Origin of the sequence: Hoskinsella mucinilytica, from assembly GCF_045223415.1 — a bacterium.
GTDB lineage: Bacteria > Bacillota_I > Bacilli_A > Erysipelotrichales > Erysipelotrichaceae > Hoskinsella > Hoskinsella mucinilytica.
In genome coordinates this window covers 1-57,671 of the sequence record NZ_JBEQZJ010000010.1, presented here as the reverse complement: position 1 = coordinate 57,671, position 57,671 = coordinate 1, and the positions used below count along the sequence as shown (strand labels likewise).

The 57,671-nt window shown below is 36.8% G+C and carries 57 protein-coding genes and 1 other RNA gene (1 of these 58 running past the window's edge); 54 read left to right on the top strand and 4 right to left on the bottom strand.

Annotated features, from left to right (window positions below):
- The 3 genes in view from UGRO018_RS04980 to UGRO018_RS04970 are tightly spaced (each overlapping or abutting the next) and all read left to right on the top strand, a layout consistent with a single transcriptional unit that may run on beyond the window.
- Positions 1-426, top strand: partial view of a hypothetical protein gene (locus tag UGRO018_RS04980; protein ID WP_416325354.1) — the 3' portion only. The gene continues 39 nt to the left of window position 1, outside the view; the window shows 426 of its 465 coding nt (coding positions 40-465); its start codon lies off the left edge, out of view; the stop codon is at positions 424-426.
- Positions 423-1,280 (top strand): ABC transporter ATP-binding protein, encoded by an 858-nt coding sequence (locus UGRO018_RS04975; protein ID WP_416325353.1) that lies wholly within the window; start codon positions 423-425, stop codon positions 1,278-1,280. Before UGRO018_RS04980 ends, UGRO018_RS04975 begins: the two co-directional genes overlap by 4 nt.
- Positions 1,267-1,950, top strand: coding sequence for an ABC transporter permease (locus tag UGRO018_RS04970; protein ID WP_416325352.1), 684 nt, complete (start codon positions 1,267-1,269; stop codon positions 1,948-1,950). Before UGRO018_RS04975 ends, UGRO018_RS04970 begins: the two co-directional genes overlap by 14 nt.
- Positions 1,951-1,972: 22 nt before the next feature.
- On the opposite strand, the gene rnhC is transcribed toward UGRO018_RS04970, so the two are convergent.
- Complete coding sequence (gene rnhC / locus UGRO018_RS04965; RefSeq protein ID WP_416325351.1) at positions 1,973-2,863, bottom strand: ribonuclease HIII; 891 nt, start codon at positions 2,861-2,863, stop codon at positions 1,973-1,975.
- Between the two features lie 108 nt (positions 2,864-2,971).
- On the opposite strand from rnhC, the gene UGRO018_RS04960 reads away from it, so the two are divergent.
- From UGRO018_RS04960 to nth, 28 genes are all read left to right on the top strand, one after another.
- Positions 2,972-3,649 carry a CvpA family protein gene (locus UGRO018_RS04960; RefSeq protein ID WP_416325350.1) on the top strand — a complete coding sequence of 226 codons (678 nt, stop codon included), beginning with the start codon at positions 2,972-2,974 and terminating at the stop codon, positions 3,647-3,649.
- Positions 3,639-5,957: an endonuclease MutS2 gene (locus UGRO018_RS04955; protein WP_416325349.1), complete on the top strand. Its 2,319-nt coding sequence runs from the start codon at positions 3,639-3,641 to the stop codon at positions 5,955-5,957. Before UGRO018_RS04960 ends, UGRO018_RS04955 begins: the two co-directional genes overlap by 11 nt.
- Before the next feature lie 9 nt (positions 5,958-5,966).
- On the top strand, positions 5,967-7,745 hold the full coding sequence (uvrC, locus tag UGRO018_RS04950) for an excinuclease ABC subunit UvrC (RefSeq protein WP_416325348.1): 1,779 nt from the start codon (positions 5,967-5,969) through the stop codon (positions 7,743-7,745).
- A 51-nt stretch (positions 7,746-7,796) separates the two neighbouring features.
- Positions 7,797-7,988, top strand: a complete 192-nt coding sequence (locus UGRO018_RS04945) for a helix-turn-helix domain-containing protein (protein WP_416325387.1) — start codon at positions 7,797-7,799, stop codon at positions 7,986-7,988.
- A 90-nt stretch (positions 7,989-8,078) separates the two neighbouring features.
- Positions 8,079-8,522 carry a hypothetical protein gene (locus tag UGRO018_RS04940; RefSeq protein WP_416325347.1) on the top strand — a complete coding sequence of 148 codons (444 nt, stop codon included), beginning with the start codon at positions 8,079-8,081 and terminating at the stop codon, positions 8,520-8,522.
- A gap of 9 nt (positions 8,523-8,531) precedes the next feature.
- Positions 8,532-9,617, top strand: coding sequence for a M15 family metallopeptidase (locus UGRO018_RS04935; RefSeq protein WP_416325346.1), 1,086 nt, complete (start codon positions 8,532-8,534; stop codon positions 9,615-9,617).
- A 181-nt stretch (positions 9,618-9,798) separates the two neighbouring features.
- Complete coding sequence (locus tag UGRO018_RS04930) at positions 9,799-9,975, top strand: hypothetical protein (protein WP_416325345.1); 177 nt, start codon at positions 9,799-9,801, stop codon at positions 9,973-9,975.
- Between the two features lie 152 nt (positions 9,976-10,127).
- Positions 10,128-11,096: a GerMN domain-containing protein gene (locus UGRO018_RS04925; RefSeq protein WP_416325344.1), complete on the top strand. Its 969-nt coding sequence runs from the start codon at positions 10,128-10,130 to the stop codon at positions 11,094-11,096.
- Positions 11,097-11,171: 75 nt separating this feature from the next.
- Entirely contained in the window at positions 11,172-11,660 is a 489-nt protein-coding gene (locus UGRO018_RS04920; RefSeq protein WP_416325343.1) for a metallophosphoesterase family protein, read from the top strand.
- 77 nt (positions 11,661-11,737) lie between these two features.
- Positions 11,738-12,928, top strand: a complete 1,191-nt coding sequence (locus UGRO018_RS04915) for a coenzyme F420-0:L-glutamate ligase (RefSeq protein WP_416325342.1) — start codon at positions 11,738-11,740, stop codon at positions 12,926-12,928.
- Between the two features lie 130 nt (positions 12,929-13,058).
- Complete coding sequence (locus UGRO018_RS04910) at positions 13,059-15,260, top strand: bifunctional diguanylate cyclase/phosphodiesterase (protein ID WP_416325341.1); 2,202 nt, start codon at positions 13,059-13,061, stop codon at positions 15,258-15,260.
- A gap of 88 nt (positions 15,261-15,348) precedes the next feature.
- On the top strand, positions 15,349-16,083 hold the full coding sequence (locus UGRO018_RS04905; protein WP_416325340.1) for a sigma-E processing peptidase SpoIIGA: 735 nt from the start codon (positions 15,349-15,351) through the stop codon (positions 16,081-16,083).
- A 4-nt stretch (positions 16,084-16,087) separates the two neighbouring features.
- A complete protein-coding gene (gene sigK / locus UGRO018_RS04900; protein ID WP_416325339.1) occupies positions 16,088-16,789 on the top strand; it encodes an RNA polymerase sporulation sigma factor SigK in 702 nt (233 codons plus the stop codon).
- 244 nt (positions 16,790-17,033) lie between these two features.
- Complete coding sequence (locus tag UGRO018_RS04895; protein ID WP_416325338.1) at positions 17,034-18,635, top strand: maltose/glucose-specific PTS transporter subunit IIC; 1,602 nt, start codon at positions 17,034-17,036, stop codon at positions 18,633-18,635.
- Positions 18,636-18,644: 9 nt separating this feature from the next.
- Positions 18,645-19,064, top strand: coding sequence for an RDD family protein (locus tag UGRO018_RS04890; RefSeq protein ID WP_416325337.1), 420 nt, complete (start codon positions 18,645-18,647; stop codon positions 19,062-19,064).
- Between the two features lie 12 nt (positions 19,065-19,076).
- The gene (locus UGRO018_RS04885; RefSeq protein ID WP_416325336.1) at positions 19,077-19,550 is read left to right on the top strand and encodes a PTS sugar transporter subunit IIA; all 474 of its coding nucleotides are present in this window, start codon (positions 19,077-19,079) and stop codon (positions 19,548-19,550) included.
- Between the two features lie 40 nt (positions 19,551-19,590).
- Positions 19,591-20,436 carry a PRD domain-containing protein gene (locus UGRO018_RS04880; RefSeq protein WP_416325335.1) on the top strand — a complete coding sequence of 282 codons (846 nt, stop codon included), beginning with the start codon at positions 19,591-19,593 and terminating at the stop codon, positions 20,434-20,436.
- A gap of 101 nt (positions 20,437-20,537) precedes the next feature.
- Complete coding sequence (locus UGRO018_RS04875) at positions 20,538-21,062, top strand: YqeG family HAD IIIA-type phosphatase (RefSeq protein ID WP_416325334.1); 525 nt, start codon at positions 20,538-20,540, stop codon at positions 21,060-21,062.
- On the top strand, positions 21,055-22,134 hold the full coding sequence (yqeH, locus tag UGRO018_RS04870; RefSeq protein WP_463667552.1) for a ribosome biogenesis GTPase YqeH: 1,080 nt from the start codon (positions 21,055-21,057) through the stop codon (positions 22,132-22,134). Before UGRO018_RS04875 ends, yqeH begins: the two co-directional genes overlap by 8 nt.
- A complete protein-coding gene (gene yhbY / locus UGRO018_RS04865; RefSeq protein ID WP_416325332.1) occupies positions 22,134-22,418 on the top strand; it encodes a ribosome assembly RNA-binding protein YhbY in 285 nt (94 codons plus the stop codon). Before yqeH ends, yhbY begins: the two co-directional genes overlap by 1 nt.
- A 2-nt stretch (positions 22,419-22,420) precedes the next feature.
- The gene (gene nadD / locus UGRO018_RS04860; RefSeq protein WP_416325331.1) at positions 22,421-23,446 is read left to right on the top strand and encodes a nicotinate (nicotinamide) nucleotide adenylyltransferase; all 1,026 of its coding nucleotides are present in this window, start codon (positions 22,421-22,423) and stop codon (positions 23,444-23,446) included.
- Positions 23,447-23,785, top strand: a complete 339-nt coding sequence (gene rsfS, locus UGRO018_RS04855) for a ribosome silencing factor (protein ID WP_416325330.1) — start codon at positions 23,447-23,449, stop codon at positions 23,783-23,785.
- Positions 23,782-24,489: a class I SAM-dependent DNA methyltransferase gene (locus UGRO018_RS04850; protein ID WP_416325329.1), complete on the top strand. Its 708-nt coding sequence runs from the start codon at positions 23,782-23,784 to the stop codon at positions 24,487-24,489. Before rsfS ends, UGRO018_RS04850 begins: the two co-directional genes overlap by 4 nt.
- The gene (locus tag UGRO018_RS04845) at positions 24,486-25,160 is read left to right on the top strand and encodes a 5'-methylthioadenosine/adenosylhomocysteine nucleosidase (protein ID WP_416325328.1); all 675 of its coding nucleotides are present in this window, start codon (positions 24,486-24,488) and stop codon (positions 25,158-25,160) included. Before UGRO018_RS04850 ends, UGRO018_RS04845 begins: the two co-directional genes overlap by 4 nt.
- Before the next feature lie 39 nt (positions 25,161-25,199).
- A complete protein-coding gene (locus UGRO018_RS04840; RefSeq protein ID WP_416325327.1) occupies positions 25,200-25,967 on the top strand; it encodes a YfjL-like protein in 768 nt (255 codons plus the stop codon).
- Between the two features lie 124 nt (positions 25,968-26,091).
- Positions 26,092-26,550: a hypothetical protein gene (locus tag UGRO018_RS04835; protein ID WP_416325326.1), complete on the top strand. Its 459-nt coding sequence runs from the start codon at positions 26,092-26,094 to the stop codon at positions 26,548-26,550.
- The gene (locus tag UGRO018_RS04830; protein ID WP_416325325.1) at positions 26,550-27,089 is read left to right on the top strand and encodes a DnaD domain-containing protein; all 540 of its coding nucleotides are present in this window, start codon (positions 26,550-26,552) and stop codon (positions 27,087-27,089) included. Before UGRO018_RS04835 ends, UGRO018_RS04830 begins: the two co-directional genes overlap by 1 nt.
- Positions 27,089-27,736: an endonuclease III gene (nth, locus tag UGRO018_RS04825; RefSeq protein WP_416325386.1), complete on the top strand. Its 648-nt coding sequence runs from the start codon at positions 27,089-27,091 to the stop codon at positions 27,734-27,736. The genes UGRO018_RS04830 and nth overlap by 1 nt, the downstream gene beginning before the upstream one ends.
- 46 nt (positions 27,737-27,782) lie before the next feature.
- Here the strand turns inward: nth and UGRO018_RS04820 are convergent, their stop codons facing one another.
- Positions 27,783-30,557 (bottom strand): transglycosylase domain-containing protein, encoded by a 2,775-nt coding sequence (locus UGRO018_RS04820; protein WP_416325324.1) that lies wholly within the window; start codon positions 30,555-30,557, stop codon positions 27,783-27,785.
- Entirely contained in the window at positions 30,541-31,149 is a 609-nt protein-coding gene (gene recU / locus UGRO018_RS04815) for a Holliday junction resolvase RecU (protein WP_416325323.1), read from the bottom strand. Before recU ends, UGRO018_RS04820 begins: the two co-directional genes overlap by 17 nt.
- Positions 31,150-31,340: 191 nt before the next feature.
- Between recU and UGRO018_RS04810 the strand changes: the two genes are divergently transcribed.
- The 19 genes from UGRO018_RS04810 to UGRO018_RS04720 all read left to right on the top strand — a co-directional run bounded on the left by UGRO018_RS04810 (position 31,341) and on the right by UGRO018_RS04720 (position 51,958).
- A complete protein-coding gene (locus UGRO018_RS04810) occupies positions 31,341-31,658 on the top strand; it encodes a DivIVA domain-containing protein (RefSeq protein WP_416325322.1) in 318 nt (105 codons plus the stop codon).
- An 8-nt stretch (positions 31,659-31,666) separates the two neighbouring features.
- Positions 31,667-32,010, top strand: an RNA gene (rnpB, locus tag UGRO018_RS04805) — RNase P RNA component class B.
- 153 nt (positions 32,011-32,163) lie between these two features.
- Positions 32,164-33,090, top strand: coding sequence for a helix-turn-helix domain-containing protein (locus UGRO018_RS04800; RefSeq protein WP_416325321.1), 927 nt, complete (start codon positions 32,164-32,166; stop codon positions 33,088-33,090).
- Between the two features lie 6 nt (positions 33,091-33,096).
- Entirely contained in the window at positions 33,097-33,687 is a 591-nt protein-coding gene (gene pgsA, locus UGRO018_RS04795) for a CDP-diacylglycerol--glycerol-3-phosphate 3-phosphatidyltransferase (protein ID WP_416325320.1), read from the top strand.
- Between the two features lies 1 nt (position 33,688).
- The gene (locus UGRO018_RS04790) at positions 33,689-34,144 is read left to right on the top strand and encodes a CinA family protein (RefSeq protein ID WP_416325319.1); all 456 of its coding nucleotides are present in this window, start codon (positions 33,689-33,691) and stop codon (positions 34,142-34,144) included.
- Positions 34,145-34,177: 33 nt separating this feature from the next.
- On the top strand, positions 34,178-35,221 hold the full coding sequence (gene recA / locus UGRO018_RS04785; protein WP_416325385.1) for a recombinase RecA: 1,044 nt from the start codon (positions 34,178-34,180) through the stop codon (positions 35,219-35,221).
- 173 nt (positions 35,222-35,394) lie between these two features.
- Positions 35,395-36,948: a ribonuclease Y gene (rny, locus tag UGRO018_RS04780; protein WP_416325318.1), complete on the top strand. Its 1,554-nt coding sequence runs from the start codon at positions 35,395-35,397 to the stop codon at positions 36,946-36,948.
- A gap of 2 nt (positions 36,949-36,950) precedes the next feature.
- The gene (locus UGRO018_RS04775; RefSeq protein ID WP_416325317.1) at positions 36,951-37,739 is read left to right on the top strand and encodes a TIGR00282 family metallophosphoesterase; all 789 of its coding nucleotides are present in this window, start codon (positions 36,951-36,953) and stop codon (positions 37,737-37,739) included.
- 119 nt (positions 37,740-37,858) lie between these two features.
- Positions 37,859-38,032, top strand: coding sequence for a 4Fe-4S binding protein (locus UGRO018_RS04770; RefSeq protein WP_416325316.1), 174 nt, complete (start codon positions 37,859-37,861; stop codon positions 38,030-38,032).
- A 104-nt stretch (positions 38,033-38,136) separates the two neighbouring features.
- Positions 38,137-39,573: a tRNA (N6-isopentenyl adenosine(37)-C2)-methylthiotransferase MiaB gene (miaB, locus tag UGRO018_RS04765; RefSeq protein ID WP_416325315.1), complete on the top strand. Its 1,437-nt coding sequence runs from the start codon at positions 38,137-38,139 to the stop codon at positions 39,571-39,573.
- 161 nt (positions 39,574-39,734) lie between these two features.
- Entirely contained in the window at positions 39,735-41,393 is a 1,659-nt protein-coding gene (locus UGRO018_RS04760) for a ribonuclease J (RefSeq protein ID WP_416325314.1), read from the top strand.
- A 26-nt stretch (positions 41,394-41,419) separates the two neighbouring features.
- On the top strand, positions 41,420-43,801 hold the full coding sequence (locus tag UGRO018_RS04755) for a DNA translocase FtsK (RefSeq protein ID WP_416325313.1): 2,382 nt from the start codon (positions 41,420-41,422) through the stop codon (positions 43,799-43,801).
- 186 nt (positions 43,802-43,987) lie between these two features.
- A complete protein-coding gene (locus UGRO018_RS04750) occupies positions 43,988-45,106 on the top strand; it encodes a BMP family ABC transporter substrate-binding protein (protein WP_416325312.1) in 1,119 nt (372 codons plus the stop codon).
- Between the two features lie 196 nt (positions 45,107-45,302).
- Positions 45,303-46,832: an ABC transporter ATP-binding protein gene (locus UGRO018_RS04745; protein ID WP_416325311.1), complete on the top strand. Its 1,530-nt coding sequence runs from the start codon at positions 45,303-45,305 to the stop codon at positions 46,830-46,832.
- The gene (locus UGRO018_RS04740) at positions 46,825-47,931 is read left to right on the top strand and encodes an ABC transporter permease (protein WP_416325310.1); all 1,107 of its coding nucleotides are present in this window, start codon (positions 46,825-46,827) and stop codon (positions 47,929-47,931) included. Before UGRO018_RS04745 ends, UGRO018_RS04740 begins: the two co-directional genes overlap by 8 nt.
- Positions 47,928-48,878: an ABC transporter permease gene (locus tag UGRO018_RS04735; RefSeq protein ID WP_416325309.1), complete on the top strand. Its 951-nt coding sequence runs from the start codon at positions 47,928-47,930 to the stop codon at positions 48,876-48,878. The genes UGRO018_RS04740 and UGRO018_RS04735 overlap by 4 nt, the downstream gene beginning before the upstream one ends.
- 85 nt (positions 48,879-48,963) lie before the next feature.
- Entirely contained in the window at positions 48,964-50,205 is a 1,242-nt protein-coding gene (gene yfmF / locus UGRO018_RS04730; RefSeq protein WP_416325308.1) for an EF-P 5-aminopentanol modification-associated protein YfmF, read from the top strand.
- Entirely contained in the window at positions 50,202-51,485 is a 1,284-nt protein-coding gene (gene yfmH, locus UGRO018_RS04725) for an EF-P 5-aminopentanol modification-associated protein YfmH (RefSeq protein ID WP_416325307.1), read from the top strand. Before yfmF ends, yfmH begins: the two co-directional genes overlap by 4 nt.
- 161 nt (positions 51,486-51,646) lie before the next feature.
- Positions 51,647-51,958, top strand: a complete 312-nt coding sequence (locus UGRO018_RS04720) for a single-stranded DNA-binding protein (protein ID WP_416325306.1) — start codon at positions 51,647-51,649, stop codon at positions 51,956-51,958.
- A 72-nt stretch (positions 51,959-52,030) separates the two neighbouring features.
- On the opposite strand, the gene rpsD is transcribed toward UGRO018_RS04720, so the two are convergent.
- Positions 52,031-52,633: a 30S ribosomal protein S4 gene (gene rpsD / locus UGRO018_RS04715; protein ID WP_416325305.1), complete on the bottom strand. Its 603-nt coding sequence runs from the start codon at positions 52,631-52,633 to the stop codon at positions 52,031-52,033.
- 319 nt (positions 52,634-52,952) lie between these two features.
- Here rpsD and UGRO018_RS04710 point away from each other — a divergent pair, with 319 nt between their 5' ends.
- From UGRO018_RS04710 to UGRO018_RS04695, 4 genes are read left to right on the top strand one after another with little or no spacing between them, the layout of a single operon-like run.
- Positions 52,953-54,707, top strand: coding sequence for a septation ring formation regulator EzrA (locus UGRO018_RS04710; RefSeq protein ID WP_416325304.1), 1,755 nt, complete (start codon positions 52,953-52,955; stop codon positions 54,705-54,707).
- Between the two features lie 2 nt (positions 54,708-54,709).
- Positions 54,710-55,840 (top strand): cysteine desulfurase family protein, encoded by a 1,131-nt coding sequence (locus tag UGRO018_RS04705; RefSeq protein ID WP_416325303.1) that lies wholly within the window; start codon positions 54,710-54,712, stop codon positions 55,838-55,840.
- Entirely contained in the window at positions 55,821-57,038 is a 1,218-nt protein-coding gene (gene thiI, locus UGRO018_RS04700; RefSeq protein ID WP_416325302.1) for a tRNA uracil 4-sulfurtransferase ThiI, read from the top strand. The genes UGRO018_RS04705 and thiI overlap by 20 nt, the downstream gene beginning before the upstream one ends.
- A gap of 48 nt (positions 57,039-57,086) precedes the next feature.
- Positions 57,087-57,323 (top strand): hypothetical protein, encoded by a 237-nt coding sequence (locus UGRO018_RS04695; protein ID WP_416325301.1) that lies wholly within the window; start codon positions 57,087-57,089, stop codon positions 57,321-57,323.
- Positions 57,324-57,671: the final 348 nt, after the last annotated feature.

Here is a 57,671-nt window from a genome sequence, read left to right as displayed (position 1 = left end):
TTCACGATGAGTATGATTGCAATATCGATCTTAGGTTCTTTGATCGGGGACATGGGAAAGAATATATCGGCATTATTTTTATTGGGAACCCAAGGGTTGACATTTGTTAGTATGGGAGAAATCATGTTATTGAGCATGATGATAACATGTTTTGATCAGTTTTTATTTCACTCTACGTATATGCAGAAACATCGGTTTTTGATAAAAGTTGTTTGGATGTTTTTATTATCCGGTATCACGACTGCTCTGTTTATCTTAGGGTTTCAATGGTTTCCATCCGATGTGATAGAAGCGTGGTTTGGATTTGTCATATGTTTTCTTATATGTTTTGTGATGACTGTGGGGATCCTTTATGGAAAAACCAAACACGACGAGAAGAAATATAATGCGCATTTAAAAGATGCGCAAAGAAAGGATGTCTTATGAACGCAATTGAAGTCAAACAGTTAAGCAAATCTTTTCAAGATCATTTGGTATTAGAGAATATCGATCTCATAGTAGAACAGAAAGAAATTTTCGGCTTGTTGGGGCCAAGTGGCGCAGGGAAGACCACCTTGATCAAAGCGCTTTGTTCGCAACTACAATATGTAGGCAGTGCTCACGTTTTCGGTATGGAGGCAAGAGATCATCAAGGCGATATTTTAAAGCTTATCGGTATGTCTTTGGATCAAGATGGCTTTTATCATAGACTAAGTGTTTGGGATAATTTGTGTTTCTTTGCGAAGCTACATGAGGTTTCGAAGGAGCGTGTTATGGAGGTGTTGAAGCGAGTGCTTTTATATGAGCATAGAAAAACTACGGTAGAAAAATTATCGAATGGCATGAAACAACGTTTGTCTTTTGCGGCAGCTATCTTACATCAACCTAAGCTTTTGTTTTTAGACGAGCCGACCAATGGTCTAGATCCTAACACAATGAATGAAATACATGATTTGATCAAAGAGCTTCATGCATCGGGTACGACCATCTTTTTAACCACTCATAATATGGAAGAAGCTACCAAATTATGTGATCATGTTGCTTTGCTTCATGAAGGAAATATCATTGCATATGGAACCATTCCTTCTTTATGTGCTACTCATCAACTATATGACCATATTCGTGTTCATACGTTGCGTCATGGTGTTATCGAATTAAAAAATGAACCGGCAAGTGCGCAATTTCTTGGGGAGTTGATGAAAACAAAGGATATCATATCTATCCATTCCATGGAACCGGATCTGCGACAGGTTTTTATGGAAATGACAAAAAGAAAGGAAAATGAACATGAAGGTAAGTAGGATGATGGCTTTGGTAATCATGGAAAGTAAAGATATCTTGAAAAATTTACAAGTTTTATGTTTGTTTCTTGTTTATCCATGTATTGCATTCATATTATCTATCAGCATGAAGGAAGAGGCGTCTTTCTTTATCACAGTGTTTGCGACCATGCATGTGGTGTTTACTCCCATCACTGTTATGGTGAATTTGCTTAGTGAACAAAAGCAGCATCAGATCGTACGAAACCTAGCTTATGCCAATGTTTCCTCATCCACTTATTTACTTGCTCATGGTTTTTTGATTGGAACTCTGTGCTTCGTAAGTGGACTTGTATTTCTTTTTTTACCTGGTTTTGAATTGGCAATCCCTTCTTTTTTACTATCTTGCTTATTGGGCATTTTGATCAGTATTTTATTAGGGGCACTTATTGCTTTATCATCAACTTCTTCATCCGGAGCAAATGGAATCGCAATGCCGATTGCGATGCTGTTATCTTTTGTGCCGATGCTTGCGAATTTCAATGAAACACTTCGAACCATATCCGAAATTCTTTATTCAGCTCAAATTTCTAATATGATGAAGGACTTATCTTCAATCTCACTCTGGGATATGATGGTATTGATTCTTACAACTTTGATTTTGGTATGGTTGTTTATTCGAGCATATCATAAAAGTATGAAAAGCGAATGAAAAAACACTGGGTATCTAGATATTAAGATCCCAGTGCTTTTTTTGTATTCGCAAAATGAAGCTTCGCAACTTGGTAAAGCTCATCCCTACCAAAACGTTGCACAAATGCTTTAATGTTTTGATCGACTTTTGCGCCTGCGCCTTTTAAAAATTTAAAATCATAACGTGATTCCATAGCATCGAATGCTAATAAAAAGGCATAGCGTGCTATGATAGAACCACTTGCGACTGCTAGATATTTATTCTCTGCTTTTGTTTCAAAATGAATGTCCCGTATGACTGCGGGTTCTTCTTTTAAATAACGATAGTAGCTTTTTCCTTGTACGAATTGATCAATGATCACAAAGTCAGGCCATACATCTACTTTCTTTTTTAAATGAACAAAGGCTTGGTTATGTAACTTACATTTGATAGCGACCATATTGTCGGTTTCATGAATATGGTTATATTTTGCGTTGTTCATGATCAAAAGGCTGTGAGGAAGGCGCTCGATCAGTTGGGGAGCGAGTTCTCTGATTTTTTGATCATCTACCGCCTTGGAGTCTTGAATGCCTAGGTTTTGAAGCCATGCGACATCATCTTTACCAACATAGGTTGCACAAACGACAACGGGTCCGAAATAATCTCCGGTACCTACCTCATCACTTCCACATTGAGGATATAGTTCTTTACGAAAAGAACCACTTTGTTTTGTTTTTTTCTTTGTTTCGATGATTTCAAAACTTCCACAGTGATATTCTGCACCATCTCCTTGAAAAACAACCTTACCGGATTCATAGGCAGTGATGACGCAATCACTTAATTTGATTTGATACAAAGCATAGGGAGGTGTTTTACGTACCTGTGCCATAGGATAGCGTTCTTTTAGCTGTTCCATCTCTTTTTTTGATAATTCGACTGTTTTCGTGCTCATGAAAAAACCTCCTATGCATGCTATTTTACCATAATTTCCAAGCAGGTGCATATATTTAAATGAGAAAATGTGGTAGAATAAGAAAGCAAAAAAGCGGGTGTATAAATGATGGAAAACAATATGATGTTGATCGATATAGGAATCTTACTCTTTTTGGTGTTTTTGATATGGAGTGGATATCGACATGGCTTTTTATTGAAGCTAGTCAGTGTATTAGGCTTTGTGGTAGTTGGATTGTTATCTTGGTGGTTATCTGAGCCATTGGCAAAGATATTGGCGCTTTATCCCAAAGATTCTATTCCGCTGCAAGGAACGTTTGTGGAAGCCTTTCTTTATGACCAATTAAATCGATTGGTTATCTTTGTTGTATTATTCGTCATATTGAATATCGTTGTTCTTTGTTTAAAACCTATTTTGAAGTTTTTATCCGATATTCCCGTGGTATCCTTATTGAATAAGATTGCGGGTGCATGTTTGGGTGGAATCCAAGCGGTTTTCTTACTCTTTTTGGCATCCCTTGTCTTATCTTTGCCAATGGTGCCAAATGGAGCGAATATCATAGAACATACGTTGTTGCGATATTGTGAACCAAGCATGGATCTCTTGATGTTTTATGCCAAAGAGCCACTACAGCAGATATCCGTGCTATTCGATATGATGGATCGTCAAAAAGCATTGAGCAAACAAGAAGTGGAGGATATCCGAAACTGGCTTGTTTCACAGAATATAGAGGAGGAACAGGTGAACGCTATCTTGGCGTCCCTGATAGTGAATGATGAAAGATAAACAGATTGCCTTAGAATTAGATGTCGTAAAGGAACAGATTGCACATCATTGTGCCTTTACGTTAGGTAAAAAGAAAATCAGAGAAACCTATCCAACCTTTGATAAACTTTGGGTAGATCGAGAATTAAAGCGGTCAAAGGAAGCCTTTGACCTTGTGGTGCGTTATGGAACCATGCCTTTTGGTGGTGTTAGGGATATCGCACAAAGTGTGGAGGATGCCATGAAAGGGATTACCCTACGTCCTCAAGAATTAAGACAGATTGCAGAGAGCATCAGAGCAAGTGAAGCAATGCGCAGATACATGAAAAATAGTGAAATAGAAACACCGTATGTGAAGGAATTGGTAGATTCCTTGAGTGATCATCAATCCTGTGCTACTGAGATTGAGCGCTGTATTAATGTAAATTATGAAATCTTTGATCAAGCGAGTGCTACACTGAAACAGCTACGTAAAAGTATGCAAGCTTGCCTTCAAGAAATCACAAGTGAGGTCCAACGATTTATTGCCAAGAACAATGCGAAATTGATGGATACCATTACGACCATAAGAAATGATCGTACTTGTGTGTTAGTAAAAATCAGTGAGAAAAACAGTGTAGATGGTATGTTACATGGAGAGAGTGCAAGTGGTCAGACTGCATATATCGAGCCTCGCTCTCTTGTGAATCTCAATAACCGTTTACAAAGCTTAAAAAGTAGAGAAAAGGAAGAAATAGAACGTATCCTTGCTTTACTCAGCAATCAAGTTGCGGCAATCGGCTATGAACAATTAGGCAATTTAGATACATATGCATTATTAGATAGTATCTTTGCGAAAGGAAGTTGGGCAAAGCAGGTTGATGGCTGTATCGCTGTAGTAGATGATAGCGATCAGCGTTTATATTTTCATCAAGCCCGTCATCCTTTGATCGATGCAGATAAGGTCGTATCCAATACGTATGAAATCAAACCGCCTTATCATTCTTTATTGATTACAGGTAGTAATACGGGAGGAAAGACCGTTACATTAAAAACGATCGGTTTATTTGCGGCAATGACGATGTGTGGTTTTCCGATTGCTGCACAAGCTGGTGTCATTCCTTTCTTTGATGGTATCTATGTGGATATCGGTGATGATCAATCCATACGGGAATCTTTGTCAACATTTTCTTCGCATATTTCTAAGATGGCATATATTACCGCACATGCCGGGCCTCGCTCTCTTGTATTGTTGGATGAGCTTGGTAGTGGTACCGATCCAAAAGAGGGAGAGCCACTTGCGGTGGCAATTTTAGATGCACTCAGAAATGCACATGCAATGGTCATTGCGACCACGCATTATTCGGCTTTGAAAAGCTATGGTGCTGATCATGAGGATGTGTTATTATCCAGTGTAGAATTCGATATGGAACAATTACGTCCTACGTATCATTATATTGAAGGAATCAGCGGACAATCCAATGCTTTTGAAATCGCAAGGCGTTATGGCTTAAGTGAAAAGATCCTTGAAAAGGCGAAGGAACGTAAGGAAGCAGCTAAGAGCAAACGTGAAGAAACCATGGAAAAGCTAGAAGCTTCTTTGATGGAACAGCATGAGATGAAAAAACAGCTGACGGAAAAGCTGGAAGATGTTAGAAAGCTACAAAAACAACTTTATGAGGAAAAGGCAAAATTAGCGCAAGAAAAAGAAGCGATACTTTCTTCTATCAAAGAAAAGGCGGAAGCTTCTATGGAAGAAAAATTAGAAGAAGCGGATGACATCATTGCATTGTTAAAGGAAATGAAAGCGGAAGCAAAACCTCATGAAATCACGGAATTAAAACATGACTTACATGCCTTGCATGAGGAAGAGGAAGAAGTAGAGGAAAAGAAAGAGGAAACCTTTGCTTTAGGGGATTATGTGAAGCTGGATAAGTTGAATTATTATGGCGATATCGTATCCATCAATAAAGAAAAAGTTTGTGTCTTGACCAATGGTATGAAGATGAATACGACGATACACGATATTTCTCATGCGCAAAAGCAGGTAGAAAAAAAGAAAAAAGGAAAGGGATATACGAAATCGCAACTCAAATCCTTCTCTATGGAAGTCAATGTAATTGGTATGCGTGTAGCAGAGGCATTGCCAATCATTGATAAATACTTAGATAATGCTTTATTGGCGAAGGTGTATCGTGTGCGAATTATTCATGGTATGGGAACAGGGGCCTTGCGTAAAGGCGTCCATGATTATTTGAAGCATCAACCACGAGTGGAAAGCTTCGTCATGGGAGGTCAAGGAGAAGGTGGACTAGGTGCCACTGTTGTGACCTTGAAACAAAAGAAGTAGGTGATTTATATGGCCAATATGGCAAAAATACAGGATAAGTTGGCAATCTTACCTGCGCTTCCCGGTTGTTACTTAATGAAAAATAAAGATGGAGATATCATTTATGTAGGGAAGGCGAAAAAATTAAAGAATCGAGTACGGCAATATTTTGTGGGTGCTCATGATTTTAAAACAACACGCTTGGTATCTAACATAGATGATTTTGAATATATCGTAACCGGAAGTGAAAAAGAAGCTTTGTTACTGGAAATCAATCTGATCAAAAAACATACGCCGCCTTACAACATCATGTTTATGGATGATAAGACGTATCCTTATTTAAAATTGACCAAAGAAAAGGCTCCGGTGTTAAAAGTCGTAAGAAATACCAAGGATAAGAAAGCAGAGTATTTTGGTCCATTCCCGGATTCTGGTGCGGCATGGGAAACAGTGAAATTGTTGAATCGACTATATCCGCTTCGTAAATGCAAACGTCTACCGAAGAAAGAATGTTTGTATTATCATATGGGACAATGTCTTGCGCCATGTGTACAGGATATCGATTCAAGCGTGTATACCGATATGGCAGCGGGAATTCGTAAATTTCTGAAAGGTGATGTCAAGGAGATACTTGATACCTTACAAAAGGAAATGGAAGAAGCCAGTGAACAGTTGGCGTTTGAAAAAGCGAAAGAAAAATTGGATCTGATATCAGCCATTCATCATGTCACCGCCAAACAGCAAATCGACTTTAAGGATCGTAAGGATCGAGATGTCTTTGGCTATTATGTCGATAAAGGATATATTTCGATCCAAGGCTTTTTTGTACGTGGAGGGAAATTGTTGGAGCGTACCTTATCCATTGAACCATTATATGAAAGCGAAGAAGATGCTTTTGTATCCTTTGTGGCGCAATATTATCATGCCAATCCATTGCCACAAGAAATTTTGATACCAAAGGAATATGATGTCAGTCAGTTAGAAGAAATTCTAGATACCAAAATCGTACAACCGATACGAGGAGATAAGTTGAAATTGGTGGATATGGTATTGGCAAATGCCAAAAATGCTCATGAACAAAAATTTGAATTGGTAGAACGAAAGGAAAGTCGTAAGGAAGAAGCCATGCAACAGCTTTCCAATATCCTACAAAAAGAAATCCATCGTATTGAAATCTTTGATAACTCCCATATATCAGGTGCATTCAATGTATCGGGCATGGTGGTCTTTGTGGATGGAGAGGCTAGTAAAAAGGATTATCGTTTATATAAACTAGGTGATTATGTATCTGACCTTGATTCTATGAAAGAAGTTGTTTATCGAAGATATTTCAGACTATTAAAAGAACAGGCAAGATTTCCAGATCTTTTGATCGTCGATGGTGGATACTTACAGATCGAAGCCGCTAAGGAAATATTAGATTCTCTGGATATTCCCTTGACCCTTTGTGGATTGGTAAAGGATGATAACCATAGAACAAGCAATCTGATGGATCGTAATGGAAACATCATACCCGTTCCTCGAGATTCTTCTTTGTTTTTCCTTTTGACGCAGATGCAAGATGAAGTGCATCGCTTTGCGATCAGTTATCATCGAAAAATGAGAGGAAAAGCTATGACCAAATCGGTATTAGATGAGGTAGAGGGCATCGGCGAAGTAAGGAAAAAAGAAATATGGAAGCATTTTAAATCTTTGAAACGCTTAAAAGAAGCAAGTGTTGAGGAAATTGCCCAGATCATACCCCGTAAGAGCGCAACTTCCTTATACAATGTTTTGCATAATACAGACCAAAATCAAGAAGATGCATAACATAAAGATAGGTAGGATATTGTATAGGGGGTAAATACTACGCAAAAAATACTGACGAAACGAGAAAAAGAAGTTTTTGAACTTTTGATCGATAACTACAGTACCAGAGAAATTGCTGAAAAAATGCATATTTCTGATAAAACCGTTCGAAATCATATATCTAATGTGATGCTAAAGCTAGGCGTCAAGGGTCGAGCACAGGCGGTCGTAGAATTGATCAAACTGGATGAATTAAAATTATGATAAGAGATCTCCTGAAAAAATTTAAATTTTCAGGGGATTTTTTAGGATTTTTGACCTCCTTTTACGTAGTAATATATAGGAGGTATTTTTATGAACAAGAAATTAAAGGTTACTTATGTATTAAAAACGAATCAAGCACAGTATCAATATTTGAAAAAGGAGGTAGAAAAAACAGTTGTTATGTATGAAAGCATCGTAAAGGAAAAACAACGTTGCCAAAGTCATTATGAGGAACAACAAAAGGTCAAAGGCTATGCGAAAAGATTTTTGCCCGGCATGTCTAAAAAAGAAATCTATCATATGGCAACTTGTATTCAAAATAACTGTAAACAATTTCAATGTGAACAGATCCTTGATCAAAGGTTTGTTTGGAGAGGAGTCAGCTTGTTTCAAATGATGTGTTTTCCTTATGCTTGGATGAAACAACCGATCTTAGATCAATGGAAGATCAAAAACAGTCGTTTGTTTGAAAAAAACGGTAGATTTTATCTACATATCGTATTTCTGGAAGAGGAATTTCAAAGAAGACATTGAGAGTAAGGGATGGAAACCCGACAGGTTTATGGTATAATGGCTATTGAGGTGTATGTGATGAAACTAAAACGAGGACTGTTTCTGTTAGCGTTATTGATATTGTTTGGTGGCTGTTTTTATATCATGAATCAGCATTATGATGAGCTTGCCAGATATCCATTTGAGCTAAATGAGAAAGAGCGAGCAATTGTATTGGATAAATTTGATACAGAACAAATCAATTATCTTGTCACACAGAAAATCGAACCACAGCAATTTCTACCCTTTATCAAAGAAGAAGAGTTTCAATTAGAAAATACATTATGGTATACCAGAGCGATGGATTCAAGAAAAGAAGAGCCAACGTATATCGTGAATTTCATAAATAAGTATCGTGATCGTATGGATTATGCAAGTCTACAAGATTTATTGAAGAACTATTCCTATAATGTATTGACACGTTTTTATGATGAAGGTTATGAATATGCAAGTGAAGGTGAAGTATCCTTGATAGCCGATCCAACATATCGTTATACGCTTTTAGATGAAACCCATACGGTGTATACGTATGAACCATCTGATTTAGTGGCGATTACTTCCTTGCCACATGATTCCATAGTGGATAATGCCAATGATATCATGATCAAAAAAGAAGTGGTAAAACCATTAGAAAGCTTAATGAAAGCAGCAAAGGATATCAATCAAAAAGATTATGGAGATATGACAATTACAACAGGCTATTTATCTTATGAAGATCAAGTATCTTTGATGAGCAGTATGCAGAAAAAATATCCCGGAAAAGATTTTTTATTACATTGGGATTATCCGGGTCAAAGTGAGTATCAGTTAGGGTATACGATCACATTGGCACCGAATACTTCATCTGAAGAAGATAAAGATAAAAAAGAAGAGGCAGATAAGGAACAAGCAACTTGGATCAAGGAAAATGCGTATAAATATGGATTTGTGGTACGATATCCTAAACAAAAGGAATCCATTACGCATAAATTGTATCAACCATTTACGCTTCGCTATGTCGGTAAAGAAATGGCAAAACATATGTATGATCAAGAGAAGGCGATGGAAGAAGTAAATTTTGAAGTATTTGAGAAATAACAAGTGAGTTGTCATTCATTGGTGTAAACGAATGTATGATAACTTTTTTTTCGTATCGTTTGACTCTGGATGTTAATGGGATTACTTTGTTAAAAAAAGTTGATTTCACGATTCTATGCATTATAATAGAAGTGTAGGAAGATATCTATAGTTATACTCAAGAAATGTTAGGAGGATGAATATGAAAATAGACACTTTCTGGTTATGCTTAACCGGTTTGATAATTGCATTTTGCTTTGTTTGGATGGAATTGTTTGTTATCCATGATTGTTTTATGAGCTCTACCACAATGTTTGTACCTCTCATTTTGCTAGTATATATTGTTGTCTTATCTGTAAAATACCTAAAAGGTAAATGAAGGGAGATTGCTAAGAATGTATAAGCAATCTCTTTTTTTTGTGTGCTAGATATGGGATATCACTAAGTGGTGAAAGAGTCCTGGAATTTAAAAAGAAGACTTCTATTCTAAAAGTGCATAAGATTGCATAAACTTCAATAGAGGTGAAACATATGCAGCGTTTTAAAAAGCAGATTGCATGTATGTTTGGCATGATTGCGATGATTGCCTATTTGTCGGTACGATATTTTCCGCAAGAAGAGAAATCGACATCGGTAATCAAGACAGAGGATCAAACAGAACATATCCAGGTTTATCTTATGGATAAGGATCAAACATTGGTACCGATCAGCATACCTGTGAATGAAGAAATGAATGAAGAAGATAAAATCGTCATGATGTTTGGTTACATGAGTGGGAAGCAACAAATCAAAGGGTTTCAACCTTTGTTTCAATCAGAAGTAGTGCCTTCACAGATACAAATACAAGAGGGAATTGCCAATCTTGATTTTACAGATAGTTTAGAAAACTATGATGAGAAGAACGAATTACGGGTGTTAGAAGCCATTACTTGGGGCGTTACGCAATTTCATGATATAGAGCAGGTTAGTTTATCGATGAATCAAGAAGCACTTCAGGCAATGCCGAAAGCCAATACACCCATTCCGGAAGTATTGAATCGTAGTATTGGCATCAATCATTTTGAAACGGCTGCAAGTACGTTGCATAACAGTGATGAGTTGACGGTGTTCTATACAAAGAAAATACTGGGGAATACGTATATGGTACCTAAAAGCAAACGATATCCGGCTACCAGATCATCTATGACTTCACAAGTGAATGAAATCGTTGAGGATGTTTCGGTATCTAGTACGTTAACACAGCCAATGGTAAAAGATCGTGTGCAACTAGAAGATGTCAGCTTTGAACAGGGGTTGATGAAGGTTTCATTGAATAAAAATATTTTAGGCGCTGATCAAAGTGTGAAACAAGATGTCTATGATTCTTTGACACTCTCTTTGTTGTCCTTGGATGAGGTAAAACAGGTCCAAGTATTGGTAGATGGTGTTGTGGTTTCTCTTGGTGGGGATGAAACACCTGTTTCCATGAATGATGTCGTTTATAATGTTGTGAAGTTTTGATTATTTTCAAAAAAACAATAGAAATATTTATTCTTTTCTTAAAGTTTGGTATACTTACTACAGTAGGTGATCAAAATGAAAGTTATCTTAGTCAGTGACAGTCATGGTAAAGATGATGCTTTAGAAATGATATTAAAACAGTATCCCGATGCAGATGCATATGTGCATTGTGGAGATATCGAAACATATCCGGAATGCTTTCCGCAATTTGTGACCGTAAGAGGCAACAATGATGTCTTTTATGAATATCCCGAGGAACAAGTGCTGCATATCGGCGGACATGGTATTTATGTAACTCATTCTCATCATTTTATGTATTCTAAACGTTTGGAACAAATGGCACTGAAGGCGAAAAGCTTAGATTGTGATGTTGTATTTTATGGACATACGCACATTGCCGCAGATGATACGATAGACGGTGTGAGAATCATCAATCCCGGATCTATATGGAGAAGTAGGGATGGAAGAGGTCCTTCTTATGCAGTAATCGATATGGATGAAGACCATATTCAAGTAGAATTTATCTTTTTACCACAGAAGAAAAGTCGATGGGGATTCTTTTAGACTTTTCTTTTTTTCTGAATTAAGCTATAATTATTCTGCGTGTGAGCGTTTAAATGAAGGAAAGGTGTTTGAGAAACATGGAAAGAAAAGTGGGAACAATTTCTCGCGGCGTTCGATGTCCTATTATCCGTCAAGGTGATAATCTGGCAGAAATCGTTGTGAACAGTGTGCTAGAGGCAGCTGAATCAGAAGGCTTTGAGATGCGTGATCGTGATGTAGTCGCTATAACAGAATCTATCGTTGCTCGTTCTCAAGGTAATTATGCTAGTATCGATGCAATTGCACAGGATGTCAAAGAAAAACTTGGTGGAGAGAGCATCGGTGTGATATTTCCGATCCTAAGCAGAAACCGTTTTGCGATCTGTTTAAGAGGAATTGCCAGAGGAGCGAAAAAAATCGTTTTGATGCTGAGCTATCCAAGTGATGAAGTAGGAAATCATTTGATCAGTGTAGATGATTTAGATCGTGCTGGTGTTAATCCTTACAGTGATGTATTGTCTTTAGAACAATATCGTGCATTATTCGGAGAAAACAAGCATGCTTTTACAGGTGTAGATTATGTAGAATATTACCAGAATTTGATCAAAGAGGAACATTGTGATGTGGAAATCATCTTTGCCAATAACGCAAAAACCATTTTGAACTATACCAAAAATGTATTGACTTGTGATATTCATACTCGTGCCAGAACAAAACGCATCTTAAAAGAACATGGAGCACAAAGAGTATGTGGATTAGATGATATATTAAATGCTTCCATTGATGGAAACGGATATAATGAAAATTTCGGACTATTAGGTTCTAATAAGTCTACGGAAGATAGTATTAAGCTATTTCCAAGAGATTGTCGTCCATTGGTAAATGAGATACAGAAGAAGCTGTTAGAACGTTGTGGTAAACATATTGAAGTCATGGTTTATGGAGATGGTGCTTTCAAAGATCCTGTAGGAAAGATTTGGGAACTTGCGGACCCATGTGTTTCTCCTGCTTATACATCAGGGTTAGAAGGAACGCCTAATGAATTGAAACTGAAATACTTAGCAGATAATGATTTTAAAGAATTAAGCGGTGAACAATTACAACAAGCTATTGAAGAGAAAATTAAAGAAAAGGATGACAATCTAGTTGGAGATATGGCTTCTCAAGGAACCACTCCTAGAAGATTGACCGATTTGATCGGCTCCTTATGTGATTTGACAAGTGGATCAGGTGATAAAGGTACGCCAATCGTTTTGGTTCAAGGTTATTTTGATAATTTTACTAATTAAGGAAAAAGGGACATGGTCCCTTTTTTAGTAATTTATTGTTTTTTTTAGTAAAATTAAAAGGAAATGATAAAGTCGATTGTGAAGAAACTGGAAAATAGTGTATAATAAAGAAGGTTAGGAGCTGTAAGACATGAAAAAGAAAAAAGAACTCTATCCTTATTTCTTCGTGGCAGTGATGACTGTCTTCCTTTTTGGTGTTATGGCTTATTTTTATATGGATTATTTGGATCATCAAATTAGTGAAGAATTGATGGTAAACATCAATGAAATCAGTGAGAAAAATAAAACAATGATGCAAAATCGCATTGAAGATAATTTGATCCTTGCGGATTCTTTGGCACAACAACTACAAAATGAAACGTTAGATAAACCAAAACAAATGGTTGATCAATTAAAAGGACTAGTGGAGATCAATCATTTTAAGCGCATTGGGATCGCAACATTAGAGGGTGATTGTTATACTACGGATGGTGCTCATGTTAATATATCGTCTCGTTCCTATTTTCAAAAGGCTATCAAAGGGGAAAGCAATGTTTCTGAGGTGATGGATGATCTAATAACAACAGGCACTCAGATCAACGCTTATGCGGCACCTATTTATCAGAATGGAAATATACAAGGGGTATTGTTCTTTGTGAAGAGCTTAAAAGAATTTCAGGATAATTTATTGGTGGATAGCTTCAATGAACAAGGTTTTTCCATCCTTGCCAATCAACAAGGAAAAATCATTCTACAAAATGATGAGCATACCATCTTACAAGGGGTAGATGACCTAGCTGAGTTGGAATATGCAGGAAATCCTAATTTCTTTAATCAAGAGGAAAGCAGTGGTATCATTGAATTTCGACATGGAGAAGTAGAATGCTATTTATCTTTTGAAGCATTGGGATATAATGAATGGTATGTCGTGACGATCGTACCGACATCCGTGGTATCCACAAGGATTTCATCATTTTCTCAAGTAGCATTTTTAACATGGTTTATCATCATTATCATGGCAGTCACATTCTTTATCGTATTTTATTATTTTCATCAGCGAAATCAACATAAAATGGAGAAGGTCTTATTCACGGATGCATTGACCGGGCATGATAATTTTAATAAATTCAAGTTGGAAGTCAGTCAACTTTTAGAAACGACTGCATCTCGAAGAGATAAATTTTGTCTGATTGAATTTGATATCTGTGATTTCAAAATGTTTAACAAGATCTATGGCTATGCCAATGGTGATGATTTATTGATTACCATTATGTATGGTGTGAAATTGTATTTAAAAGATGGAGAACAGGCTGCTAGAATCAGCGAGGATCGTTTCGCAATCTTTTTAGAGGATCATGAAAAAGATGCGATCACCTCACGAATTAGTAAGATTTACGCAGAAATTCAAAATGATTTTACAAGACATCATCCAGGTTGTAAATTCTCTATGCAATTTGGTGTATATCGATTAGAAGAATTTGATTATGATCTGATGAAATGTTTGGATAAAGCGATTTATGCGAAAAATGATATCAAAAAGGATCGTAAACAGTTTATTTCTTTTTATAGCGATGATATGTATGAACAACTGTTAAAAGAAAAGCAGATTGAAGAACGTATGCAAAGTGCTTTGGATAATGGAGAATTCATCGTATATCTACAACCTAAGGTAGAAATTGAAACCAAAAAAGTCGTTGCGGCAGAAGCTCTTGTTCGTTGGAAAGATCCATATAAAGGGTTGATCTCACCGGGACAATTTATTCCCATCTTTGAGAAGAATGGTTTTTTAGAGGTCTTGGACATGTATGTTTTGGATACGGTATTAAGCTATATGGCTTCTTGGAAGAAAAAATACGCACCGATTTCTGTTTCTGTTAATCTATCACGTACTTATATTTTCCAAGAAGGCTTTGCGAAACGTATTTATGATATGGCAATGCTTCATGAGGTAGATACCGCTTATGTAGAATTGGAAATCACCGAAAGTACCATGTTGGATGATCCGGATAAACTGATTGCTTTGGTCAAGGAGCTAAAATCCTATGGCTTTCTTGTATCAATGGATGATTTCGGTAGCGGTTATTCTTCTTTGAATATGTTGAAGGAAATTCCTATTGATATCATCAAATTGGATCAAGTATTCCTGCAAAGTGATGAACAGACAAAGGAAAGAAGTAAATTGATCATTGAGGGTATCATGGATCTGATCAATTTATTGGGGATGGATAGTGTGGCAGAGGGAGTAGAAACCAAAGAACAATTGGAATTATTATATCAGGTGCATTGTCATGTTGCGCAAGGATTTTACTTTTATCGCCCAATGCCGGCGTCTGAATTTGAAAAGCTATTATAAGGGAGACCGTAAAAAGTTTCCTTTTTTCATTCTTCGACAACTTGTTCCTATGGTACAAGGCTATAATATCGAAGAAAGGAAGGATCACATGGAGAGTTATGTGGAAATCAGCTTTCTATGGAATGCCATTACTATTTACCTCAGTATGAGATTGGCAGCCTATTGGTGCGCAAAACCGATCAGTTTGCGTAAGGTACAAGGTTATAGCATAGCTATTTCGATCTGTGGCTGTCTTTTTTTTCCATATGCAGAACTACTTGTTCTTTTGATTGAAGTTCTTTTTTTTCTCAAGAGCTTTCGCTATGTGAAAAAAGTATATCTTTTAGGACTTGCCTTTCGTTGGTTTTGTTATTTCAGCATGTTTGCGTGGTATCGAGGAAGTTTTCATAACGGCATTTATTTTGTGCCGATAGATGCACAAATATGGGAGGTATGGTTATGTTACGCATTGCTTTGGATCATGTTGAGATATAAATGGAAAAATCTATTGGCAAGAGGAGAGTATGTTTATTGCACACGATTGAAAGTAAATGATCAGGAAATGGTATGCAAAGGTTATTTAGATAGTGGGAATCTGTTGTGTCATAAGGGGATACCTGTGGTATTCCTTGATGCGAAATATTCGTCATATTTTGACGCAGCAGGCATAGAATTGGTAGTGATGAATACCATACAGAGCAATGGAACGATCCGATGTTATCCCTGTCAGCTAAGCATTGATGGATGTCCGGCACACAAGGTCTATGTGAGCTGTGAGAGAAAGCTGAAACTTCCCTTTGACTGTGAGGTACTCTTGAATATGAACGCTATGACGTTGGGGTGATGAAATGAAAAAACTATGGAAGCTTTGGAAATTGTTGTTTGGGAAAGATACACAAATGGATGTGTTCTATATTCAAGGAAATGACGTCCTTCCCAAACCATTGAGTAAGGAAGAGGAAACAGCAGCATTGATTGCATTAGAGGATGGTGATGAAGAAGCCAGAAACACATTGATCGAACATAATTTACGATTGGTCGTTTATATCGCAAAACGTTACGAAACCAATCCGATCTTTATGGAAGATTTGATCAGTATCGGCTCTATCGGGTTGATCAAAGCAGTAAACACCTTTAAAAGGGATAAAAACATCAAATTGGTCACTTATGCTTCTCGTTGTATTGAAAATGAAATTTTGATGTTTTTAAGGAAAAAAAGTAGAAGAAAGGTAGAAGTCAGTTTTGATGAACCTTTGAATGTGGATTATGATGGCAATGAGCTATTGTTAAGCGATATTTTAGGAACTGATGACGATCTTGTGACCAAAGAATTTGAAAAAAATGAAAATAAAAGAGAATTGTTGGCGGCAATGGGAACCTTAAAAGAACGTGAAAGAATGATCTTACAAATGCGTTATGGGATCGAACATGAAGAATTAACTCAGAAGGATATTGCACAACGCCTTGGAATTTCACAATCCTATATCTCACGATTGGAGAAAAGAATTTTAAAAAAATTAAAGGTTCAAATGAAACATCATCAAGGATGAATATCGCTTACATCTCATAAAAAAAATAAAAAAAGCTATTGACAGCAACCGCTTACAGTGCTAGAATGTGATTGTAAAAATTGAACGGAACGTGTGTTACTGGTAAAGCAGGCATTAACGATGGAAAGAGTTACAGATAAGATATATCTGTATGATCCAAGGTTAGTGCCTTTTTTGTTGTTGAATAGCGCGCGTTCAACGAAGGCACCCGTCAGTTTTACCGATAGAAAAGGAGAAAAAACAAATGAAAGACAAAATTTTTGGAGTTCTACAGCGAGTAGGACGTAGCTTCATGTTACCAATCGCCATTCTTCCGGTTGCTGGATTATTCTTAGGAATTGGTGGTTCCTTCACAAATGCCACGATGGTAGAGGCATATCATTTACAAGCGATTCTTGGTGAGGGTACCTTCTTATATGCGATTTTAAAGGTTATGAGTAGCGCAGGTGATATTGTATTTGCCAATCTACCGATCATCTTTGCGATGGGGGTTGCCATTGGTATGGCTAAGAAAGAAAAAGAAGTAGCGGCTCTTGCCGGTGCCATAGGGTTCTTCATCATGCATACTGCCATTGGCGCTATGCTGGATATTACTGGTGCAGCAGCAACCCTTCCAAATGGATCAGTTACTTCTGTCGTTGGTATCACATCACTTCAAATGGGTGTGTTTGGTGGTATCATCGTAGGTCTTGGTGTTGCGGCATTACACAATAAATTTTATAAGATCAAGTTACCACAAGTATTGAGCTTCTTCGGAGGAACAAGATTTGTACCAATCATAACTGCTATTGTATATCTATTCGTAGGTATCGCAATGTTCTACATCTGGCCATTTATTCAAGAAGGAATTTATGCCATCGGTGATGTCGTAAGAGGATCCGGATACTTCGGTACCTTCATTTATGGAGTGATGGAACGTGCATTGATCCCATTTGGTTTACATCATGTATTCTATCTACCTTTCTGGCAAACAGGTGTCGGTGGTACCATGATGGTAGCTGGAAAAACTATCGAAGGTGCACAAAATATCTTCTTTGCACAATTAGCTGATCCAAATACAGTAAGATTTAGCGTAGAAGCAACCCGCTTTATGTCAGGAAAATTCCCATTGATGATCTTTGGACTTCCAGGAGCTGCTCTTGCAATGTATCGTTGTGCGAAACCTGAAAAACGCAAAATCGTAGGTGGATTATTGATTTCCGCAGCATTGACAAGTATGTTAACCGGTATCACAGAACCAATTGAATTTACCTTCCTGTTTGTTGCACCTCTGCTTTATATCATCCATTGTGTGTTCGCAGGACTTGCTTACATGTTGATGCATATATTGAATGTCGGTGTAGGTATGACCTTCTCCGGTGGCTTGATCGATATGTTCTTGTTTGGTATTCTACAGGGCAATGCAAAAACAAATTGGATCATGATCGTATTGGTCGGTATTGGTTACTTTATCGTATATTACTTCTTATTTAGCTTTTTGATCAAAAAATTGAATTTGAAAACACCAGGTAGAGAAGAAGATAGTGAAGAAACGAAACTATATACAAGAGCTGATGTAAATGCGAAAAAAGAAACCAATGAAGCAATTGAAAACAAACCTACACAAGATAGTGTTTCCGCAATGATCGCAGAAGGTCTAGGCGGAAAAGAAAACATTAGTGATGTAGATTGTTGTGCAACACGTCTTCGTACCACGGTCGTAGATGCATCTCTGGTAAAAGAAGATGTCTTAAAAGCAAGTGGTGCTGCAGGAGTGATCAAAAAAGGAAATGGTATTCAGGTTATTTATGGGCCTAGAGTTACTGTCATTAAATCAGATTTAGAAGATTATCTATCTAAACAATAGGAGGATATTATGAAGCTATATATGAAACGCATGTGCGCTTATCTCATTGATCTTGTCATCGCCGTTGTCTTATGCAATCTCTTTCTGTTTTCCTACAAGGTATTCTTGATGGATCCAGAAATGGCATCAAAAGCAAATTATATGCTATTGTGTGCATTACTTACCATCTTCTTTCTATTCATTTATCTACCAACGAAACAGGATGGACAAACGATTGGTAAGGCGTTGTTTCATCTACGTGTGGTCAATATCAACGGGAAGAAGCGTACATGGTTTCAAAGCTTCTTAAGGGAATGTGTTATGAAGTTTTCCTTCATCATGTTCTTGGTTCCTTTGGATATCCTTTATACTTTGATAGAAAGTGTAAAGGCAAGACGTTTGGTGTTATGCGTGGGACATGATATGCTGTTGAATACAGATGTAAGATAGGAGATTAAGAATATGGGATTGTTTCGTAAAAAGAATAAAGTCATAGAGCTTCAAGGTATCTGCTTGGGAGAAGTCAAGGATATCACGGAAGCCAAAGATGAAGTGTTTTCTCAAAAAATGATGGGTGATGGTGTTATGGTAATACCAAAACATGGTGATATTTATGCGCCATGTGATGCAGAGGTTACCATGGTATTTCCTACCAAGCATGCTCTTGGTTTAAAATTAGAAAACGGTGTGGAAGTGCTCATGCATTTTGGTATAGACACGGTTAATTTAAATGGAGAAGGATTTGAGGTGCTGGTTAAGCAAGGAAGCAATGTCAAAACAGGGGAGCTATTATGGCACGCAGATTTGGATTTTATCAAGTCGCATGCGCCAAGTGAGGCAATGATGGTCATTGTGACAACACTTCCTGATGGATTAACAATAAAAAAACACTTGGGATCGAAAAAAACCGGTGAAATGTTTTTGGAATTTTGTTAATTCATGATACAATAAAAAGGTAATCTGAAAGGGGTGTCTTATGTATCAGATACAAAGAGTCTTAAATAATAATAGTGTTCTGGTGACGGACAGCCATCAGGAACAGATCATCTTTGTCGGAAAGGGAATCGGCTTTCATCGCAAGCCTATGGAAACCTTTATCTATGAAGATTGGATGGACGTATTTCGCTTTTCTAAAAGCAATGACAAAGGCGATGCTATGGAAATCATCGACAGTGTTGATCCTGTGTTCATTGAAATTTCCGCAAAGATCCTTCATATCGCTTCCAAGCGTTTTGAAAAGGTCGATACGAATATTTTGTTGCCACTTGCAGACCACATCGCGTTTTCCTTAGAACGAATGAAACAAAATTTGGTGATTTCCAATCCCTTCGCCAATGAAATCAACTTACTATTCCATGATGAGTATGAGGTTGCCTTAGAAGGTAAAAAAATCATTAAGGAAGCATGTGGCGTAGAAATCAGTGAAGATGAAATCGGATATATTACGTTACATGTTCATTCTGCATTGAGCAGTGAAAAGGTAAGTGAATCGATGCAAGCGGCAATTATCATAAAGGAAAGCATTGAACAGGTAGAAAAAGATTTTCATATCAACATTGATATGAATTCTATGTCTTATATTCGATTGATGAATCATATGAAATTTCTGTTGTGGCGATTGCAGACTGGTGAAAAGCTTCAAGTCGATGTAAATGAGTTTATTTCTGAAAAATTCCCGTATGCTTATGATACCGCAAAACAAATTGGTAAAGATTTATCTAAAGCATTAAAAAAAGAAGTCAGTGATGTAGAGATTGGCTATTTAGCACTGCATATCGAAAGAATACGAACAAGTGAGTTAGAAAAACAAAGTAAAAGCTGAGAGATCAGCTTTTTTGATGGTTATGACAATGAATACTTTTTCTATTCAATTTAGAAAAAATATGATAAACTAATGATGATGTTTTTAAAGGAGTTATGCATATGCTAGGATTATTTACCCCCGATTATTATATACATAGATTTAATGCATTAAGACCACAGTATTTGCTTGAACATGGCATCAAATTATTGATTTGTGATATTGATAATACGTTGGTGGCTCATGATGAAGCGCTACCTAATGAGGAAGTGCGTATGTTTTTAACTTCCATAGCGCAAGCGGGTATTCAAATTGTTTTTATTTCCAATAATGTAGAGGAACGTGTGAATACCTTTGCGAAAGAATTGGGGTATCCCTATTATTCGTTTGCGATGAAACCATTACCATTGACCTATTGGAAGATGATGAAACACTATAAGATAAAGAAAAGTCAGATTGCTGTGCTTGGAGATCAGCTGATGACCGATGTTTTAGGGGCAAATGTTGTTGGATTACATACGATTCTTACGGCTCCGGTCGTAACCAGGGATCTTGCTTGTACAAAAATGAATCGTAAATTGGAAGCGATTGTATTTGCCAGACTGGAAAAGAAACAACGTCTAACGAAAGGAGTTTATGATGAATAAGAAATGTAAAGGCTGTGGGGCAATCCTACAGACAATGGATAAAAACGCCATTGGTTATACACCGAAAGAAGAGGCAGATTATTGTCAAAGATGTTTTCGTATCACACATTATGATGATGTTATGATCAGCATGAAACAGGGTGTAGATGGTGATGCTGTATTAAGAAAAATAGCAGAGATGGATGCTTTAATCTTATGGGTGGTTGATCTATTTGACTTTGAAGCAAACCTCATTCATGGATTGAATCGCCATTTAATGGGGAAAGATATCGTGATGGTTGCGACCAAACGAGATCTATTACCGATCAGCGTAGGAAATGAGAAGTTATGTAATTTCATTATGTCTCGATTGAAACAAGAAGGTATTGTTGTTTCGGGAATCGTGATTTGCGGTGATTTGGCACAACATGCGAAAAGAGACGATAATGCTTCTATTGAAGAAGTACAATATGCAATTGATCATTATCGTAAAAACAGAGATGTGATAGTTATGGGAACTGCAAATGCAGGGAAGAGCACATTGTTGAATGCATTGTGTGACCATCAAACATTGACCGTATCTCGTCATCCGGGAACGACACTTGATTTTAATGAACTCGAAATGGATGGATATACCATTTATGATACACCGGGTATTACACGTATGGATAGTATCTTGACGCATGTAGATGATCGATTGTTAAAAACCATCATACCATTGAAACCTTTAAAGGCAAGAAATTATCAGTTATATGAGAATCAAACACTATCCGTAGGAGGTTTGGTTCGCTTGGATATCATAGGTTGTACATCGGTAAGTTGTGTTTGTTATTTCTCTGATCGTTTAAAGATTCATAGAAGCAAACAGGAAAAGGCAAACCAATTGTGGAGCGAGCATATCAATGAATTGCTCTCACCGGCAATGTGTGATAATTATACAGAAATGAAAACCTTTGGTTTGGATCATATCCAAGAGAAAACGGATATCGTGATTCATGGATTAGGTTGGTTTTGTATTAGTGGAAATGTAGAACATGTGAAGGTATATGTACCAAAAGAAAGCAGTGTGACTTTCAGAAAGGCGATGATTTAATGTTAACAGGAAAACAAAAAAGTGAATTAAGAGGATTGGCACAAACAAGAAAAGCATTGTTTCAAATCGGGAAGGATGCCATTAGCGAAAATATGATCAAGACTGTAAATGATTCTTTAGAGGCACATGAGTTGGTAAAGATCAATTTATTAAAGACATGTGCATTATCCGCTAATGAAGCTGCGATAGAATTAAGTGCCCAAACTCATAGCGATGTTGTACAGGTGATAGGAAGAACCTTTATCCTATATCGTAAAAGTAAAAAGAATAAATTGGGGATGTGAACATGAGAATTGCGGTGTTAGGAGGAAGCTTTGATCCTATCCATCAAGGGCATTTACAAATTGCCAAAACAGCATTGAAAAAACTATCCATTGATGAAGTATGGTTCATGCCTACAAAGGATGCGCCATTAAAACATCGACAGAGTGCCTCTTTTGAAGATCGCTGTCATATGATCGCATTGGCAATTGCTCCTTTTCGTCATATGAAGCTTTGTACTTTAGAGGGCGAACGAGCTACTGTTTCTTATACCATAGATACTGTCAGAGAATTAAAAAAACGCTTTCCGAGAGATACCTTTTGTTGGTTGATCGGCGATGATCAAGCGAAGCAGTTTTCACAATGGAAGGAACATGAAAGATTAAAAAAAGAAGTTCGTTTTTATGTTTTTTCAAGAATAGAAGATATCATATTAGACACAGATTTTCAGCGAGTTGAGATGCCTTTCATTCAAGTGAGCTCGTCTCAAATACGACAAGGTAAACAACTTTATCAATTACCACAAACGGTTAGAATTTATATGGGTGCTCATGGTCTATACTTTGAAGAAATCGTCGCTTCGCAAATGAGCGAAAAGCGTTATCAACACTCTTTATCCGTAGCCAAGTTATGTGAAGAACTGGCAAGAGCACATGGTTTAGATGAGAAAAAAGCCTATACAGCGGGATTGGTCCATGATGTTTGTAAACAGATGCCAATAGAGAAACAACGCATTTGGATGAAACATCATTTACCGGCTTTCTTAAAGGAAGCAGCACCGATTTGGCATGGCTATCTTGGGGCATACTATGCAAAACATACCTTGTATATCAAAGATCAAGATATCCTAAATAGTATTTATCATCATGTCAAAGGAAGAAATCAAAACGATTATGAACGTATTTTGTTTATCGCAGATAAATTGGATCCTTCCAGAGGATATGATTCGTCAAAAGAGATTTTATTAAGTAAACAAAATTTGATCAAAGGATATGAAGTGGTAAAACAACAACAAATGGAATATTTAAAAGAAGAAGGGAGTATATCGTAAATGAATACCTTATTAGATGTGATAAAAAAAGCAATTGATGAAAAAAAAGGAGAACGTCCTGTCATCTATGAATTTAGTTCTTTGAATCCATTCATTGATCATGTGATCATTACGAGCGCTAATAATCTACGACAGGTTTATGCGATTGCGGATAATGTTGCGGATCGTGTGAAGGAGCATGGCTTTTCTGTGAGAAGCATAGAAGGAGATAAGGATAGTAGATGGATGCTGGTTGACTTGCATACTGTCATCGTTCATGTTTTCTTGGATGAAGAACGTCAACATTTTCAATTAGAAAAATTATATGCGGATCTTCCTTGTAAGGATTTTTCCTTATGATGTATCAAGCATTAGCGAAATATTATGATGCCTTAGTGAAAGATGATGAAGCAACAAGCTCATGGGTTTCTTTGATCCATACCTACCTTCCAAAAGGAAAGGTGATGGAGCTTGCTTGTGGGAGTGGTGAAATCACCATCGCACTTGCGAAACAAGGATATGAAGTATCGGCAAGTGATATCAGTGAAGATATGATTAAGGAAGCGAAGAAAAAAGCAGGTAGTGAGCTGATTCGTTGGTCTGTGATGGATATGAGCGATATTCAAGATCAGGATATCTATGATGGTATCTTATGCCTTTGTGACAGTTTTAATTATTTGTTGAATGATGCACAAGTTGATCAGATGTTAAAAGGCGTGTATACGCATTTATCGAAGCAAGGAGTGTTTATCATGGATATGCATTCAATGGATCGATTAGACGAGTTTGAAGAAGAATATAACGAAGCAGGAAAAATCATGGGTCATGAATATCAATGGACCATTTATGCTGTTGAGGATCGTGTTTATCAAAATTTTGCATTTTATGATGAAGCAGGAAGAGTAACTTTGGAACAGCATATCCAACGTGTATATGATCCTATGGATATAAAAAAGCGATTAGAACGACTTGGTTTTCAAGTAGATATTTTTACTGATTTTACACAAGCAGGAGTATGTGAAGGTGAAAAACAATTTTTCATTTGTAGAAAGGGGAACATATGATAGGAATCATTGCGGCAATGGATTTGGAAGTGGAAGCCATCATACAACAAGCTGAAGTCATCAAAAAAGAAATCCACGGAATTACGTTTTATGAAGGAACTTTAGCAAAACAAAACGTCATTATTATGAAAAGTGGAGTAGGCAAAGGAAATGCAGCAATGTCTACTACGATTTTGAATGAACATTATGCTTTGGAGGCCATCATCAATATCGGGACAGCCGGTGGATTAAAACCGGAGGAACAAATCTTAGATGCTGTTTTAAGCGAACGAGTGGTCCAACATGATTTCGATACGAGTGCGGTTGATGGTGATGAAGGTATCGGTATGTATTTTGATGCTGATGTAGCATTGTTGCAAGTATGTAAAGAAGTGTTAGAAGGACTCAAAGTTAAGGTACATCAAGGGTTGGTAGCAAGTGGGGATCAATTTATAGCCGGCGAAGAAAAGCTAAAACAGCTTATGCAGAAATTTCCCGAAGCAATGTGTGCGGAAATGGAAGCCGGTGCGATTGCGCAGGTATGTACGCATTATCATATTCCATTTGTGATATTAAGATCACTATCCGATGTTGCATGTCATAAAGACTCACATATGGATTTTATAGAATATGCAAAACATGCGAGTGAGAGAAGCGCACAATTTTGTTTTGAATTCATGCGAAAATGGTAATTCGCATTTTTTCGTGTAGTCTGCCAGAAAGGAGTACACATGAAGAAAAAGTTATCTGTGAAGTATTTGTTAGGAATTGTGATTCTGATCTTTTTGGTAGTGAATGTCATATGGATCATCATTGATATCAAAGGGCGTCCTCTCGATAAACAAAATGCAGAAACAAAATTAATCAACTATTTACAAACGACCTATCCGGGATATGAATCTCAATTTGATGTAGGAGAAGCCGTATATAGCGTTAAAGAAAAAAGCTATACCATGCAATGTGTTTATCGTAATCAACCACGTCTTTACTTTGAAGTAATGCAGGCATATGATGGTGCCATTTATGATAATTATGAAGAAGAGTTTTTAAAAGGAACCACAGCTTGGAAAGACTTTAACTTTGAACAATTTCTAAAAATTGACAAAGAACATTTGGAAACCTGTAAAATTGAATTTGATTATTGTGGAGATACCATGTATCTTGATGATATTGATGAAAAAAGTAAAGATGACTTTTATCATAATAGAAACATGGATCAGATTAAGATACTTAGTATGGATGTAACGAAGGTTATGGATGATCCCAATGTTGAAGAAATGGTAGCTTCCTTTCATACTTTGGATACGATCTTTTATGATGATCAAACAGAAATCAAAAGCTATTCTATCATGTTTGTGGATGAAGATGGTAGTTTGATATATTATGTTCAAAATGTTGATCGTGAATTGTTGGAACGAAGCGATTTTCCCGTGCTCCTTTCAGAAGCACTGCATCAATATGATAAATACAAAGAATGTTATGGCTTTTTTATTACTTAAAGAGATAAATAAGAACTGAAGGAGGTAAATCTTTCAGTTCTTATTTATATATCAGATAAGTAGGAGTTAAAGACAAAAAGAAAAAAATTGTGTATAATAAAGGCATACGTGAAGGAGGACTTTCATGAAAATTAATGGGAAATCTATTGCAGTTACTGCGATACTCATCATAGTATTGTTTTTCGTCATCATGATTGAGATTGCATTATTTATCAGCGGACCATCAGAAAAGTATGAAGCAAAGGTTCAACAACAGATATCCGCAATTCAAAAGGATTATAAGGATATTGACAACATCAAAAGACATGTCTTCCATTACATCGTTTATATAGGAGAAGATGAGGATACCATCGTATGGTTTAATGAGGAAGCAAAGCCGATCGTTTCGAAAGAAAAATCAAGCTTACAATTGGAAAAGGCAAGGCAAGAAGCGAAAGCTTTATATGGGTTTGAAGATGTTGAAGTATCTTTAGGTTATGGTTATAATAATCCTGTTTATGTAATTCAGTCAGATGACTGTGAATTGTTGCTGGATTATGATACATTTAAGACAGTTTATTATCTAGATAAGGATGTGAAATAATGGCGAATGCATGGTATAAAGAAAAATTTATCGATCGAAGAAATTGGATACTAGATCATTTAAATGAATTAAGTATCAATAGTGATGAAACCTTAATATTGTTGTTGATTGATTTTATGAACGAATATCAAATCGGTGTCTCTCATCAAGTGTTAGCCGCAAAATTAAAAAAGACAGATGATGAAATCGATGATTTATTATCTCGTCTTAGCGCAAAAGGTTTTTTGAATTTAGAATTAAGAGATGGAAAGGTCATGTTTGAGATCGATGGGGTATTTGAGGGTAATCAAGAAAAAGCCGTATCATTTGATATCTCTATGTTTGATCAATTTGAAACTGAATTTGGAAGACCATTATCACAGATGGAGATGGTAAGATTGGCACAGTGGAGCGAGATATATCATCAAAAATTAATCGTATATGCCTTGCGAGAAGCTCTAACTTATGATAAAAAAAGCTTTGATTATATCGAACGTATTTTAATCGAATGGAAAAAACGTGATTTGACACCTGAAGATTATGAAGAAGGGAAACGATGATGACAACAGATGAAATTTTAGATATTCTAGAAGAAATGTTTCCCAATGCAGAGTGCGAGCTGATTCATAGAAATGCATTTGAATTATTGGTTGCGGTTGTTTTATCAGCACAAACCACTGATGTTTCTGTGAATAAAGTAACTCCTGCATTATTTGAAGCATTTCCAACGCCTCAGGCCATGGCCGAAGCAGATATCCATGATATTGAAGAAAAGATCAAACGTATCGGTTTATATCGTAATAAAGCACGTTCGATACAGAATCTAAGCAAGTCTTTAATGGAAAACTTTGGGGGGATAGTTCCTAGCAGTATGAAGGATCTAACAAGTCTTGCCGGAGTAGGTAGGAAAACAGCGAATGTGGTTCGTAGTGTTTGTTTTGATATTCCCAGCATTGCGGTAGATACCCATGTAGAACGCATTAGCAAGCGTCTAGGGCTTGCGAAACCTCAAGATAGTGTGGAAGTCGTTGAACAAAAATTAAAGCGTAAGATCAAGAGGGAACGCTGGAATCGAGCACATCATTTGTTTATTTTCTTTGGTCGTTACCATTGTATGGCAAGAAATCCTCAATGTGAACAATGTCCATTTCAAGACTTTTGTAAAAAAAATAAAGTTGAGGCATACAAGTCTAAATCATTTAAATAAATAAAGAAACCGCAAGATCGATCAAAATCTTACGGTTTTTTTATCATTAAGGTGTTGGGGTATCTTCTGTAGAAGGTGGTGTGGCTTCGGCTTTTACCAATGCCTTAATGGCAGTATCCAAAGCAGAAGCAGCGGAATCTATTTCTGATTGTGTTGCATTGCTCTTGAATTGTATGGTATTCGCTGTTGCCAATGCGCTTTGCATTGCTGCCCAACTTTCAGGTGTGTAATCCGTATTTACCAATGAAGTAGCTGTTTGGATCTGTGCATTTAATGCATCTTTATTTACAGATGCCGCAGAGCTGATATCCACACAGATTTCATTTGATTTCGCCTTCGCTTCATCAGAATTTTTGTATTGATAGAAGCCACATACAGTGCCTGTTTTTCCTTCTGGAATAGCTTGTGTAATGGTTCCGCTTGGTGAAGTATAAGTTTCGTTTTTAACGACACTTCCATCTACTTTGATGGTAACTCGATATACAATTTCACCAAACATTTTGATCATATCACTATCTTTATCACCAGGATAAGCCCCAAAGGTAAAGGTAATGTCCGTACCATTCACATTTGCTTTTTCAGCTGTAAATGTTGTTAATGTACTTGGAGGAGTAATGGTTGCTGTACCAATATCCTTTGCATATTCAGATTTAATCAAACCAGTGATCGCATCCTTAGCACCACTAGGAGCACTCTTATAAGGATAAACACCTTTCATGACCGTGACATCAGTAATGCCACTTGGTCTTTGAATTGCACCAGTTCCTTGGGATACAGAAGCAAGCATTGCATGATTGATGCGTCCTGTTGTTCGAGTATTTAATAAATCATCATATGTCATATAGGCTGTTCCGCTTTCAGCACCGCCATTTCCGGTGTCAAAACCGGTCCATGTCGCAATGACATATTGACTGGTATAACCAATCATCCAGTTATCTTTCATCGCCATTTCATCATAGCCATATGGGTTTGCGCCCCAGTTGGTCGTTCCTGTCTTACCATACACGGTATAAGAAGAATCCATCAAATCACGAAGGAAGGCACCTTGCACGCTATATTTTCCGCTAACTGCTTTATTTAATAAATCACTCATCATATAGGCGGCCTGCTCTGATAAAACTTTTGTTTTTTCATATTTTTTCTCAAACGTTTTGTCACCATTTTTATAAGCAATCTTTGTGACCATGTGTGGTTCTATATAATTCCCACCATTAGCGAAAACCGCATAAGCAGCAGCCATTTCAGTCGTACTGGCTTGCATTCCAGAACCACCGATACCATAACCAAGATTGAAATCATTTTCGTTTATGGTATTACTGCTAAAACCAGAGCTCTTTAAATAATCTACAACAGTTCCTACACCGCTTTTTTCAATTACGGCTTTAAGGGATTTGATTGCAGGAGGATTCAAAGATTCTGTAACAGCTTGTTCCATAGAAACATCGCCTCGATATTTTCCATCAGAGTTTTGTAAGGTAATACCACCCATATCGATGGCTTCATCCTTCAAAGTATGTGCTGTTGACCAACCCAATGTATCAAAAGTCAAGGCATAGTCGATGACAGGTTTGATACTAGAACCAGGTTGATGTGGTTCTGTCGCCTGATTGATCCAATCTCCTGTAGAATAATCTACATTTAAGCCTGGACCTATGGCAACGATTTCACCTGTTTGATTGTTCATAAGTGTAAATCCAAACTGATAATACTTATTGTCCAACAAAGAAAGTCCTTCTCCTGAGCAAAGCTTTGTCGCTTGTTCTTGTGCATCTAAGTCGATAGATGTATAAACTTTCATCGGAGTTGTCGTAGGATCTTCACCAGTAATCGCATGAACCTCATCAGCAACTTGGAACATAATTGCGGTATTTGCATTATCGGAAGCATCACTACCGGTTCCATCAAGTTGGAACGCCAATTTTGTGGATTTTGCTAATTTATATTCTTCCTCTGTGATGTAACCATGATTGTACATTTGATATAGGGTGTCATCTCTACGTGTTGTCGCAGCCTTATAATAATTGATCGTTGTCGTAGTACCATCCTCGTTAGACTTATTGACAACACCATTATAAGGGTTATATGCATTAGGTGCATTGATCACACCGGCAAGGAATGCACTTTCACTTAAATTCAATTCTTCTACATTTTTCCCAAAATAGTATTCAGCACCTTTTTGAATTCCTCGTGCATGCTGTCCAAAGTTGATTTGATTTAAATAAGCTGTGATGATGTCTTCTTTATTCATATCTTTTTCAAGCACCATACTTTGATAAATCTCTTTGATCTTATTTTCTATTTTTTCAAAACTGCTGTAATAAATACCGTTTTTGTTGTCTTTTTCTTCTTGTGGCTTCATGATGTAATTATCAATAGCCTGCATGGTCAATGTAGAACCACCTTGTGATAAGTCAGCATTTTTTAAGTTATTTAATGCGCTGGATATGAAACGAGGCATATCAAATCCATTATGAGAGAAGAAACGAGAATCTTCAATTGCCAAAAAGGCGTCAATGGTTACTTGAGGAATTTGATCATACGTGACATTTTCACGACTCTCTCCACCGAGCTCACCCATCAGTGCAGGTTCTCCATTTCGTACACCATAAACCTCTGTAGGCTCCTTACTTACGATTTTGGATGACAGATCTTTGGTATCGACAGAGCCAACGACTTTAGCAAGTATACCGAATACGGTAATACCACCAATCAGTACAAGTGCTAAAAATACAATGATGATGCGATTTAGAACTTTACCTTTAGATTTCGTCTTTTTCTTTTCTTTTACTTGTTTCGTTTTGTTATTAGGATTCTTTTCCATACGATTCCTCCTCTTTGAAGTATAGAGCATCCACGTTATCAAGGTAACGTAATCTTGGTGTGAGTCCCTCACTGACCAAAGATCCGTTTTCCTGTACTAGCTCATAGGAAATTGATTTTTTTCCATCATCCCACATTTGTATCATAACATCAGCATCGATCAAGTATGTTTTCTGAAAGCTGGTGAATCTGATGATAAAAAAGCCAATTCCATGATGATAAAGCACTTTTCGAAGGTGTTCTATCTGGTGCTCATGAATACTTTTGAATGGGAAAGACGTTTTTGACTTTGTTTCTTTTGCCTCAAAATCGATCGGCTTTCCACGATAGATGCCATTGTAGTCTGTAGTACTCGGTGTTTTATAATAAGCCTCACAGATTTTAGCGGCACTTCGTGCAGGATATTCCACCTTCACCACTTGTATCGGTGTTGGCTTTTTATGAATCAGTGCACGACCAATCTGTTCATAATAGGTATTGGCATCATTTAAATCTTTTTCCAGGCTCATACCTCTACCTGTATGACAGTCCTTAACAGTTGTTTGTTTCACATGATTTTTTTTATTCGGATATCCTATCAACACTATCACCATCTTCTATTATATACAATTTTTTATTGCATTTCCATAGATAAACGAAAATCACATGAATTTAAGAATACCGTAAGAATTGTATTCAAAAAGAAAAAATGACGAAAATCTATAACTGGATTTTATATAAATTCGAAATTCTTCTTGCTTTTTTTGCTTTTTTTTGAGAAACTAATGATTGGAAGGTGAGACGGATGGAAAAAAGGTTTAACTTAACTGTACAAAATGTTCTGGATAAACAGTTCAATGTGGATTTCAAAGGATATTCTTCTGTAGAAGTAGATGAATTTCTTGATCTTGTCATTGCGGATTATCAGGAATATGATGAGATGATACAGGAGCTTGGAGATCGTCTTCAGGAATATGAAAAACAGATCAACACGTTAAAGGCTAAAATCATTGAGTTAGAAGGGAAACAGGAATTGGCAAGTGAGAGTACTGTGCTGAGTGGAAGTAATGTGGACATTCTAAAACGTCTGACCCGTTTGGAAAACGCAGTTTTCAAAAAATAATAAAACGTTCATTGAGACAGTCGCTGACCTTTTGGTTAGAGGAAAGTCCATGCTCGCACGATCCTGAGACGGTCGTAGTGTTTGTGCTGGATGAAAAAATAAATCCAGGCAGTGTAAACTGACGGCTGAAGAATGCCTAAGGCCTATGCTATGGCGGACTTCTTTAAAAGTGCCACAGAGACGAGCTTCATCAGAAATGTTGAAGGTGGAACGGGTAAACCCCGCAAGCGAGAAACCCAAATTTGGTAGGGGAATTCTATCTGGATGAAATGAAATTCAGAAAGGAACATGAGTAATCATGTAGATAAATGACTGTCACCTTTGATAAGGCTACAGAACATGGCTTATGATATGAACGAATAAAGCTGTCGCAAGACAGCTTTTTTTGAAAAAAACTTAAGTTTTTTTTAAGAAGATAAGATTTACATATTAAAAAATGAATGCTACAATAATAAAGATTAGCAAATCAGGTCATAGTAATACAGAATAAAAAAAGAGGTGCTCTATGGAAAACATCGGAAGATTATTAAAAGAAAAAAGATTAGAGCTTGGTCTGACGGTAGAACAGATCAGTGAGAAAACCAGATTGACTACAAAGCATATTAAAGCATTAGAGGAAGGAGATATTTCCTTTTTCAAAGATGATTTGTCCTATCTGCGTTTTTTTGTGAAATCCTATTGTGAAGCAGTAGGAATAGATTTTGAAGATATCAAAAATGATTTAAGAGAATGTGTGGATGACTATACCATGACATTCACGAACACAATGGCAATGCAACATGAAGAAATGGAAAAACATATTTCCAATACCGAATTGAGCAAGGTGTCCAAAACAAATGATGATAGAAGAAAAATACATAAGAAAAAGAAGCCACTTAAAAAGCCGGATTTTTCTTTGGTATCTTTGATTGCTGTTGTTGGTGTGGTAGCAATCGTTTTAATGCTAGCCTTTGTGTTTTATCTGAATTCAAATAAAAATAGTGGCGATGGCGATGTAACAAAGCCACCTGTTGCACAACAGCAAACAGGAAACGGTGATAATACATATCCTACAACGGATGATGAAGAGGAAAAACCGGAAGAAAAGAAAGAAGCCGTCATCACCAAAAATGATGTGACCAATTACACGATCACTGATTACAATGAGGGGGATGAATTTACATTCGCTACTCAAATGATCGGGTCTAATTCCGCATATAGTGTTACCGTTGATGGAAAGGTATTGACCGATCCTGAAGCAAAGGTATACTATGGTGGAAAAGATTCTGCTCCGATCAATGCAGTGGTGAAAGCGAAAAAAGGGACAAAGGTAGAACTGTATTTTGGCTATATTTATGATATCAATATCAAAGTGAATGATAAGAGTGTAAAAATGGATGATACCATAGCAACATCTGGTGGTTCTTATACTCTGGTTTTCACATTCGGGTAAATGAATATGAATTCACCTAATAAGTTATCGCTATTTAGAATTATTTTGGTCCCAGTCATTGCCGTTCTATATCTGTTGCCTGTAGAAATGGATGGTATCGTTTTAACGTTTCAACAGATAGAGGTTATTTTGAATCCTATGGATTTGATCGTATTAGCGTTATTTGCAATTGCCTCTTTTACTGATTTCCTTGATGGTAATATCGCAAGAAAAAGAAATTTGGTTACTTCCTTTGGTAAATTCATCGATCCCATAGCAGATAAGCTTTTGGTAAATACGATGTTTATCCTTTTTGCGGTACATGGTGTTGTGAGCGTTGTGCCTGTCATCATTATGATATGGAGAGATACCATCGTGGACGGTTTACGTATGAATGCAAGTAAATCAGGTGTTGTTGTAGCTGCCGGAATGGCTGGAAAACTGAAGACAGTGTTACAAATGTTTGCAATCATCTTTTTGTTATTGCAAAATGTACCTTTTGCATTTTTCCATATTCCACTTACTGATATTTTGGTATGGGGAGCAACCCTTGCATCAGTGGTAAGTGGCCTAAAATATTTTATGGAACTAAAAGGCATCATTATGGAGACGATGTGATATGCAAGAGTTGATTGCATTATTGAAAGAAAAACAATTGACAATAGGAAGCTGCGAAAGCTTCACAGCAGGCTTGTTTTGTGCAAGCCTTGCTTCTGTTTCTGGAGCAAGTGCGGTGTTAAAGGGTGGAATTGTGACATATGCAACCTCTATCAAAACAGATGTTGTACATGTAGATTCTGAAATCGTTGCACGTTATGGAGTTATTAGTATGGAGTGTGCCGAGGAAATGGCAAAAAAAGCGCAAACACTATTGGATGTAGATGTTTGCGTGAGCTTTACCGGCAATGCTGGGCCATCCTCAATGGAAGGAAAGCCTGCTGGTGAGGTTTATTGTGCAATTGCATACAAACAAAATGTGTATGGATATCGATTTCAGATAGAAGCAGATCGTAACGAGGTTCGAATGGATGCAGTGCGTTTGATGTGTGAAAAAATTAAGAACCTGTTATCATAATAAAATAGAAAGGATTGTATGACGGTAGAAATTATGGATGAAAAGAAGAAAACAGCAAGTGAAGAAGCAGCAGAGAAAAAAAATGATGCTGCGTTAAATGATGCAATCAAATCAATCGAAAAGGCTTATGGAAAAGGAAGCATCATGCGTTTGGGCGATCGAGCTGCAGTAGATATCGATGCAATCAGTAGTGGCTCTTTGAAAATTGATGAAGCATTGGGAATCGGCGGTTATCCAAAGGGAAGGATCATAGAAATCTATGGGCCTGAATCTAGTGGTAAGACGACGCTTGCCCTTCATGCAATTGCGGAAGTACAAAAAAAAGGTGGAAGAGCGGCGTTTATCGATGCAGAAAATGCAATTGATCCTATCTATGCAAAAAATTTGGGTGTCAATATCGATGATTTGATTCTTTCACAACCAGATAGTGGAGAACAAGCACTTGATATTACTGAAATGTTGATTAAAAGCGGTGCCATTGATCTAGTTGTTGTGGATTCTGTGGCAGCCTTAGTACCACAAGCAGAATTGGATGGAGAAATGGGTGATTCCCAAGTAGGGTTACAGGCTCGTTTGATGTCTAAAGCGATGCGTAAACTAAGTGGTGTCATGAACCGTAGCGAATGTACAGCTATTTTTATCAACCAGTTGCGTGAAAAAGTAGGTATCATGTTCGGTAATCCGGAAACGACACCAGGAGGAAGAGCATTAAAATTTTATTCTTCTGTTCGTTTGGATATCAGAAGAAGCGAAGCTATCAAAAATGGGACTGACATTATCGGTAATAAAGTTAATGTGAAAGTTGTGAAAAATAAGGTTGCACCTCCATTCAAAACAGCAGCCATTGAAATCATGTACGGGGAAGGTATTTCCTATGTTGCGGAATTACTTGATTTCTGTGTGGATTATGACATTGTGATGAAAAGTGGGGCTTGGTTTTCCTATAATGGAGAGAAAATCGGGCAAGGTAAAGAGGCAGCAAAGAACCATTTAAAGGAACATCCTGAACTGATGGCTGAGCTAGCAGAGAAATTGAAAGAAAAGAAAAATCCTATTGTGAAAGAAGAAGGTTCTTAATGCCTTCTTCTTTTGGTTTTTCATGATAAAGGTATGGAACCGCTTTTATAATTTTGAGAATGTTTGTAAAAATATTCACTTTTAGTTGTGAAAATTCTTTTTTTTAGGTACAATAGTGTATGGAAAGCATATCGCTTTCCAAAAAAACACGAGATAAATGGAGGAGATATGTTATGGAAAATGGCATAGTCATCTTTTTGTCTGGGTTGGCAGGTCTCGCTATAGGAATCGTCATTATGATTATTATTTCCAAAGCGGGTTTAAATAAAGATCAGCAAAAGGCTAATCTAATACTGAAAGAAGCAGAATCAAAGGCTGATTCTACTGTGAAGCAAGCAGTGTTAGATGGTCGTACACAAGCACATGAGTTGAAAATTGCAGCAGAAAAAGAAATCAAAGAAAGAAAACAGGAAGTAACAGATATGGAAAATAAACTGTTACGAAGAGAAGATAATCTGAATTTCCGTGATGAAACTTTGACAAGCAAGGAAAAACAGATTGATGTAAAAAATGCGCAATTAGCTGATAAAATGGCAATGCTAGATAAAAAAGATAAAGAATTACAAGCAAAGATTGATGTACAGGTTCAAGAGCTGGAGCGAGTAGCCGCTATGACGACGGCGGAAGCAAAGGAAGAACTGTTCTCTATTACAGAAAAGAGAATGGAAAAAGAATTAGTTTCCTATATCAAGGAAAAAGAAGAAGAAGCTAAGGCTACAGCCGATGAAAAAGCAAAAAATATTGTGGCGTTGAGCATTCAACGTTTAAGCAATGATGAGGCAGTGGATCGTACTGTTTCCGTAGTTGCTCTTCCTAGTGAAGAAATGAAGGGTAGAATTATCGGTCGTGAGGGTAGAAATATCAAAGCAATCGAACAAGCAACTGGTGTTGATTTGATCATAGATGATACACCTGAAACGATCACAGTTAGCTGTTTTGATCCGATTCGACGAGAGGTTGCACGCCTTGCACTTGAGCATTTGATCAAGGATGGAAGAATCCAACCTGGTCGTATTGAAGAAGTAGTGAATAAGATCAAACGTGAAATGGATGCTAATATCATGAAAACAGGAGAAGATACTGTATTCAAATTAGGTATTGGCAAAATTGATCGTGAAATCGTAAGAATGATCGGACGTTTAAAATATCGTTATTCTTATGGTCAGAATGCTCTTCAACATAGCATGGAAGTTGCTCATTTGACAGGTATGATGGCAGCTGAGCTAGGATTAAATCAGCAACTTGCAAAACGTGCTGGTTTATTACATGATATCGGAAAAGCAATGGATTTTGAAGTAGAAGGAAGCCACATTGAGCTTGGTTATAAATTCTGTAAGAAACATGGAGAAAAGGATGTCGTATTAAATGCCATTCAATCTCATCATGGTGAAGTAGAACCGACTTGCTTGATCAGTAACCTTGTGATTGCGGCAGATACATTGAGCGCTGCTCGTCCTGGTGCTCGTTATGAAGCTTTACAAAATTACATTAACCGTTTGGAAGAATTAGAGAAGATCACGAAATCTTTCGATGGTGTTGATTCTAGCTATGCTATTCAAGCCGGTAGAGAAGTACGTGTCATGGTCGTTCCTGACAAATTAGATGATCTTGCTTGTCATAAATTAGCAAGAGACATCAGGGATAAAATTGAAGCAGAGCTTACCTATCCTGGGCAGATCAAGGTTACCGTCATTCGTGAAACTAGATCTTGTGAATTAGCAAAATAGTTATGAATGTCTTGTTTATCGGCGATATCGTAGGCGCCAGTGGGCGTGAAGCCGTTAGAGAATTACTGCCTGATTTAAAGAAGACCTATGAAATAGACCTTGTAGTTGCAAATGGAGAGAATGCAGCACATGGAAAAGGGATCACAAGAAAGATCTATCATCAGCTTCTAGGATATGGTATAGATGTCTTGACGATGGGGAATCATACCTTTTCGAAAAATGATATTTATTCCTTTATCGAAGAAGCGGATCGTATGGTTCGTCCAGCCAATATGGAGCCTTGTGACTATGGGGAAAGCACGATTGTGATCAAAGTTAAAGGAAAGCGTGTTGCAATCACCAATCTTTGCGGGGAGATTTGGATGAACAATGTTGTAGATTCACCATTCTTTTGTATGGAGGATGTGTTTCATGAAATCGATGCAGATATTTATCTAGTTGATTTACATGCTGAGGCTACAAGTGAAAAAATCGCATTTACTTATGCGGTTGCCGGTAGGGCAGCAGCTGTGGTAGGAACACATACACATGTACAGACTGCAGATGAAAGAATCATTGATGGAACTGCGGCTATGACTGATTTGGGAATGTGTGGTGCCTATACCAGTGTGTTAGGGCGAGATGTGGATGAAATTCTCACTCGTTTTACAACAGATGAAAAAACAAAATTCAAGATTGCAGAAGGTCCTGCGATATTCTGTGGAGCGATTGTTCATATAGATGAAGAAACCAATCTTGCAACAAATATCAAAAGGATTCAAATTCGACCAGAAGATAGAGAAGGGAAATGATTCCCTTCTTTTTTAGATAAAAAATGTAAAGTATTCCATAAGATAGAAAAGACATAAAAATGTTGCGTTATCGGTAGTTTTCGGATATAATAGAAACGGTTGTAAAGGAGGAATAAAGAATGCCAGTTAATGTAAATGCGGATACTTGCATCGGTTGTGGTGCATGTGTAGGAGTTTGCCCAGTGGGAGCTTTATCAATGAATGATGAAGGCAAATCTGTGTGTGACGAAGGAACTTGTATTGACTGTGGATCATGTATTTCTGCATGCCCAGTTGAAGCAATCTCTCAGTAAACCAAGCAAGCGCTTGGTTTTTTTAACAAGATGATAGGCATTCTTTTTCAAATATAAAAGGAAATGTTAGATACATTTCGCAATATAGATAAGGAGTTGTTAGTATGAAAAAACAGCCAGGTTGGGCACTTCCTGATTTAAAGGAAGCACAAAAACGTACACAAAAGGAATCAGTGATTGAGAAAAATCTTTTTCAGATTCCAGAGCAAATGAAAATGATCGGACAAGGTAAAAAGTATTATCTTCGTACTTATGGATGTCAAGCGAATGAACGAGATTCTGAGACACTTGCCGGTATTTTGGAAGAGCTGATGTTTACACCATGTGAAACACCACAAGAAGCAGATTTCATTCTGTTAAATACCTGTGCCATTCGTAAAAATGCTGAGGATAAGGTGCTTGGTGAATTAGGATCATTAAAGCGTTTGAAAAAGGATAAACCGGATTTGGTATTTGGATTATGTGGATGTATGGCGCAAGAGGAAGATGTGATACAGACACTATTGGAAAAATATCGTCATGTTGATTTGATTTTCGGCACCCATAACATTCATCGCTTACCGGAACTTTTGTATGATGTGATGATAAATGGCAAACGTAGTGTTGAGGTGTTGAGCAAAGAAGGCGAAGTTATTGAAAATCTTCCTGTGAAGCGTTTTGGAAGTCATAAGGCATGGGTCAATATCATGTATGGCTGTGATAAATTCTGTACTTATTGTATCGTTCCATATACAAGAGGGAAGGAACGTTCACGTACCATGCAAGATGTCTTGGATGAAATCATCGCATTGAAAAAGGAAGGATTTAAGGAAGTTACCCTGCTTGGACAAAACGTCAATTCCTATGGGAAAGATCTACATATTGCAGGCGGTTTTGCGAAGCTGTTAGAAGAAACCGCAAAAATCGGGATAGAACGAATCCGTTTTACTACGAGTCATCCATGGGATTTTAGCGATGAGATGATCGATGTCATCGCTAAATATGATAACATTATGCCATTTATTCACTTGCCGGTACAAAGTGGTGATAGTGATGTATTAAAATTGATGGGTAGAAGATATACGATTGAACAATATAAAACATTATTTCATAAGATCGAAGAAAAAATACCGGGATGTGCTATATCAACTGATATTATCGTTGGATTCCCTAATGAAACACCTGAGCAATTCCAACACACATTGGATTTGGTAGATGAATGTAAGTTTGACAATGCCTTTACCTTCATTTATTCTCCAAGAGAAGGAACACCGGCTGCACGTATGATAGATAATGTGCCATTAGAAGAAAAGCAACAGCGTTTACAATGCTTAAATGAGCGTTGGAACCAATATGCTCATGAAAAGAATAAAGCATATCTTGGTAAAGTTGTGAAAGTATTGGTGGATGGCACCAGTAAAAAGAATAAAGCAGTCCTTAGCGGATATACCGAAACAAATAAATTGGTAAATTTTTTGAGTAAGGATGCGAAACCGGGAGATATCGTTGAAGTAAAGATCACAGATTACAAGACATTTTCTTTGGATGGAGAACAGATATAAAAAGTGAGAAATCACTTTTTTTCTGGAAAAATGATAGAAAAAGTGTGTTCTAGTTGCCTAAGGTGAGGAAAAACGTGGTATAATACCATTAGTTTATCATGCTTTTGAAGAAAACTTTTTCCTACAGAACATAATAACAGAATAGTGGAGGTATTAAAACTATGGATAAAGTACGCATTTTTGCGCTTGGCGGACTTGACGAAGATGGAAAAAACATGTATGTCGTAGAAGTCAACGAAGCCATATTTATTATTGAAGCTGGATTAAAATATCCAGATGTTGATCAGTTAGGAGTGGAATTTATCATACCGGATTTCTCTTATCTGATTGAAAACAAAGATCGAATTCAGGGTATCTTTATTACTCATGCCCATGATGATGTGGTAGCAGCTCTGCCGTATTTGTTGAAACAAATCAATATTCCTGTATATACAGGGGCATTGACTGCCAATATCATTCATGAAACTTTGAAAAAAGAGGGAGTTAAAAATGTAAAGATCCATCGTATGAAACGAGCAAGCAAGCAAGTTGTTGGTGGAGTGAAAATTAGAACATTCCCTATGACCCACGCATTTCCGGACAATTTTGGTTTGGCAATTGCGACAGATCAAGGATATATCGTGTATACTGGAGAATTCATTGTAGATTATGATATGTTACAAGAAGAATTCCTTTGTGATTTAAATGAATTGAGTGATATTGGAAAAAAAGGTGTCTTGTGTTTGTTGTGTGAATCTCAATATGCGGATAAGAATGGTCACACCGCACCAAAACATCGCATTACTTCCTTGATCGAACCGATTTTTGAGGAAAGCCAAGGTAGAATTCTGATATCCAGTTATTCTCAGAGTTTGTTTAGAATCATTGAGATCATTGAATTAGCAAAGAAATACAACCGTAAGATTTTTTTCCATGACAAAGATATGAGAGATATGCTGAAGGTCTTGGAAGAAATGAAATATTATCGTGTACCAAAAGAAATGTTGGTCACAGAAAAGAATTTTACCGATGAAGAAGAAGATATTGTTATTCTTTTAACTGGAAGCGGTAAGAATTTGTTTAGAACCATGTCTAATATCGCAAATCACGAGGATAAGTTCGTTAGTTTCAGAACAAGTGATACGATCATAGTCGCAAGTCCTATTGTCAGTGGTACAGAAAATGATGCCAATGTGATGGAAAATGAAATATATAAGGAAGGCGGAAAAATCTTCACTTTAGATAGCAGAACAGTATTGTCTATGCATCCAAGCAGTGAGGATTTAAAAATGATGTTATATTTGTTCCGACCAAAATATTATATTCCTGTCAAGGGAGAATATCGCCATTTATATATGAACGCAAATCTTGCGACAAAAATGGGATATGGTCCTGATAAAATTTTGATTTTAGACAATGGTCAGGTTGCTCAATTCGAAAACAAAGCACTAACAAGTGTTGGAGAGCGTCTTGAGTTAGAAGATACCTTGATCGATGGAAAAGAAAACTGGGATGTAACCGGTGTTGTTTTAAAGGATCGTGAAGTATTGTCTACGGATGGTGTCATGGTCGTAGGTGTTGGTGTCAGCTATAAAAACAAAGAAGTCATCAATGGACCGGATGTACAAACCAGGGGATTGATTTATTTAAAAGATGCAGATTATATTATCAAAGAAGTCGGAAATATTATGGAGAAATGCATTGAAACTGCGGTGAAAGAAAAACGTTATGATAACTTGCAGGTTCGTGCTGAAGCAAGAGATAAAATCAGTAAATATTTGGTAAAGGAAACAGGCAAGCGACCAATGGTATTGCCGGTTATATTGGAAATCAATATTTAATTTTGTAGGAAAGGGGCGTATTTGCATTGGCAAAAGCGAAAACTAGAAAGTCAGCGAAACAGAAGCAAAAGCTGGAAAATGAAATTCTGGTCTATATTTATGCCCTTGTTATGATAACATTGTCAATTATTGGTGGACTACAGATTGGCTTTGTAGGAGAAGTAACGACAGGTTTGATTCGATATGTTTTTGGAAACCTATATGGTGTTGTTTATGGGCTTATCATCTTGTTTAGTATTTTAATGATGATGAAAAAGAGTATCAAAGATATCCCAATGAAATATTTGGCAGGAGGTTGTGTGATCTTAATTGCTTGGATCATTGCTGCTAGTGTGCCAGAGGATACAAGCTTAAAAGGCATGGATATTTTAAGCAAATTTCTAAAAGACAGCATGTTGGTTTTGAAAGGTGAAATAGCTGCCAAAGGCGGTTTGATTGGTGCATTTTTAGTTTCACTATGCACCTTTCTCTTTGATTATAAGGGTACATGGATCATTGTAATCGCATTGTTGATCCTCGGGGCCATTATGGTTCTTTGCGGAACACCATTTGAAATGATCAAGGCATTTACACAAAACCTAAAAAAGCCTTTTCTTGTTTGGAAAGAAAACAAAGGTGTACGACAAGAAAAACGAAACAGTAAACAACAAAGAAGACAACAAAAACATACGGAAAAAGAAGTCCAACAACGTGAGCGAACTGAAAAGAAGCATGAGGCCATGCTTGGTAAGATCAATTTAGATGAACGTGTAAAACCGGGACAGGTATCTTTTCTTGATTTAGATGATGATTTTGATGTTGAAAGCAGTAAAGAATATAAAAAAGAAGAACCTGTTATTGAAGAAGAGCCATATATTGCAAATAGTGATGTTGTCGTTGGCTTTCATGAAAAGAAAAAAAGAGAAGACAAGCGTATCATTGAAGAAACCATAGGACAAGAAGATACTTTTGTTTCTAGCTTTACACAAGACTACAGTAAGTATAAGTTACCACGTTTGACACTGTTAGCAGATCCTGGAAAGAAAAGTAAAAACCTAAACAATGTGAATGCCGCCAATGATGCAGGGCGAATGTTGATTGAGATCCTTGATGAATTCGGAGTAAAGGCAACATTGGTTGCGACACATATTGGACCAAGCGTTACCAAGTTTGAAGTAAAGCCGGATCTTGGTGTACGTGTCAATAAAATCAGTAATTTACAAAACGATATCAAAATGGCATTAGCCGCAAAAGATATACGAATAGAAGCACCGATACCGGGTAAATCCAGTGTTGGTATTGAAATACCGAATGTAGAAAAAACAACGGTTAGTATGAAAGAACTTATGAAAAATGTTCCGGATAAATATGCGGAAAGCAAATGCCTGTTTGCGCTTGGAAAAGATTTGATGGGAAATTGCGTGTATGGGGAATTGAATAAAATGCCTCATCTTTTGATTGCCGGTGCTACCGGTAGTGGAAAATCAGTTTGCGTGAATTCCATTATCACTTCGATCTTGATGCGAGCAAGGCCGGACGAGGTCAAACTTTTACTTGTAGATCCTAAGAAGGTAGAGTTTACACCGTATCAAAAAATACCGCATTTATTAGGGCCTGTCATTACAGATGGGGAAGAAGCCAATCGTGCGTTGAAAGTCATTGTGACGATGATGGACAATCGTTACGAACTGTTTTCTATGGCAGGTGTACGTAACATACAAGGCTATAACAACTATCTTGAGACACATCCGGAAGAAGGTTTACAAAAGCTTCCATGGATCGTTGTGATCATCGATGAGCTTGCGGATTTGATGTTGGTTGCAGCAAAAGAAGTTGAAAGCAGTATTCAACGTATTACGCAACTTGCTCGTGCTGCAGGTATTCATTTGATCGTAGCGACTCAACGACCTAGTGTTGATGTCATTACCGGTATTATTAAAGCCAATATTCCAAGCCGCATTGCCTTTTCTGTATCAAGTGCAGTGGATTCCAGAACCATTTTAGATCAGATGGGAGCGGAGAAACTACTGGGAAACGGTGATATGCTATATGTTCCGGTAGGAGAAACTGTTGCGACACGTGTCCAAGGTGTATTTGTATCTGATGATGAGGTACAGGCAATTTGTGACTTTGTCAGTAAACAAGCGAAGCCAAAATATGAAGACGCTTTTTTACGCCTTGAAGCTTTGGATAATAGTATGGGCGCTTCAGGAGATGATGTCACAGATCCTTTATATGATGAGGTAAAAGAGTTTATCATTCAAACAAGAAAAGCCAGCACCTCGTTAATTCAAAGGAAATTCAGTATTGGTTATGCTAGAGCAGCAAGATTGATCGATACATTAGAAGAGCATGGAATCATTGGACCAAGTAGGGGAAGCAAGCCTAGAGAAGTGTATGTAAGAAATGAAAACGATGAAATAGAATAACCTCTTTTACAGAGGTTTTTTCTTTTTGTTACATTACAAAAAATAGTAAAAAAATGTAAATGAAAGCGTTATAAAATTAAAAGAAATTCACAAAAAATTCATAATTAACGTTTACTTTCAAACGAAAAATGTTAAAATAAATATGTAACAGGATTACATAATTTCATATATGAGGAGGAAAATGAAATGAAAAAATTCTTGTGTTTGGCTGCTGCCTTCATGATGGCCGTATCTTTAACCGGCTGTGGATCAAATGATGATAAAAAAGAAGGCACAGGAAGTGAATTAGAAACGGTCATGTTAACCGATAAAGGTAACATTGATGACAAATCATTTAATCAAGGCACCTATGAAGGTATCAAAGCTTACTATGGTGAAGAAAATGAAGGAAAGACGTTTGATTATATCAAACCATTGGACGCAACTGATGAAGAATACAAAAATGCAATCGATCAGGCTGTGAAAAAAGGTGCGAAAACAATCGTAACACCTGGTTTCTTGTTTGAAAAAGCGGTATTTGAAAAGCAGACTCAATATCCAGATGTAAACTTCATCTTAATCGATGGTTATCCAAATAATGGCGATTATGATGGGGAATATAAAGAAGAATCATTGAAAAATACAGTAGGTATTAAATTTAATGAAGAACAAGTTGGATACTTAGCTGGATATGCAGCTGTAAAAGAATATGAAAAAGATGGTAAAGCTAAAATTGCATTCTTGGGAGGACAGGCAGTTCCTGCAGTTGTAAACTATGGTTACGGATATCTACAAGGTGCAAATGACGCTGCCAAAGAATTGAATGTTCAAGTTGAAGTGAAATATTATTATTCTGATGGATTCAACGCTACTCCAGAAGCTCAGACATTGGCTGCCGGATGGTATAAAGACGGTGTGTCTGTCATCTTCGGTTGTGGTGGTTCTATTGGTAACTCTGCAATGGCTGCTGCTGAAGCCGCAGAACCTCAAGGTAAAGTTATCGGTGTTGATGTTGACCAGTCTGGTGAATCAGAATCTGTTGTTATCTCAGCTCGTAAAGGTTTAGCTAGTGCAGTTCAAAAAGAATTAAAAGCAATCAAAGATGGAAACTTCGACGGTGGTAAGAACTTAACTCTAGGTGCTGCTGAAGATGCTGTAGATTTATCTATGGATTCAAGTAAATTAGAAAAATTCACAAAAGAAGATTATGATGCATTATTAGCTAAAATCAAAAATGGAGAAATTAAGATCTTCAATAACGAAAAAGCAAAGAATGTGACTGATTTATCCTTTGATAATGTAAAAGTTGACTTTGTCGCAAAATAATCTATTCACAATAAAAAAAGGAGGGAGCTGTAAGATAGAAAAGACTTATAGCTCCTTTCTAATGAATAGATAGTTTTTTTGTTGATTGTTTTATGACTGAAAATATAGCTTTTTACTTCTTTTTCTTTCAAAAATTGGCTATAATAAAAGTGTCTATTGATTTATTTTTTCTATGAATGACGAAGGAGAGATGATAATGGAAAATTACATCATTGAGATGAACCATATCACTAAGATTTTCCCCGGTATCAAAGCTTTGGATGATGTGACGATTCAATTAAAAAAAGGTGAAATATTAGCTTTGTTAGGTGAAAACGGTGCTGGTAAATCAACCTTAATGAGTGTATTGTTTGGATTATATCAGGCAGAAGAGGGAAGTATTTCCATGAATGGCAAACCAGTGAAAATCAATGATCCTAATGATGCTACTAGGATGGGAATTGGAATGGTACATCAGCATTTCAAATTGGTACATAATTTCACGGTATTAGAAAATATCGTCCTAGGTGCAGAAGAAAAGAAAAAAGGTTTATTGTATTTGGGCAACGCTAGGAAAAAAGTGAAAAAGCTAAGTAAAGACTATGGTTTAAATGTTGATACAGAAGCTTTGATTTCTGATATTACGGTAGGTATGCAGCAACGTGTGGAAATATTAAAAATGCTTTATCGTGATAATGAAATTTTGATATTTGATGAACCGACTGCAGTGTTGACACCACAGGAAATTGAGGAATTGATGAAAATTATGAAAGATCTTGCCAAAGAGGGAAAATCTATCATTTTTATCACCCATAAGTTAAATGAAATCAAACAGGTTGCAGATCGTTGTGTGGTCTTAAGAAAAGGAAAATATATCGGTACGGTAAATGTAGCAGATACTTCTAAAGAACAGTTATCTGAGATGATGGTTGGACGTAAGGTCAATTTCAAAGTAGATAAGAAAGATAAAACACCAGGAAAAGATATCCTACGTGTGGAACATTTAACTTTGGAAAAAAAGGGACACAAGAATCTGTTGAATGATATCAATCTGCATGTACGAGAAGGCGAAATTGTCTGTGTTGCCGGAATCGACGGTAATGGACAAAGCGAACTTGTGTATGCTTTGACCGGTATCATGAATCCGACAAGTGGTACGATTTTGTTAAATGATCAAGATATCACACATACGGCTATTCGTAAACGTAATGATGCAGGACTTGGTTGTATTCCTGAGGATCGTCATAAGCACGGGCTTGTACTTGATTATTCCTTACAAAATAACATGGTATTGAAATCTTATTATAAAGAACCGTATAGCAAACATGGATTTTTCAATTTTAAAGCAATCGAACAATATGCAAATAAATTGATAGATATGTATGATGTGCGTTGTGGACAAGGTGGAGCAACCAATACAAGAAGCATGAGTGGCGGTAATCAACAAAAAGCCATTGTCGCAAGAGAAATAGAAGAAAATCCTCAATGTTTGATTGCAGTACAACCAACTAGAGGTTTGGATGTTGGCGCAATCGAATACATACATAAAAAAATCGTGGAGGAACGTGATAGTGGACGTGCTGTCTTATTAGTTTCTTTGGAATTAGACGAAGTTATGAATTTGAGCGATCGTATCTATGTCATTTATGAAGGTGAATTTGTAGGAGAATTAGATCCTAAGAAGACAACCATTCAAGAACTTGGATTATATATGTCAGGATCAAAGAGGGAGGGTAACCATGAATAAGCTAAAACTGTTTCAAAAAAGTGAAGGCTTTTCAGATTTTATATCAGCCTTTCTTGCGATAGCGTTTGGATTGTTATTCGGATTGATCATTATCATAGCCTCAAATCCTTCTAATGCGGTAGGTGGTTTTATTGCCATGTTGACCGGTGGATTTGATGATGGTCTATCTAGCTTTGGACGTGTATTGTTTAGTGCAGTTCCTATTATCATGACAGGGCTTTCTGTTGGGTTTGCATTTAAGACCGGATTATTTAATATTGGAACACCAGGGCAATTTATTACAGGTGCCTTTGTCGCAATATGGATCGGTATCAAATGGACATTTCTTCCATCCTCAATTCATTGGCTTGTGGCAATGCTTGGCGGTATGGTGATGGGAGGTATTTGGGCCTTGATTCCGGGTATCTTCAAAGCGTATTTCAATGTAAACGAAGTCATTAGTTCTATTATGATGAATTATATTGGTATGTATGGTGTCAATTATCTTGTGGCTACTCATATTTATGATACCATGCGAGCTCAATCATTACCTGTGGCTTCTAGTGCTATGATACCTAAGATGGGAATGGATCAAGTGTTCTCTGGTTCTACAGCCAACGGAGGTATTTTAATAGCAATCTTATGTGTGATATTGGTTTATGTCATTCTAAATAAAACGACCTTTGGTTTCGAGCTAAAGGCTTGTGGGATCAATAAAGATGCAGCAAAATATGCGGGTATCAATGAAAAAAGAAATATCGTATTGAGTATTGTGATTGCAGGTATGTTAGCGGGATTGGGAGGTGCATTATTGTATCTTGGAGGAACCGGTAAATATATCACCGTTGTAGATGAACTTGCTCCAGAAGGCTTTAATGGGATTGCCGTTGCATTACTTGGGATGAATAATCCAATCGGTATCTTGTTTGCGGGCATCTTTGTTTCTTATATGAATTATGGAGGTTTTGTGATGCAGCTTCATGGCTTTGCGCCACAAATCGTTGATATCATCATTTCTTGTATTATTTATTTCGCTGCGTTCTCTATGATGGTGAAGCTTTTGATCAATCAACATCGGCTAAGGAAAGCGAAATCTGAGGAAGGAGGGAAACAGTCATGAATCTATACTTTCTATTTCAACAGACTATGTTTTTTACGGTACCACTTATGATCGTTGCTTTGGGTGGTTTATTCTCTGAACGTAGTGGTGTGATCAATATTGCGCTAGAGGGTATTATGATCATGGGTGCTTTTGCGGGAATCTTCTTTATTCATGCGTTTAATACAAGTATTTCACCACAGCTGTTGTTGATTCTTGCATTTTTGATCAGTGGTCTTGTTGGTATGCTGTTTTCAATGTTACATGCATTTGCATCCATTCATATGAAAGCAGATCAAACGATTTCAGGAACTGCCTTGAATATGTTTGCACCGGCATTTTGCATTTTCTTCGCAAGAATGCTTCAAGGAACACAGCAAATTGAATTTGTGAATGTATTCCGTATTTCCAAGGTGCCGGTATTGGGTGATATCCCAGTACTTGGGGAATTGATCTTTCAAAACACCTATATTACGACCTATATTGGTTTTGCTATATTGGCCCTAAGCGCAATCATACTCTATAAAACAAAATTTGGTTTACGTCTTCGCTCTTGCGGTGAATTACCTCAGGCGGCAGATGCAGCAGGTATTTCCGTATATAAAATGCGTTATGCAGGTGTGGCGATTTCAGGTTTCTTAGCAGGTGTTGGTGGTTTGATCTTTGTAATACCAACATCAACGAACTTCAATGCAACCGTTGCTGGATATGGTTTCTTAGCGCTTGCGGTTTTGATCTTCGGACAATGGAAGCCACTTCGTATCATGTTTGCGGCTCTATTCTTCGGCTTTATGAAAACACTTGCTTCTACTTACTCTGTTATTCCATTTTTATATGAATTGGGAATACCGGGCAATGTCTATAAAATGATCCCTTATATTGCAACACTGATCGTTTTGGTCTTTGTATCTAAAAGTAGTGCTGCTCCGGCAGCAGAAGGGGAGCCTTTCGACAAAGGAAAACGTTAGAACCAGGATATCCTGGTTCTTTTATATACTGTTTTGTGTTAAAATAGATACACGTGTTTATACTAACGTTGGAGGTAATACGCTAATGAATAAAACAAAAGGAGTCAGAATTCATCAGATCAAAACTGAAAAGTTCAAAGATATTGGAATCAGTATCAGGTTTCAAAATAAATTAGAAAAATCTACTGCCTGTGCCAGAAGCTTATTGGCATTGATGCTGTGTGATCGAAGTGAACGATATGATACAAAAAAGAAAATGAGTGATCAACAGGATGCCTTGTATGGGGCAACATTGAATGCACAGACAGCAGGGTATGGAGCCAGTCAAATCATAGAGATACGAAGTAAAATCGTACATCCTCGCTATGTGACAGATGGGAAAAAGATTTTTGAGGATTGGCTGAGCTTTTTAAAAGAAATCTTATTTGCGCCATTATTAAGTGAAGAAGCTTTTCAAGAATCTAAACATATTTTGATGTCTAAGATCGAACGTATGATGGATGATCCTAGTCAATATGTCATCAGTCAATGTTTAAAGTTGGCAGGGGATCAAACTTATTTGGGTATTTCTGCACTTGGAGAAAAGCAAGATGTGGAACAACTTTGTCTTGAGGATATCAAACAAGCTTATGAACAAATGATGTCTAAGGATATGGTAGATGTAATCGTTTGTGGAGACTGTCAAGATGAAATGTTGCGTCAAATTGAAACAGAATTGAATTTTCAAACACGTGAAGTAGCATATCCTAGTTATTATATCGCACAAAATGATTTGCATGATGCGGTTAAGGAAGAATACAAAGATATTACACAAAGCTATATCATGATGACATGGTTCACCAATACCAGTGTGGTAGATCAAGATTATTATCCCATGCGTGTAGCCAATGCAATGTTTGGACAATACTCTACTAGTTTATTATTTCAAGAGGTACGAGAGAAACATAGTCTATGTTACTCTATATTTAGTAATTTGATTAGTTATGATGGGGCTTTAGGCGTTACCACAGGAATTGAAAAGGAACATATCGAACAAACAAAAGAATTGATCTTACTTCAATTTGAACGTTTAGTGAAGGGCGAGTTTGATGATGCTTTATTGAAGGTCAGCAAGACAATGATCATCAATTCTTTGAAAGCCAGTAAAGATTCTATGAATTCTTTGATTGCGCTTGAATATCAAAATACTTTATTGCATCAAACACGAAAAAATGAAGATATCATTCAATTAGTAGAACAAGTCACGAAAGAAGATGTGATGCGAGCAGTTGCGAAATGTGAATTGAAGCAGACATTGATCGTCACAAAGGAGGAAGAAAACGCATGAGAAAAATCGACAACGAGCGTTATCAGGAAAGCTATATAGAAGAAACGCTTGACAATGGTCTTCATGTTGTATTATGGAAAAAGCCTGATTATGAAAGAAGTTTGTTTATGATGGCAACTCCTCTTGGGGCATTGGATATGAAACAGGTGGATCAAGATGGAAATGTCTATGCGTTTCCTGCAGGTATCGCCCATTTCTTAGAACATAAAATGTTTGAAATGGAAGAAGGCGACGTCATGGATATGTTTTCTCAAATGGGAGCGAACGTCAATGCTTTTACTTCCTATACGGAAACAGCCTATTATTTTTCTACAAGTGGAGATGTTATCAAGCCTCTTCATCTTTTGTTGGATTTTGTACAAAGTCTTTCCATAACGGAGGAAAGTGTTGAAAAAGAAAAGGGAATCATCATTCAAGAATTGAATATGTATAAACAAATGAGCGATCAAAGACTTTTGATGGAAACATTCAGCTCTTTGTATCAACAACATCCATTACGTTATGATATCGGTGGGGATAGTGAAAGTGTAACTTCTATCACATTACAACAATTACAAGATTGTTATCATTTGAATTATCATCCAAGTAGAATGATCCTTGTAGGCGTTACTTCAAAAGACCCAAAACTTCTGTTAGAAGAAATTAAAAAGAATCAAAGTAAAAAAACTTTTGATTCCATCAAAGAGGTAAAACGACAAAGCTTTGAAGAAGGAATCGAACCGGATCGTAAAGAATATGAATTTCATATGGACATCAGTATGCCAAAGCTTTCCATTGCATATAAAATGTCAGGAATCAAAGATGTGTATGAGCGCATTAAGGTTGAATGGAGCTTTCGTATGATCTTAGATGCTTATTTTTCTAGCTTGAATCCGGATTATCAAACATGGTTAGACCAAGGAATCATCAATGATTTTGTGGGAAGCGAAGTCGATTTGGGGAAGGATTACGGAATGATGATGTTCTATGGAGAAACGACGCAAAAAGAAGCCTTTCTATCTTTAGTGAAACAAGTAGTTTCACAAATGCGGGAAAAAGGGATATCACAGGAAGCGTTGGATCAGTTGAAAAAACGTTATTTTGGACAATCTCTTCGCAGTTTAAATAGTTTTGACGATATTGCGATCACCATGGTCAGAAACTATTTTGATCAAAGTGATTTCTTTGAATCCATGGATGTATTATATGATATTACATTGGATGATGTTACATCTGCTATGGAAATGCTTGATCCAAAACAAGCATGTGTTGTGGAATTGTTACCAACAGAAAAAAAATAAAAAAGTCCGTATTTGTATCTTTATTAAAAATCATTTTAATTATTTCGTTATACCACGAGTAATTATGATGATTTCGTTGAAGATTTTGCAAATACGGGCTTTTGCATATTTAGATAATATATCTTATTATAGATATCAATAAAAGAAAGGATGATGTTGATATGAACGTAGTAGCATTTGTAGGAAAAGTAAAGGAACTTCCTCAGTTAAAGGAATCTAGTGCAGGGAACAAATACACAACGATGACGTTAGAGGTAAGAAGAAATTTTCCAAACAGTGATGGCACTTATGAATTTGATAAGATTGCGGTAACGCTATGGAAAGGAATTGCGGAAACAACGGCGAGCATTTGTAAACCAGGAGATTCCGTTGCCATCAAAGGACGGATTCAGTCTCATGATTATGAAGGAAGAGATGGTGTGATCCGATCAGCGTATGATATCATAGCTGAATTTGTCGATTATGTTCATTAATGCAAAAGAGCAATGTCTCTTTTGCATTTTTTTATCAAAAAAAACAGCTCTTGCGAACTGTTTTTCTTAAGACTATCTGTTGTAGAATTCTACTACTAGAAGTTCATTGAATTCAGCATTCAATTCAGAACGTTCTGGAAGACGAAGGTAAGTACCTTTCTTAGCATCTTTATCAACATCAACAAATGCAACTGTATTTAATGATGCTTCTAAAGCTTCCACGATAGCTTTCATGTTTTTAGATTTTTCTTTTACTTCAATTGTCATACCTGGTTTACAAACGAAGCTAGGGATGTCAACTTTCTTTCCGTTTACCAAGATGTGTCCATGGTTTACCAACTGACGAGCAGCACGGCGAGTTCTAGCAAATCCTAAACGATAAACGATATTGTCTAGTCTTGATTCAAGTAATGCTAAGAAGTTATCACCCTTAACACCTTTCATCTTACTAGCTTTCTGGAAAGTGTTATAGAACTGACGTTCATTCAATCCATACATATAACGAATTTTTTGTTTTTCACGTAACTGCATACCATAGTTGGTAAGCTTTACACGTTTTGTAGGTCCATGTTGACCAGGTGCATAAGCACGTTTTTGTAATTCTTCTCCAGTTTCCAAAATTGAGAAACCAAGACGGCGGGATGTTTTCCAAACCGGTCCAGTAATTCTTGACATAGTAATGTCCTCCTTATTGTTTTATAGCTATAAAACAATAACAGTACAAATCATCATTACATAGTGTTTCTGCTCACGATACCTTCACCTGGCAGCCAGGTTACTCAATATCCCGTATTTCACGTCAGAAACGCTTTCTTGTAAGACTTTGCATGCTGCTATCAATTTTACGCCATTATACTATAACAAACTTATGAATCGTTGTCAAATAAATGTTTGCTTTTGATTGGATAAAATCTTTTAAAACCTTAGAAATTACGTTTTATAATAGAAAAAAATATGATACAATATAAGCAATGAGAAATGAAGAGGTGTCGACATGGAAAAATTCATCAACAACATTAAAAATATTATATCGATCGATATACTGATTTATATTATTATTGGATTAATCGCAATCATCGTTTTGACGATCATCATTATGTCGCTAAGAAAAAAGAAAGCGAAAAAGATGCTAGAGGAAATGGAGCTACAGTATAACACATTAAAAGGTGTGCCACTTGCGTTTAAATTGAATAAGGCGGTGGCGCTTTCCAGAGTCAATGATGCGATTGCGGAAGCGGTGGATAGTTGTAAAAGTTCTTTTGATACAGTACAGGAAAAGTTAAAGGATTGTAGTGTACAGCTTGCGGAAATCGATGATTTGATTTATGTGCATAAGAGTAAAAAAGCGAGAGCTAAGATGGGTGATCTTGAGGATGATTTGAAAATCTGCGAAGAAAACGTCAATAAGATCAATGATACTTTAGATGGTATCTTAGAACAAGAAAATGAACAACGTGTACATATCAATCGTTTAAAAGAAAAGTTCCGTGCTTTGAAAAAGACGATTGGGGACAATAAAACTTCTTATAACCAAAGCAATGAATATTTGGAACGTGAAATTGTACGAATTGAAAAAATGTTCTCTTCTTTCGAAGAATGGATGTTTGCTTCTGAATTTAATAAAGCCGCAGATCAGCAAAAAGAAATTGGTGACGCCATTGCGTATTTGGAAGAGTTGACTAGTGTATTACCATCTATGTATGAGCGAGCAAAGGGTGTGTTACCTAGAGCAATTGATGAGGTTGGTTATAACTATGCTCAAGCAAGAAATAAGGGTGTTTATTTAGAACATTTAGAAGTGAAACGCAATTTGGAAGCAGTGAGCGATATGCTGAAAAATGATTTGAATAAGCTACGTAATGGAGATCCAAAAGGTGTTCAAGATGACTTAAATGAATGTGAAAAAAGAATCGTTCAATTACAGGAACAGATTTCTAAAGAGGAAAAGGCATTTGATGAAGTTAACGGAAATATAGAAATCTTATTTGATTCTATTCGTACCATCAATCAAGATGTAGAAGACATTGAGCATTTATATAATAAAGTATATGAACGCTTCGGTTTTGAAAACTGGACGATCAAATTGAAAGAAACAGGTAGTAAGCTGGCTTCTTTGAATGATATGAAACGTAGTATGGATAAAGTGGTCAATGAACATGCAATCCCATATACGACGTTGCTGATCAGTTATAAGGAATTAGAACAAAGTGCTGCGAACTTCGCTATTGAAGTCAGTGATATGAAAACAAAACTGAACAATGCATGTAGCGATGAAGAACGAGCAAAAAAACAATTGATCAAACTTCAGTTGATCGTGAATGAGATTCAAGTAAAAATGAGAAAACATCGTTTGCCTAGTGTATCTCAAAAATATGAGGAAGATTTGCATAAGGCAGAACGTATGATCAAAGATATCAAGGTGATTCTTGACAATTCACCTCTTGATGTAAAGGAATTAAATAAAGAATTGAAAGTCGCAATAGATTATATTTATACATTATATAACAGCGTAAACAATTTGGTTGGTATGGCGATCATGGTCGAGAATACGATCGTGTTTGGAAATCGTTATCGTAGCACATATCCGGAAATCGATTCCGAATTAACTCGTGCCGAACTTTGTTTCCGTAACGGACAATATACGAAAGCTTTGAAGATCGGTATTCAATGTATTGAGAAAATGCATCCAGGTGCTTATGAAAAATTGATCAATAAGGATGATTCCAGCCTGTTAAGACAGGAGGCATAAAAATGATTTACTTAGATTATGCTTCCACTACACCGATTCGTAAAGAGGTGCTGGATACTTATACGATGTTATTATCTGACTATTATGGTAATAGTGATTCTTTGCATGATATTGGTAGAGAAAGTGCGAAATTAATGGAAAAGAGCCGTGCAAATATTGCACAGCTTTTCCATGTTCGTAGTGATGAAATCTTTTTCACTTCTTGTGCCAGTGAATCTAATAATTACGCAACCAAGGCATTTGCTTGGGCAAATCAAAATAGAGGCAAACATCTGATTACGACTTGTGTCGAACATAGCTCCATTGCCAATGCTATGAAACAGTTGGAAGAGCATTTTGGCTTTGAAGTGACCTATCTTCCGGTGAATGAAGATGGAGTTGTAGAGTTTCAAGATTTAAAACAAGCACTTCGTAAGGATACGATTTTAGTTTCCATGATGATGGTGAACAATGAAACCGGTGCAATCAATCCTGTGAAAGAATGTGCGGATCATGTTCATCAACATTCATTGGCAGCTTTTCATATGGATGGAGTGCAGGCACTTGGTAAGATCAAGGTAGATTTGTCATTTGTGGATATGGCTACCTTTTCAGCCCATAAGATTTACGGTCTAAAGGGTAGTGGTTTGTTTTATAAGAAAAAAAATATTAGAGTGCTACCATTGATCAGTGGTGGACAACAAGAAGAAGGATTGCGTGCTGGAACAAGCAACGCACCGGCTGATATCGTACTAGCTAAGACCATTCGTCTTGCACTTGAAGAATTAGATCAAAATTATGTTTATGTCAAAGGCTTGAATGATTGGCTACGTAAGGAACTATCTAGTATCAAAGATATCGTGATCAATTCCTGTGAAAATGCATCCCCTTATATTTTGAATATATCGGTGTTATGCATTGGCAGTGAGGTTATGTTAAATGCATTAAATGAAAGAGGCTTTGCTGTTTCTGCGCAAAGTACTTGTTCGTCTAAAAGCAAGGCTATTTCTCATGTATTGTTGGAAATGGGGCTTGGAGAAGTAAGAGCAACTCATGCAATTCGTATTTCGATTTCACATTGGACCCGAAAAGAAGAATTGGTTGCTTTTGTGAATACAATCAAGGAGGTAATTCATGACTATAGAACAAAATAAGCTTCAATATGACCATATATTGGTACGCTTTGGAGAATTGAGCACCAAAGGAAAAAATAAAAAGGACTTTATCAAACGATTATTGAATAATGTAAAGAATGCGTTGCGTGATTATGAGGCGTTGACATATGAAAAAACACATGATCGTATGTATATCATGTTGCATGGAGAAGATCCTCATGAAGTCAGTGAACATCTACAAAAAGTATTTGGGATTTCTTCATTTTCATTTGCGGTCAAAGTGGCTAGTGATATTGAAGAAATGAAGCAAACAGCGCTATTGATTGCACAAAATAGTGAAGCGGAAACCTTTAAAATTGTTGCGAGAAGAAGTTTCAAACGATTCCCAATGATTTCAGATGAAATCAATCGTGCAATTGCAGGTGAAATTCTTCGTAATACTGAATTAAAAGTAAATGTGAGAGAGCCACAGCTGAAAATTCAAATTGAGGTGCATGAAGATGCAACCTATATCATGACAGGAAAAATCGCAGGTGCGGGAGGATATCCTGTTGGAGTAGGTGGAAAAGGGCTTGTGATGTTATCCGGTGGTATTGATTCACCGGTTGCCAGTTATCTTGCGATGAAACGTGGGGTTGCGATTGAATGTATCCACTATGCTTCTCCTCCTTATACAAGTAAGGCAGCACAGGAAAAGGTATTGCAATTGGCAGCAAAATTAGCGCCGTATCAAGGACATATTCGTGTACATATCGTGCCATTTACAGATTTACAATTGGCGATTTATCAGAATTGTGATGAATCTTATGCCATCACGATCATGCGTAGGATGATGTATCGCATTGCACAGCGTTTGGCAGAAAAGCAAAAGTGTCTTGCCTTGATCAACGGAGAAAGTATTGGTCAGGTAGCAAGTCAGACCTTGGAAAGCATGCAGACCATCAACTGCGTGACACAGATGCCAGTGATTCGACCTGTTGCGTGTTTGGATAAATTAGAAATCATCGATATAGCGAAGAAAATTGATACTTATGATATTTCAATCCAACCATTTGAAGATTGTTGTACCATTTTTACACCGAAAAATCCAGTCACAAGACCAACAATCCATAAAGCGGAACGTATGGAAGCAAGGTTTGATTTTGATAAAATGATCGATGAATGTATCGAAAAAACAGAGAGCATCAATCTATATCCTACAAGTAAGATTGGCGAAAACGATTCCGAAATTTTTTAGTATAATTTCTATGGTATCACCTCATACTAATTTTGTGAGGTGATAAAAATGGAAAGAAGAAAACAGTATAACGAAAATCAGGTACAGCAGGATTTATATCAATACGAAATGGGTATTGAATTAGGTGCTGATGTAGAATCTGAAAAAAGAAATCACCAGCGTGAATATGATATTGAAAACACTGGTAAAGATTTCAAAAACAGCTCTAACAATTCTTTGAACAACAATCAAAGAAATCAAAATCAGAGCAATAACCGTAATCAGAACCAAAACCAAAATCGTTAAGGTAATGATGAGAAGAAGGATTTTCAATAATGAAAATACCTTCTTTTTTTGTTTGAAGGAAAGTTCTTCTAGCAGAAACCCAAAGAAAAAATCCAAAATGTTATCCTAAGTGAGTATTACGACTTAGAAGACATTATAAAAGTTGATAATCGAAAAGGTAAATCTTCAGGATCAAATCCTGATTCCCATTGTTCAACTTTCATTTCTTTATTATGCCAAATCATTACATCATGGCATTTCGGACATCAAGCAGTATTTCGTATTTCTTTGTTTTGCGATGATAGGTAGCCGATTCTTCTGCGATTTCTTTTTCTGCTCATTCTTCATACTTACACCTTTTGCATTTCA

Excerpts from the sequence above, each read along its gene's own strand:
- UGRO018_RS04975 (WP_416325353.1), top strand. The coding sequence starts at position 423 with ATGAACGCAATTGAAGTCAAACAGTTAAGCAAATCTTTTCAAGATCAT.
- UGRO018_RS04970 (WP_416325352.1), top strand. The coding sequence starts at position 1,267 with ATGAAGGTAAGTAGGATGATGGCTTTGGTAATCATGGAAAGTAAAGAT.
- rnhC (WP_416325351.1), bottom strand. The coding sequence starts at position 2,863 with ATGAGCACGAAAACAGTCGAATTATCAAAAAAAGAGATGGAACAGCTA.
- UGRO018_RS04960 (WP_416325350.1), top strand. The coding sequence starts at position 2,972 with ATGGAAAACAATATGATGTTGATCGATATAGGAATCTTACTCTTTTTG.
- UGRO018_RS04955 (WP_416325349.1), top strand. The coding sequence starts at position 3,639 with ATGAAAGATAAACAGATTGCCTTAGAATTAGATGTCGTAAAGGAACAG.
- uvrC (WP_416325348.1), top strand. The coding sequence starts at position 5,967 with ATGGCCAATATGGCAAAAATACAGGATAAGTTGGCAATCTTACCTGCG.
- UGRO018_RS04940 (WP_416325347.1), top strand. The coding sequence starts at position 8,079 with ATGAACAAGAAATTAAAGGTTACTTATGTATTAAAAACGAATCAAGCA.
- UGRO018_RS04935 (WP_416325346.1), top strand. The coding sequence starts at position 8,532 with ATGGAAACCCGACAGGTTTATGGTATAATGGCTATTGAGGTGTATGTG.
- UGRO018_RS04930 (WP_416325345.1), top strand. The coding sequence starts at position 9,799 with ATGAAAATAGACACTTTCTGGTTATGCTTAACCGGTTTGATAATTGCA.
- UGRO018_RS04925 (WP_416325344.1), top strand. The coding sequence starts at position 10,128 with ATGCAGCGTTTTAAAAAGCAGATTGCATGTATGTTTGGCATGATTGCG.
- UGRO018_RS04920 (WP_416325343.1), top strand. The coding sequence starts at position 11,172 with ATGAAAGTTATCTTAGTCAGTGACAGTCATGGTAAAGATGATGCTTTA.
- UGRO018_RS04915 (WP_416325342.1), top strand. The coding sequence starts at position 11,738 with ATGGAAAGAAAAGTGGGAACAATTTCTCGCGGCGTTCGATGTCCTATT.
- UGRO018_RS04910 (WP_416325341.1), top strand. The coding sequence starts at position 13,059 with ATGAAAAAGAAAAAAGAACTCTATCCTTATTTCTTCGTGGCAGTGATG.
- UGRO018_RS04905 (WP_416325340.1), top strand. The coding sequence starts at position 15,349 with ATGGAGAGTTATGTGGAAATCAGCTTTCTATGGAATGCCATTACTATT.
- sigK (WP_416325339.1), top strand. The coding sequence starts at position 16,088 with ATGAAAAAACTATGGAAGCTTTGGAAATTGTTGTTTGGGAAAGATACA.
- UGRO018_RS04895 (WP_416325338.1), top strand. The coding sequence starts at position 17,034 with ATGAAAGACAAAATTTTTGGAGTTCTACAGCGAGTAGGACGTAGCTTC.
- UGRO018_RS04890 (WP_416325337.1), top strand. The coding sequence starts at position 18,645 with ATGAAGCTATATATGAAACGCATGTGCGCTTATCTCATTGATCTTGTC.
- UGRO018_RS04885 (WP_416325336.1), top strand. The coding sequence starts at position 19,077 with ATGGGATTGTTTCGTAAAAAGAATAAAGTCATAGAGCTTCAAGGTATC.
- UGRO018_RS04880 (WP_416325335.1), top strand. The coding sequence starts at position 19,591 with ATGTATCAGATACAAAGAGTCTTAAATAATAATAGTGTTCTGGTGACG.
- UGRO018_RS04875 (WP_416325334.1), top strand. The coding sequence starts at position 20,538 with ATGCTAGGATTATTTACCCCCGATTATTATATACATAGATTTAATGCA.
- yqeH (WP_463667552.1), top strand. The coding sequence starts at position 21,055 with ATGAATAAGAAATGTAAAGGCTGTGGGGCAATCCTACAGACAATGGAT.
- yhbY (WP_416325332.1), top strand. The coding sequence starts at position 22,134 with ATGTTAACAGGAAAACAAAAAAGTGAATTAAGAGGATTGGCACAAACA.
- nadD (WP_416325331.1), top strand. The coding sequence starts at position 22,421 with ATGAGAATTGCGGTGTTAGGAGGAAGCTTTGATCCTATCCATCAAGGG.
- rsfS (WP_416325330.1), top strand. The coding sequence starts at position 23,447 with ATGAATACCTTATTAGATGTGATAAAAAAAGCAATTGATGAAAAAAAA.
- UGRO018_RS04850 (WP_416325329.1), top strand. The coding sequence starts at position 23,782 with ATGATGTATCAAGCATTAGCGAAATATTATGATGCCTTAGTGAAAGAT.
- UGRO018_RS04845 (WP_416325328.1), top strand. The coding sequence starts at position 24,486 with ATGATAGGAATCATTGCGGCAATGGATTTGGAAGTGGAAGCCATCATA.
- UGRO018_RS04840 (WP_416325327.1), top strand. The coding sequence starts at position 25,200 with ATGAAGAAAAAGTTATCTGTGAAGTATTTGTTAGGAATTGTGATTCTG.
- UGRO018_RS04835 (WP_416325326.1), top strand. The coding sequence starts at position 26,092 with ATGAAAATTAATGGGAAATCTATTGCAGTTACTGCGATACTCATCATA.
- UGRO018_RS04830 (WP_416325325.1), top strand. The coding sequence starts at position 26,550 with ATGGCGAATGCATGGTATAAAGAAAAATTTATCGATCGAAGAAATTGG.
- nth (WP_416325386.1), top strand. The coding sequence starts at position 27,089 with ATGACAACAGATGAAATTTTAGATATTCTAGAAGAAATGTTTCCCAAT.
- UGRO018_RS04820 (WP_416325324.1), bottom strand. The coding sequence starts at position 30,557 with ATGGAAAAGAATCCTAATAACAAAACGAAACAAGTAAAAGAAAAGAAA.
- recU (WP_416325323.1), bottom strand. The coding sequence starts at position 31,149 with ATGGTGATAGTGTTGATAGGATATCCGAATAAAAAAAATCATGTGAAA.
- UGRO018_RS04810 (WP_416325322.1), top strand. The coding sequence starts at position 31,341 with ATGGAAAAAAGGTTTAACTTAACTGTACAAAATGTTCTGGATAAACAG.
- UGRO018_RS04800 (WP_416325321.1), top strand. The coding sequence starts at position 32,164 with ATGGAAAACATCGGAAGATTATTAAAAGAAAAAAGATTAGAGCTTGGT.
- pgsA (WP_416325320.1), top strand. The coding sequence starts at position 33,097 with ATGAATTCACCTAATAAGTTATCGCTATTTAGAATTATTTTGGTCCCA.
- UGRO018_RS04790 (WP_416325319.1), top strand. The coding sequence starts at position 33,689 with ATGCAAGAGTTGATTGCATTATTGAAAGAAAAACAATTGACAATAGGA.
- recA (WP_416325385.1), top strand. The coding sequence starts at position 34,178 with ATGGATGAAAAGAAGAAAACAGCAAGTGAAGAAGCAGCAGAGAAAAAA.
- rny (WP_416325318.1), top strand. The coding sequence starts at position 35,395 with ATGGAAAATGGCATAGTCATCTTTTTGTCTGGGTTGGCAGGTCTCGCT.
- UGRO018_RS04775 (WP_416325317.1), top strand. The coding sequence starts at position 36,951 with ATGAATGTCTTGTTTATCGGCGATATCGTAGGCGCCAGTGGGCGTGAA.
- UGRO018_RS04770 (WP_416325316.1), top strand. The coding sequence starts at position 37,859 with ATGCCAGTTAATGTAAATGCGGATACTTGCATCGGTTGTGGTGCATGT.
- miaB (WP_416325315.1), top strand. The coding sequence starts at position 38,137 with ATGAAAAAACAGCCAGGTTGGGCACTTCCTGATTTAAAGGAAGCACAA.
- UGRO018_RS04760 (WP_416325314.1), top strand. The coding sequence starts at position 39,735 with ATGGATAAAGTACGCATTTTTGCGCTTGGCGGACTTGACGAAGATGGA.
- UGRO018_RS04750 (WP_416325312.1), top strand. The coding sequence starts at position 43,988 with ATGAAAAAATTCTTGTGTTTGGCTGCTGCCTTCATGATGGCCGTATCT.
- UGRO018_RS04745 (WP_416325311.1), top strand. The coding sequence starts at position 45,303 with ATGGAAAATTACATCATTGAGATGAACCATATCACTAAGATTTTCCCC.
- UGRO018_RS04740 (WP_416325310.1), top strand. The coding sequence starts at position 46,825 with ATGAATAAGCTAAAACTGTTTCAAAAAAGTGAAGGCTTTTCAGATTTT.
- UGRO018_RS04735 (WP_416325309.1), top strand. The coding sequence starts at position 47,928 with ATGAATCTATACTTTCTATTTCAACAGACTATGTTTTTTACGGTACCA.
- yfmF (WP_416325308.1), top strand. The coding sequence starts at position 48,964 with ATGAATAAAACAAAAGGAGTCAGAATTCATCAGATCAAAACTGAAAAG.
- yfmH (WP_416325307.1), top strand. The coding sequence starts at position 50,202 with ATGAGAAAAATCGACAACGAGCGTTATCAGGAAAGCTATATAGAAGAA.
- UGRO018_RS04720 (WP_416325306.1), top strand. The coding sequence starts at position 51,647 with ATGAACGTAGTAGCATTTGTAGGAAAAGTAAAGGAACTTCCTCAGTTA.
- rpsD (WP_416325305.1), bottom strand. The coding sequence starts at position 52,633 with ATGTCAAGAATTACTGGACCGGTTTGGAAAACATCCCGCCGTCTTGGT.
- UGRO018_RS04710 (WP_416325304.1), top strand. The coding sequence starts at position 52,953 with ATGGAAAAATTCATCAACAACATTAAAAATATTATATCGATCGATATA.
- UGRO018_RS04705 (WP_416325303.1), top strand. The coding sequence starts at position 54,710 with ATGATTTACTTAGATTATGCTTCCACTACACCGATTCGTAAAGAGGTG.
- thiI (WP_416325302.1), top strand. The coding sequence starts at position 55,821 with ATGACTATAGAACAAAATAAGCTTCAATATGACCATATATTGGTACGC.
- UGRO018_RS04695 (WP_416325301.1), top strand. The coding sequence starts at position 57,087 with ATGGAAAGAAGAAAACAGTATAACGAAAATCAGGTACAGCAGGATTTA.